The 56,516-nt window shown below is 68.5% G+C and carries 50 protein-coding genes, 1 other RNA gene and 1 riboswitch (1 of these 52 running past the window's edge); of the genes, 20 read left to right on the top strand and 31 right to left on the bottom strand.

The window, feature by feature from the left end; all coding sequences use genetic code 11:
- The 5 genes from ACPEH8_RS18265 to ACPEH8_RS18245 all read left to right on the top strand — a co-directional run.
- Positions 1–243: the final stretch of a NupC/NupG family nucleoside CNT transporter gene (locus tag ACPEH8_RS18265; protein WP_017357218.1), read on the top strand. It extends 1,056 nt beyond the left edge of the window; only the last 243 of its 1,299 coding nucleotides appear in the window; its start codon lies off the left edge, out of view; the stop codon is at positions 241–243.
- A gap of 26 nt (positions 244–269) precedes the next feature.
- Positions 270–1,235 (top strand): ribokinase, encoded by a 966-nt coding sequence (locus ACPEH8_RS18260; protein ID WP_423667748.1) that lies wholly within the window; start codon positions 270–272, stop codon positions 1,233–1,235.
- Positions 1,236–1,412: 177 nt separating this feature from the next.
- Positions 1,413–1,841, top strand: coding sequence for a hypothetical protein (locus ACPEH8_RS18255; RefSeq protein WP_037591666.1), 429 nt, complete (start codon positions 1,413–1,415; stop codon positions 1,839–1,841).
- 169 nt (positions 1,842–2,010) lie between these two features.
- Positions 2,011–3,003: a tRNA dihydrouridine synthase DusB gene (gene dusB, locus ACPEH8_RS18250; RefSeq protein WP_037591248.1), complete on the top strand. Its 993-nt coding sequence runs from the start codon at positions 2,011–2,013 to the stop codon at positions 3,001–3,003.
- A gap of 10 nt (positions 3,004–3,013) precedes the next feature.
- Entirely contained in the window at positions 3,014–3,841 is an 828-nt protein-coding gene (locus ACPEH8_RS18245; protein WP_017356136.1) for a methyltransferase domain-containing protein, read from the top strand.
- Positions 3,842–3,853: 12 nt separating this feature from the next.
- On the opposite strand, the gene ACPEH8_RS18240 is transcribed toward ACPEH8_RS18245, so the two are convergent.
- From ACPEH8_RS18240 to ACPEH8_RS18225, 4 genes are read right to left on the bottom strand one after another with little or no spacing between them, the layout of a single operon-like run.
- Positions 3,854–4,297 (bottom strand): hypothetical protein, encoded by a 444-nt coding sequence (locus tag ACPEH8_RS18240; RefSeq protein WP_423667745.1) that lies wholly within the window; start codon positions 4,295–4,297, stop codon positions 3,854–3,856.
- Entirely contained in the window at positions 4,294–5,370 is a 1,077-nt protein-coding gene (locus ACPEH8_RS18235; RefSeq protein ID WP_017356138.1) for a metal-dependent hydrolase, read from the bottom strand. The genes ACPEH8_RS18240 and ACPEH8_RS18235 overlap by 4 nt, the downstream gene beginning before the upstream one ends.
- Positions 5,371–5,410: 40 nt before the next feature.
- Positions 5,411–6,214, bottom strand: coding sequence for a UDP-2,3-diacylglucosamine diphosphatase (locus tag ACPEH8_RS18230; protein WP_136003698.1), 804 nt, complete (start codon positions 6,212–6,214; stop codon positions 5,411–5,413).
- Positions 6,211–7,920 carry a lysophospholipid acyltransferase family protein gene (locus tag ACPEH8_RS18225; protein WP_423667791.1) on the bottom strand — a complete coding sequence of 570 codons (1,710 nt, stop codon included), beginning with the start codon at positions 7,918–7,920 and terminating at the stop codon, positions 6,211–6,213. The genes ACPEH8_RS18230 and ACPEH8_RS18225 overlap by 4 nt, the downstream gene beginning before the upstream one ends.
- Positions 7,921–8,217: 297 nt before the next feature.
- Between ACPEH8_RS18225 and metK the strand changes: the two genes are divergently transcribed.
- Together metK and ACPEH8_RS18215 are read left to right on the top strand one after the other, a co-directional pair.
- Entirely contained in the window at positions 8,218–9,429 is a 1,212-nt protein-coding gene (gene metK / locus ACPEH8_RS18220; RefSeq protein WP_017355270.1) for a methionine adenosyltransferase, read from the top strand.
- 130 nt (positions 9,430–9,559) lie between these two features.
- The gene (locus ACPEH8_RS18215; RefSeq protein ID WP_017355271.1) at positions 9,560–10,063 is read left to right on the top strand and encodes an acyl-CoA thioesterase; all 504 of its coding nucleotides are present in this window, start codon (positions 9,560–9,562) and stop codon (positions 10,061–10,063) included.
- Between the two features lie 19 nt (positions 10,064–10,082).
- On the opposite strand, the gene ppc is transcribed toward ACPEH8_RS18215, so the two are convergent.
- Together ppc and ACPEH8_RS18205 are read right to left on the bottom strand one after the other, a co-directional pair.
- Positions 10,083–12,794 carry a phosphoenolpyruvate carboxylase gene (gene ppc / locus ACPEH8_RS18210; RefSeq protein ID WP_423667742.1) on the bottom strand — a complete coding sequence of 904 codons (2,712 nt, stop codon included), beginning with the start codon at positions 12,792–12,794 and terminating at the stop codon, positions 10,083–10,085.
- A gap of 170 nt (positions 12,795–12,964) precedes the next feature.
- A complete protein-coding gene (locus ACPEH8_RS18205; RefSeq protein WP_313160516.1) occupies positions 12,965–15,490 on the bottom strand; it encodes a S9 family peptidase in 2,526 nt (841 codons plus the stop codon).
- 126 nt (positions 15,491–15,616) lie between these two features.
- A riboswitch (S-adenosyl-L-homocysteine riboswitch) is annotated at positions 15,617–15,704 on the top strand.
- 38 nt (positions 15,705–15,742) lie between these two features.
- On the opposite strand from ACPEH8_RS18205, the gene ahcY reads away from it, so the two are divergent.
- From ahcY to ACPEH8_RS18190, 3 genes are all read left to right on the top strand, one after another.
- The gene (gene ahcY, locus ACPEH8_RS18200) at positions 15,743–17,188 is read left to right on the top strand and encodes an adenosylhomocysteinase (RefSeq protein ID WP_017355275.1); all 1,446 of its coding nucleotides are present in this window, start codon (positions 15,743–15,745) and stop codon (positions 17,186–17,188) included.
- 147 nt (positions 17,189–17,335) lie between these two features.
- Positions 17,336–17,809, top strand: a complete 474-nt coding sequence (gene ybaK / locus ACPEH8_RS18195; protein ID WP_017355276.1) for a Cys-tRNA(Pro) deacylase — start codon at positions 17,336–17,338, stop codon at positions 17,807–17,809.
- Entirely contained in the window at positions 17,806–18,315 is a 510-nt protein-coding gene (locus ACPEH8_RS18190; protein WP_017355277.1) for a hypothetical protein, read from the top strand. Before ybaK ends, ACPEH8_RS18190 begins: the two co-directional genes overlap by 4 nt.
- Positions 18,316–18,322: 7 nt before the next feature.
- Here the strand turns inward: ACPEH8_RS18190 and ACPEH8_RS18185 are convergent, their stop codons facing one another.
- From ACPEH8_RS18185 to ACPEH8_RS18160, 6 genes are all read right to left on the bottom strand, one after another.
- Complete coding sequence (locus tag ACPEH8_RS18185; RefSeq protein ID WP_051008577.1) at positions 18,323–18,949, bottom strand: energy transducer TonB; 627 nt, start codon at positions 18,947–18,949, stop codon at positions 18,323–18,325.
- A gap of 86 nt (positions 18,950–19,035) precedes the next feature.
- Positions 19,036–19,593 carry a DUF3228 family protein gene (locus ACPEH8_RS18180; RefSeq protein ID WP_017355279.1) on the bottom strand — a complete coding sequence of 186 codons (558 nt, stop codon included), beginning with the start codon at positions 19,591–19,593 and terminating at the stop codon, positions 19,036–19,038.
- Positions 19,594–19,641: 48 nt separating this feature from the next.
- Complete coding sequence (locus tag ACPEH8_RS18175) at positions 19,642–20,376, bottom strand: LytR/AlgR family response regulator transcription factor (protein ID WP_017355280.1); 735 nt, start codon at positions 20,374–20,376, stop codon at positions 19,642–19,644.
- Entirely contained in the window at positions 20,373–21,434 is a 1,062-nt protein-coding gene (locus tag ACPEH8_RS18170; protein ID WP_423667739.1) for a sensor histidine kinase, read from the bottom strand. Before ACPEH8_RS18170 ends, ACPEH8_RS18175 begins: the two co-directional genes overlap by 4 nt.
- A 26-nt stretch (positions 21,435–21,460) precedes the next feature.
- Positions 21,461–22,381, bottom strand: a complete 921-nt coding sequence (locus ACPEH8_RS18165) for an alpha/beta fold hydrolase (RefSeq protein ID WP_423667736.1) — start codon at positions 22,379–22,381, stop codon at positions 21,461–21,463.
- A 122-nt stretch (positions 22,382–22,503) separates the two neighbouring features.
- Positions 22,504–23,394: a TIGR01777 family oxidoreductase gene (locus ACPEH8_RS18160; RefSeq protein WP_423667733.1), complete on the bottom strand. Its 891-nt coding sequence runs from the start codon at positions 23,392–23,394 to the stop codon at positions 22,504–22,506.
- Positions 23,395–23,517: 123 nt separating this feature from the next.
- Here ACPEH8_RS18160 and metF point away from each other — a divergent pair, with 123 nt between their 5' ends.
- Positions 23,518–24,345, top strand: coding sequence for a methylenetetrahydrofolate reductase [NAD(P)H] (gene metF, locus ACPEH8_RS18155; RefSeq protein WP_017355284.1), 828 nt, complete (start codon positions 23,518–23,520; stop codon positions 24,343–24,345).
- A gap of 52 nt (positions 24,346–24,397) precedes the next feature.
- The gene (locus tag ACPEH8_RS18150; protein ID WP_423667730.1) at positions 24,398–24,970 is read left to right on the top strand and encodes a hypothetical protein; all 573 of its coding nucleotides are present in this window, start codon (positions 24,398–24,400) and stop codon (positions 24,968–24,970) included.
- Here the strand turns inward: ACPEH8_RS18150 and ACPEH8_RS18145 are convergent.
- The 3 genes from ACPEH8_RS18145 to ACPEH8_RS18135 all read right to left on the bottom strand — a co-directional run bounded on the left by ACPEH8_RS18145 (position 24,960) and on the right by ACPEH8_RS18135 (position 29,964).
- Positions 24,960–25,910 carry a Nudix family hydrolase gene (locus ACPEH8_RS18145; RefSeq protein ID WP_153164899.1) on the bottom strand — a complete coding sequence of 317 codons (951 nt, stop codon included), beginning with the start codon at positions 25,908–25,910 and terminating at the stop codon, positions 24,960–24,962. The two genes, ACPEH8_RS18150 and ACPEH8_RS18145, sit on opposite strands and share 11 nt — an antisense overlap.
- 212 nt (positions 25,911–26,122) lie before the next feature.
- Entirely contained in the window at positions 26,123–28,855 is a 2,733-nt protein-coding gene (secA, locus tag ACPEH8_RS18140) for a preprotein translocase subunit SecA (RefSeq protein ID WP_017355451.1), read from the bottom strand.
- A gap of 158 nt (positions 28,856–29,013) precedes the next feature.
- Complete coding sequence (locus ACPEH8_RS18135; protein WP_017355450.1) at positions 29,014–29,964, bottom strand: M23 family metallopeptidase; 951 nt, start codon at positions 29,962–29,964, stop codon at positions 29,014–29,016.
- A gap of 12 nt (positions 29,965–29,976) precedes the next feature.
- On the opposite strand from ACPEH8_RS18135, the gene ACPEH8_RS18130 reads away from it, so the two are divergent.
- The gene (locus tag ACPEH8_RS18130; RefSeq protein WP_026070670.1) at positions 29,977–30,420 is read left to right on the top strand and encodes a DUF721 domain-containing protein; all 444 of its coding nucleotides are present in this window, start codon (positions 29,977–29,979) and stop codon (positions 30,418–30,420) included.
- Between the two features lie 282 nt (positions 30,421–30,702).
- Here ACPEH8_RS18130 and lpxC read toward each other — a convergent pair whose 3' ends face one another.
- The 15 genes from lpxC to mraZ form a co-directional block, all read right to left on the bottom strand.
- Complete coding sequence (gene lpxC, locus ACPEH8_RS18125; protein ID WP_017355448.1) at positions 30,703–31,614, bottom strand: UDP-3-O-acyl-N-acetylglucosamine deacetylase; 912 nt, start codon at positions 31,612–31,614, stop codon at positions 30,703–30,705.
- Between the two features lie 223 nt (positions 31,615–31,837).
- Positions 31,838–33,067, bottom strand: coding sequence for a cell division protein FtsZ (gene ftsZ / locus ACPEH8_RS18120; RefSeq protein WP_017355447.1), 1,230 nt, complete (start codon positions 33,065–33,067; stop codon positions 31,838–31,840).
- A gap of 168 nt (positions 33,068–33,235) precedes the next feature.
- Positions 33,236–34,471 carry a cell division protein FtsA gene (ftsA, locus tag ACPEH8_RS18115; protein WP_017355446.1) on the bottom strand — a complete coding sequence of 412 codons (1,236 nt, stop codon included), beginning with the start codon at positions 34,469–34,471 and terminating at the stop codon, positions 33,236–33,238.
- Positions 34,468–35,220 carry a cell division protein FtsQ/DivIB gene (locus tag ACPEH8_RS18110; protein ID WP_017355445.1) on the bottom strand — a complete coding sequence of 251 codons (753 nt, stop codon included), beginning with the start codon at positions 35,218–35,220 and terminating at the stop codon, positions 34,468–34,470. Before ACPEH8_RS18110 ends, ftsA begins: the two co-directional genes overlap by 4 nt.
- On the bottom strand, positions 35,217–36,182 hold the full coding sequence (locus ACPEH8_RS18105) for a D-alanine--D-alanine ligase (RefSeq protein WP_136003675.1): 966 nt from the start codon (positions 36,180–36,182) through the stop codon (positions 35,217–35,219). The genes ACPEH8_RS18110 and ACPEH8_RS18105 overlap by 4 nt, the downstream gene beginning before the upstream one ends.
- Entirely contained in the window at positions 36,179–37,615 is a 1,437-nt protein-coding gene (murC, locus tag ACPEH8_RS18100; protein ID WP_017355443.1) for a UDP-N-acetylmuramate--L-alanine ligase, read from the bottom strand. Before murC ends, ACPEH8_RS18105 begins: the two co-directional genes overlap by 4 nt.
- A 43-nt stretch (positions 37,616–37,658) precedes the next feature.
- The gene (gene murG, locus ACPEH8_RS18095; protein ID WP_017355442.1) at positions 37,659–38,750 is read right to left on the bottom strand and encodes an undecaprenyldiphospho-muramoylpentapeptide beta-N-acetylglucosaminyltransferase; all 1,092 of its coding nucleotides are present in this window, start codon (positions 38,748–38,750) and stop codon (positions 37,659–37,661) included.
- Entirely contained in the window at positions 38,747–40,057 is a 1,311-nt protein-coding gene (ftsW, locus tag ACPEH8_RS18090; protein ID WP_423667727.1) for a putative lipid II flippase FtsW, read from the bottom strand. The genes murG and ftsW overlap by 4 nt, the downstream gene beginning before the upstream one ends.
- Complete coding sequence (gene mraY, locus ACPEH8_RS18085) at positions 40,057–41,142, bottom strand: phospho-N-acetylmuramoyl-pentapeptide-transferase (protein ID WP_017355440.1); 1,086 nt, start codon at positions 41,140–41,142, stop codon at positions 40,057–40,059. The genes ftsW and mraY overlap by 1 nt, the downstream gene beginning before the upstream one ends.
- Positions 41,132–42,526: a UDP-N-acetylmuramoyl-tripeptide--D-alanyl-D-alanine ligase gene (locus ACPEH8_RS18080; protein WP_136003673.1), complete on the bottom strand. Its 1,395-nt coding sequence runs from the start codon at positions 42,524–42,526 to the stop codon at positions 41,132–41,134. Before ACPEH8_RS18080 ends, mraY begins: the two co-directional genes overlap by 11 nt.
- Positions 42,523–44,007: a UDP-N-acetylmuramoyl-L-alanyl-D-glutamate--2,6-diaminopimelate ligase gene (locus ACPEH8_RS18075; protein WP_136003672.1), complete on the bottom strand. Its 1,485-nt coding sequence runs from the start codon at positions 44,005–44,007 to the stop codon at positions 42,523–42,525. Before ACPEH8_RS18075 ends, ACPEH8_RS18080 begins: the two co-directional genes overlap by 4 nt.
- Positions 44,004–45,848: a peptidoglycan D,D-transpeptidase FtsI family protein gene (locus ACPEH8_RS18070; protein ID WP_136003670.1), complete on the bottom strand. Its 1,845-nt coding sequence runs from the start codon at positions 45,846–45,848 to the stop codon at positions 44,004–44,006. The genes ACPEH8_RS18075 and ACPEH8_RS18070 overlap by 4 nt, the downstream gene beginning before the upstream one ends.
- Positions 45,845–46,108, bottom strand: coding sequence for a cell division protein FtsL (ftsL, locus tag ACPEH8_RS18065; protein WP_017357228.1), 264 nt, complete (start codon positions 46,106–46,108; stop codon positions 45,845–45,847). Before ftsL ends, ACPEH8_RS18070 begins: the two co-directional genes overlap by 4 nt.
- Positions 46,105–47,073 (bottom strand): 16S rRNA (cytosine(1402)-N(4))-methyltransferase RsmH, encoded by a 969-nt coding sequence (gene rsmH / locus ACPEH8_RS18060; RefSeq protein WP_423667788.1) that lies wholly within the window; start codon positions 47,071–47,073, stop codon positions 46,105–46,107. Before rsmH ends, ftsL begins: the two co-directional genes overlap by 4 nt.
- A gap of 14 nt (positions 47,074–47,087) precedes the next feature.
- On the bottom strand, positions 47,088–47,534 hold the full coding sequence (gene mraZ / locus ACPEH8_RS18055) for a division/cell wall cluster transcriptional repressor MraZ (RefSeq protein ID WP_017357226.1): 447 nt from the start codon (positions 47,532–47,534) through the stop codon (positions 47,088–47,090).
- Between the two features lie 324 nt (positions 47,535–47,858).
- On the opposite strand from mraZ, the gene ACPEH8_RS18050 reads away from it, so the two are divergent.
- Entirely contained in the window at positions 47,859–48,623 is a 765-nt protein-coding gene (locus ACPEH8_RS18050) for an NRDE family protein (protein WP_017357225.1), read from the top strand.
- Positions 48,624–48,674: 51 nt separating this feature from the next.
- An RNA gene (rnpB, locus tag ACPEH8_RS18045) (RNase P RNA component class A) lies at positions 48,675–49,025 on the top strand.
- 192 nt (positions 49,026–49,217) lie between these two features.
- Here the strand turns inward: rnpB and rsmI are convergent.
- Positions 49,218–50,039 (bottom strand): 16S rRNA (cytidine(1402)-2'-O)-methyltransferase, encoded by an 822-nt coding sequence (gene rsmI, locus ACPEH8_RS18040; RefSeq protein WP_017357224.1) that lies wholly within the window; start codon positions 50,037–50,039, stop codon positions 49,218–49,220.
- An 80-nt stretch (positions 50,040–50,119) separates the two neighbouring features.
- On the opposite strand from rsmI, the gene ACPEH8_RS18035 reads away from it, so the two are divergent.
- From ACPEH8_RS18035 to ACPEH8_RS18015, 5 genes are all read left to right on the top strand, one after another.
- Complete coding sequence (locus tag ACPEH8_RS18035; RefSeq protein WP_166472612.1) at positions 50,120–51,841, top strand: penicillin-binding protein activator; 1,722 nt, start codon at positions 50,120–50,122, stop codon at positions 51,839–51,841.
- Between the two features lie 7 nt (positions 51,842–51,848).
- Positions 51,849–52,217 (top strand): YraN family protein, encoded by a 369-nt coding sequence (locus ACPEH8_RS18030; protein ID WP_136003666.1) that lies wholly within the window; start codon positions 51,849–51,851, stop codon positions 52,215–52,217.
- The gene (locus ACPEH8_RS18025) at positions 52,217–52,759 is read left to right on the top strand and encodes a metal-dependent hydrolase (RefSeq protein WP_136003664.1); all 543 of its coding nucleotides are present in this window, start codon (positions 52,217–52,219) and stop codon (positions 52,757–52,759) included. The genes ACPEH8_RS18030 and ACPEH8_RS18025 overlap by 1 nt, the downstream gene beginning before the upstream one ends.
- Positions 52,756–54,141: an FAD-binding oxidoreductase gene (locus ACPEH8_RS18020; protein ID WP_136003662.1), complete on the top strand. Its 1,386-nt coding sequence runs from the start codon at positions 52,756–52,758 to the stop codon at positions 54,139–54,141. The genes ACPEH8_RS18025 and ACPEH8_RS18020 overlap by 4 nt, the downstream gene beginning before the upstream one ends.
- A gap of 499 nt (positions 54,142–54,640) precedes the next feature.
- Positions 54,641–56,516 (top strand): autotransporter outer membrane beta-barrel domain-containing protein (locus ACPEH8_RS18015; protein ID WP_423667724.1); only part of this gene is annotated, 1,876 nt, incomplete at its 3' end.

The following is a 56,516-nucleotide window of genomic DNA, read 5'->3' as shown; positions in this document are numbered from 1 at the left end:
GAGATCGTGAACGGCCAGGTGCCGGGGATGACCCTGTCGGCCGAAGGACGCCTGATCGCCACCTATGCGCTGTGCGGCTTCGCCAACTTCAGCTCGATCGCAATCCAGATCGGTGGTATTGGTGGTCTGGCCCCCGAGCGTCGCCACGATCTGGCGAAGTTCGGCCTGCGCGCGGTGCTTGGCGGTACCATCGCCACCTTCATGACGGCGACCATCGCCGGCGTGCTGACGCATTTCAGCTGATATCCGTTCATTGAGAAACAGACTTTATGAGTAGCAGTGTCGTCGTTGTCGGCTCCTTCAATGTGGACCATGTGTGGCGTTGCGAATCGCTCCCGGCCCCGGGCGCGACCATCGCCGGGCGCTACAGCACCGGTCCGGGCGGCAAGGGCTTCAACCAGGCCGTCGCCGCACGTCGTGCGGGCGCGCCGACCACCTTCGTGTGCGCGCTGGGTGACGATGCCGGCGGTGCGATGGCCCGTGGCCTGGCCGCTGATGACGGCTTCACCCTGCAGGCCGAAGCCAGCACCGAGCCGACCGGCACCGGTGGCATCTACGTGGACAGCCGCGGCCGCAACACGATCGTGATCGGCCCGGGTGCCAATGCCGCCCTGAGCACCACCTACGTCGAGCAGCAGCGTGCGCTGCTGAGCGGCGCCAAGGTGGTACTGGCGCAGCTGGAGTCGCCGGTGGAGACCATCGAAGCGGCGCTGGCGATTGCCCGCGAGGCCGGTGCCACCACCGTGCTCAACGTGGCCCCGGCCGACGCCCCGTCCAGCATCGGCCTGCTCAAGCTGGCCGACGTGCTGACCCCGAACGAGACCGAGTTCGCCGCCCTGCTCGGCCGCCATGTGGGCGAGCGCGTGGATGCCAACGACGTGGCCGCGCTGGACGGCGCCAGCCTGCATGCGCTGTGCCGCAAGCTCGTCGGCAACGGCACCGTGGTGGTGACGCTGGGATCGGTGGGCGTGTTCGTGTCGCACGCCGAGGAGAACCTGCGCGGCGACACCCAGCCGTACTACCGGGTGGGCGCCGAGCAGGTGCAGGTGCTGGACACCACCGGTGCCGGCGATGCGTTCAACGGTGCGCTGGTGGCCTCCATCGCCCAGGACCCGGACGCCGCGTTCGCCCGCCATGTGCGCTTCGCCAACCAGTTCGCCGGCCGTTCCACCGAGAAGGAAGGCGCCGCCGCAGCGATGCCGCACTTCACCCCACAGGATGCTGCCACGGCCTGAGCGGCCTGGCGGAACCTGCGGTACTGACCAAGCCGGCGCCCAGCGCCGGCTTTTTCATGGGTCCACCGCGCGCGCCGACAGCATTGGCCGGATCCTGACAGCCTAAGGCCGGCCTGCGCATTGACCGTCCGGCAGGCCGGATCGACCATCGTGGCCTGCCTCATGGATCGCGTCTGCATGGATGACACCCCCTGGCTGCTGCTGGCGGCCGCAGGCACCGCGCTCGCGGTGCTGCTGCACATCGGCTGCATCATCTTCGGCGCGCGCTGGTACGCGTTCTTTGGCGCGGGCGAACGGATGGTGCGGCTGTCCCGCGCCGGCCATCCCTTCCCCACGGCAATCACCACCGCCATCACCGCGGTGCTGGCGCTATGGACGGCCTACGCCCTCTCGGCCGCGGGCTGGCTGCCGGTGCTCCCCGGCCGTCAGGAAGTCCTGGTGCTGATCATCGCGGTCCTCGGCGTGCGCGGGCTGGCCGGGCTGCTGATCGGACGGGTGCGCCCCGGCTGCAACGGCGCCCGTTTCTGGTACACCAGCTCGGCGGCCTGCCTGACGCTGGCCGGTCTCCATCTGGCCGGCAGCGTGCAGGTCTGGACGCGGCTGTAACCCCCTGCCAACCGCCCACCATCCCGCCGCGCTGGGGGCGGCGGAAGCAATCGTCAAGCATATGCTCATGACCGGAGCGCATCAGGGCCTTCCGGATCGGCCTTAACACTGGCCCGGATCGCGGTCCGGTGCGTGGTTGCCGGCCGGCGGCCGGCACTACAATGCGTGCATGCAGATTGGCCCCTACAACATCCGGCCCAACGTGGTGCTGGCGCCGATGGCCGGTGTCACCGACAAGCCGTTCCGCCTGCTGTGCAAACGGCTGGGTGCGGGCTTGGCCGCCTCGGAAATGACCATCTCCGACCCGCGTTTCTGGACCACCCGCAAGTCGCTCCACCGTATGGACCACGCCGGCGAGCCGGACCCGATCAGCGTGCAGATCGCCGGCACCGAGCCGCAGCAGCTGGCCGACGCGGCGCGTTACAACGTGGACCACGGCGCACAGATCATCGACATCAACATGGGCTGTCCGGCCAAGAAGGTGTGCAATGCCTGGGCCGGCTCGGCGCTGATGCGCGATGAGGCGCTGGTGGCGCGCATCCTCACCGCCGTGGTCGAGGCGGTGGACGTACCGGTCACGTTGAAGATCCGCACCGGCTGGGACTGCGACCACCGCAATGGTCCGCTGATCGCACACATCGCCGAGGACAGCGGCATCGCTGCGCTGGCGGTGCACGGGCGCACCCGCGACCAGCACTACACCGGCAGCGCCGAGTACGAGACCATCGCGGCGATCAAGGCCGCGCTGCGCATTCCGGTGCTGGCCAACGGCGACATCGATTCGCCGCAGAAGGCCGCGCAGGTGCTGGCCCAGACCGGCGTGGACGCGGTGATGATCGGCCGCGCCGCCCAGGGCCGTCCGTGGATCTTCCGCGAGGTCGCCCATTTCCTGGCCACCGGCACCCTGTTGCCGCCACCGACCCTGGACGAAGTCCGCGACATTCTGCTGGGCCACCTGCAGGCGCTGCACGACTTCTATGGCGAGCCGCAGGGCGTGCGCATCGCGCGCAAGCACCTGGGCTGGTACGCCAAGGACCGGCCGGAGAACGCCGCCTTCCGCGCGGTGGTCAACCGCGCCGAGGATGCCGCCAGCCAGATCGCCCTGACCACCGACTACTTCGATGCCCTCGCCGCCGGCGAGCCGGTGTCGTCTGCCGCCTGAGCCTGCCGCCATGACCCCGCCGATCACCGCACCGACCTACCTCCACGGCTTCTCCGACACCGAACAGCAGCGGCTGGTCACCCAGTCGCGCCTGTTTGAATCGAGCATTTTCAGCGGCATCGATTACGGTGGCGCCAGGCGCCTGCTGGAAGTGGGCAGCGGCGTCGGCGCGCAGACCGAGATCCTGCTGCGGCGTTTCCCGGAGCTGCACGTCACCGGTGTGGATCTGAGCGAGGCGCAACTGTCCACCGCCGCCACCAACCTGGCCCGCACGCCGTGGTGCAGCGAACGCTACGCGCTGCTGCAGGCCGACGCCGGCAACCTGCCGTTCGGCCCGCGCGAGTTCGACGCCGCCTTCCTGTGCTGGGTGCTCGAACACGTCCCCTCGCCGGCGCGGGTGCTCAATGAAGTGCGCCGCGTGCTGGTACCGGGCTCGCCGGTGTACGTGACCGAAGTGATGAACGCCTCGTTCCTGCTCGATCCGTACTCGCCGCACATCTGGCGTTACTGGATGGCCTTCAACGACTTCCAGTACGACCACGGCGGCGACCCGTTTGTCGGCGCCAAGCTGGGCAACCTGCTGCTGGCCGGCGGCTTCCGCGACGTCCACACCGAGATCAAGACCATCCACCTGGACAACCGCGAGCCGGCCCGTCGCAAGACCATGATCGCGTTCTGGGAGCAGCTGCTGCTGTCGGCAGCCGGCCCGCTGCTGGAGGCCGGCCTGGTCGACCAGGACACCGTGGACGGCATGCGCCGCGAGTTCAGCCTGGTGCAGAACGACCCCAACGCAGTGTTCTTCTTTTCCTTCGTGCAGGCCCGCGCCACGGTGTACTGACGGCCGCGGCCGCTACGCGGACAGCAGCCAGCCGACCAGGCTGAGCACCACCACCCCCGCCAGCAGCGCCCAGATCGCCATGCCACCGCGATCGCCGGCCGCCACGGTGGTGCCCACGCTCTGGATGCGCGCGCCTTCACGCGGGCGCGGTGTCGGCGTGCTGCCCACCTCCAGCGTACCCGTCCCCCGGCGCGGATTGCGCTCGGACAGCGTGTGTTCCATGCGCTGCGCGCGTTCGGGGTCGACGCTGCGCAGCGCCTCCAGCAGCACCTGCTGCTGGCGCCCGCGATCGGGCTGCGCCCTGGCCTTCTGCAGCAGTTCGCGCAGCGGTGCCGCCGGCGGCGTGGTTGACGCTGCCGGGGTCAACTGCACCAGCAGCGCGCGGTACTCCGGTGGCACATCGGCCAGCCGGGTGTAGCGCGTGCCGTTGATCTCCATGCTGAAACGTTCGCTCACGGTGCCTCCTGCCAGCCTGCCTTCGGGGCGATGACGCCGGTCGCGGTCGGTGTGCGCCAGATGCGTTGCCACATCGACGCGAACCGCCGCTCCACCCTCGCCCTGCCCTCCTTCCCTTCATACGCCGGCCGCAGCTGTCGCGGCGTGATTGCCGCCCAGCCGTCGCCCTCGGTCCGCGCCACCGCGAAGGTGAACGTGTAGTCCGGCTCCAGGCCCATGCGCAGGTCGCTGAGCTGCAGTTCGCCGTCCACCACCCGGGCGCGCATGAAGCCGCGGTTGAACCATTGCAGCCGCGCCACGGCCGGCAGAGCCGCCGCCTGGCGCAGCGCCTGCACGTTGGACGGATGGCCGTGGAAAACCATCGGGCCACGGTCGGCGACCAGCGAACGCTCGCCGATCACATAGCCGTTGGGGGTCATCGCCACCACCTGCCAGAGCAGGGTGTTGAATGGCATCGCCACCGAGAACCGGGGGGCGTCGGCCAGGCCCATCGCGGCCAGCGCGCGGTCGGCCTCGCGGTCCACCGTGTGCTTGGCCAGCAGCGACCAGCCCAGATAGCCGCTGCTGAGAACCAGCCCGGCCACCAGCGCGCGCTGCGCCAGCGGCCGCGCGCGGGCGAACCATGCCACCGTACAGCCGATCAGCAGCCACACCGTATAGCCGGGATCGATGATGAAAACGCTGGACCACATGGTCGGCGGCGGGGTGAACGGCCACCACAGCTGGGTGCCATAGACGGTGAACGCATCCAGCAGCGGATGCGTGATCAGCGCCAGCAGGATGGCCCAGAACCAGCGTCCCGGTGCCTCGGCCACCCGCCCCTTGCCGAACCGTTTGAAGCCCCACCATATCAGCGCCGCCACCCACGGCAGCACCAGCAGCGAGTGGCTGTAGCTGCGGTGCTCGGTCATCAGTGCCACCGGGTCGGCGGCGGTCGCCGCCAGCAGCAGTGCATCCAGGTCCGGCAGGGTGCCCAGGGCGGCACCGGCAAGCAGGGCGGCGCGGCGGTGGCCGGCCGGGGCGATGGCGGCGGCGACGGCGCCGCCCAGTACGATCTGGCTTAAGGAGTCCATCGGCCGATGCTAGCAGCCGGACACGCGCGATGCCGCGCGCTCAGGCGGCCTTCGGCAACCGCGCTGTGGCGGCCAGCTCCACCAGCATGTTTCCCTGGTGGTCCAGCAACCGCAGGCTGCCGTCGGGGTCCTCGACCAGCGCGGTCAGACTTTCCACCCAGTCGCCATCGTTGGCGTACACCAGCCCGTCGCGCTCGACCAGCGCGGCGCGGTGGATGTGTCCGCAGACGATGCCATCCAGCCCGCGCCGGCGCACGTCATCCAACCCGGCCTGCACGAAGCGTTCGATGTAGCGCTCGGCGGCGCCGCTGCGCTTCTTGAGAAAGTCCGACAGCGACCAGTAGCGTCGTCCCAACCGCCGCCGGACGGCATTGAGCAGATGGTTGCCGGTGAGGATGCGGTAGTAGAGCCAGTCGCCAAACCGTTCCTGCAGACCGCCGAAGTGGGTGATGCCATCGTAATCGTCGCCGTGGACCACCAGCAGCCGGCGCCCGTCGGCGGTGACGTGGATCACCCGCCGGCGGACCTGCATGGCCGGCAGCATCAGCCCGCACGCACGGCGCAGCGACGCGTCGTGGTTGCCCGGAATGTAGATGATCTCCGTGCCGGCACCGCGCAGCGCGTGCAGCGCCTGGATCACGTCGCTGTGGGCGGGCCGCCAGCTCGCCCGCCGGTGCGCCATCCACCACAGGTCGATGATGTCGCCCACCAGGTACAGCCGCTCGCAGCGCAGCTCGGCCAGGAACCGCGCCAGCTCGGTGGCGTGGCAATGGCGCGAGCCCAGGTGCACGTCGGAGAGAAATACCGCGCGCCGGTGGGGTGGCAGGCGCGTCAGTGCCTTCATGCCGGCAGCCCCGCCTGGCGCAGGTAGCGTTTGCGCTTGTGCGGGCGGATCGCGTGCAGATCCACTTCGATCAGGCCGTCGATCGAATCGCTGAAGTCCGGATCGACGCCGAAGGCCAGGAAGCGCGCGCCGCCGGGTTCGGCCAGCTCGGTGTACTGGCGGTAGAGGGTTGGCACGCCGGTGCCGAGCGCAGCCAGATTGGCCTTGAGCACGTCGAACGCGGCCGTCGCATCCAGGTCACCAAAGCACGGCGGCGCGGCGAAGTACTGGAACGGCCGGTGGGAGGCCACCAGCCCCGCCTCGCCACCGAAGTAGCGCTGGTAGTACGCCACCAGCTGCTCGCGGGCGTCCTGCGGCAGCGCGGCGCTGATCGAGACCGCGCCGAACAGGTAGCGGATGCCGGGCCGGCGCTGCAGATACGCGCCGATGCCCTGCCACAGGTAGTCCAGGCTGCGGCTGCCCCAGTAGTCGGGCACCACGAAGCTGCGGCCCAGTTCGAGTCCTTCGGCGATGCGGGGGATGGCGTCGTCGGAGTAGCGGAACAGCGACGCGCTGTAGAGCCCGGCCAGGCCGCGCTGCGCGAGGGCCTGGGCGCCGCGCATGATCCGGTAGGCCCCGGCGATGCGCTGCGCGGCACCGTCCCAGATCACGATGTGCTGGTAGTCCAGGTCGAAGGCATCCAGGTCGCTGCTGCGGCCGGTGCCTTCGCCGACCCGGCGGAACGTCAGCTCGCGCAGTCGTCCCAGCTCCAGCAGCAGCGCGCACCCGGTGCTGCAGCGGGCCAGCAGGATCTGCTTGCCATCGGCGGTCTGCCCGAGCACCTCGGCCGCGGCGATCGCGGCGGCCACCCGCGAGGGCGCGACCGGTGCGGCGAGCGGCTCGGGGCCGGCACCACCGGCCGGCGTGGCCTCAGCCTGCCGCCCCAGCGCGTACAACGCACGTCGCACCGCCAGCAGTTCGCTGCGGGTGTCGCCCTGCCCCAGCTGCATGGGCGTGCCGATGCGCAGGCGCAGCGGCCGGCCGCGATGGGCGAACATCTCCCGCGCCAGCAGCAGCGTTGCAGCCGGTTTGAACACGGTGGACACGCCATAGAACAGGGCCGAATTGCGCGCGTCCACCCGGATCGGCAGCACCGGGGCCGCCGCGTCCCGTGCCAAGCGCACGAAGCCGCGCTGCCAGCGGCCATCGCGGATCCCGCGCAACGACAGCCGCGATACTTCCCCGGCCGGAAACACGATCACGCACTGGCCCGCCGCCAGCGACTGCCCCACCGCCTGCACGCTCGGTCGCTTCGCCGTGCCGCCAAGGATGCGGACCGGCAGCAGCAGGTCCTGCAGGGGCTCGATGGCAGCCAGCAGATCGTTGGCCACGATCCGTACGTCGTGCCGGATGCGCCCGACCGCGTCCAGCAGGGCCAGCGCGTCCAGCGCACCGGAGGGGTGGTTGGCCACGATCAGCAGCGGGCCGGTGGCGGGAATCCGTGCGAGCTCGACGTCCTCAACCCGATAGCGGCCGCCCAGGAAGTCCAGGCCGGCACTGACGAAGCCAAAACCGCGCAGGCCGGCGCTGCGCTGCAGGAACGCCTCGATCCGGTTCAACTGCGACCAGCGCCCCACGCTGCGCAGCAGCGGCCTGGCCAGACGGGCCCGAGGGCCGTGGAACCACTGTGGATACCGCTCCTGGAGGCGCTGCTCGAACTGCTGCATGGCGTGCTCACTCATGCCCGGCGGCCGGATTGGCCGAGAGCGTGGCCCGCAACGAAGGCAGCGTGATGGCGGTTTGGCGGCAGATCGATGACGGCCGGCACGTGCAGGGCCGTGGATTTGTCACGCTGGTGGAACACTGGGCGGTGACGCTGGGCCCCAATGGCGTCACAGCGGGCCCTGCGACGGGCACACCGGCTTAACCTCGGGCAACTCCGGCTGGCGCACAATGCATCAGCGCGACTTGCCGTGTATCATTCGCGCCCATCTTTCCATCCGAATCAAAGGATATTACGCCTGATGTCCAGCTACCTGTTCACCTCCGAATCGGTCTCCGAAGGCCATCCGGACAAGATTGCCGACCAGATCTCCGATGCGGTGCTGGACGCGATCCTGACCCAGGACAAGCGCGCCCGCGTGGCGTGCGAGACGATGGTCAAGACCGGCGTGGCGATCGTGGCCGGTGAAATCACCACCAGCGCCTGGATCGATCTGGAAGCCCTGACCCGCAAGGTGATCCTGGACATCGGCTACGACAGCTCCGACGTGGGCTTCGACGGCGCCACCTGTGGCGTGCTGAACCTGATCGGCAAGCAGTCCCCGCACATCGCGCAGGGCGTGGATCGCAAGAAGCCCGAAGAAATGGGCGCCGGCGACCAGGGCCTGATGTTCGGCTATGCCACCAACGAAACCGACAGCTACATGCCGGCCGCGATCCACCTGTCGCACCGTCTGGTTGAGCAGCAGGCCAAGGTCCGCAAGAAGAAGAACTCGCCGCTGTCCTGGCTGCGTCCGGACGCCAAGAGCCAGGTCACCCTGCGCTATGAAAACGGCGTGGTTTCGGCCATCGACGCGGTTGTCCTGTCGACCCAGCACGCCCCGGGCGTCAAGCAGAAGGACCTGATCGAGGCCGTCCGCGAAGAGATCATCAAGCCGGTGCTGCCGGCCAAGTGGCTGCACAAGGGCACCAAGTTCCACATCAACCCGACCGGCAAGTTCGAGATCGGCGGCCCGGTGGGCGACTGCGGCCTGACCGGCCGCAAGATCATCGTCGACACCTACGGCGGCTGGGCCCGTCACGGTGGTGGCGCCTTCTCGGGCAAGGATCCGTCCAAGGTTGACCGTTCGGCCGCCTACGCTGCCCGCTACGTCGCCAAGAACGTCGTGGCTGCCGGCCTGGCCGACCGTTGCGAAGTGCAGGTCTCCTACGCCATCGGCGTGGCCGAGCCGACCTCGATCTCGGTCACCACCTTCGGCACCGGCAAGATCAGCGACGACAAGATCGAGAAGCTGATCCGCAAGCACTTCGATCTGCGCCCGTACGGCATCATCAAGATGCTGGACCTGATCCACCCGATGTACCAGCAGACCGCCGCCTACGGCCACTTCGGCCGCAAGCCGAAGGAATTCAGCTACACCGACGGTGCCGGTGAGCTGGTCAACGCGACCGCCTTCTCCTGGGAGAAGACCGATCGCGCCGCCGCCCTGCGCGCGGATGCGAAGCTGAAGTAAGAAATGGGCCGCCAACGCGGCCCACTTCCTGCGGGTGGAGCCGACCGTTGGTCGGCTGCCCCTCAAACGACGGGCCGCGAAAGCGGCCCATCGTCGTTTCAGGCGTCCGATCGCCGGCTACAATCGGCCAATGACCACCGAATTCAAATCCAACCAGCTGTCGATGACCGTGCTGATGTCCCCGGAGATGGCCAACTTCTCCGGCAAGGTCCACGGTGGCGCGGTGCTGCGCCTGCTCGACCAGGTCGCCTACGCCTGCGCCAGCCGCTATGCCGGCCGCTACGTGGTGACCCTGTCGGTGGACCAGGTGATGTTCCGCCAGCCGATCGCGGTGGGCGAGCTGGTCACCTTCCTGGCCTCGGTGAACTACACGGGCACCTCCTCGATGGAGATCGGGGTGAAAGTGGTGGCCGAAGACATCCTCAAGCGCAGCGTGCGCCACGCCAACAGCTGCTTCTTCACGATGGTGGCGGTGGACGACGAGGGCAGACCGACCCCGGTGCCGCCGCTGCAGCTGGAAACCAGCGACGAGCGCCGTCGCCATGCGGCCGCGCTGATCCGCCGCCAGCTGCGCGAGGAAATGGAACAGCGCCATCTGGAACTGCTGGCGTCCAACCCGCCCAGCCATTCGTAGCCTCCGGCGCTGCTTTCGCCTACCCGGTGTTCTGCACGCCCTGCGACACGCCGTTGACGCACGCCACCAGCGCGCGCAGCACATCGTCGTCTTCACCGCCGCTGTCGCGCCAGCGACGCAGCAGGTCCACCTGCAGCACGCTGATGGGATCAACGTAGGGGTTGCGCAGGCGGATCGACAGCGCCAGGCGCTGGTCGTGCTGCAGCAGTTCGTCCTGTCCGGTCAGCGCCAGGATCAGCGACCCGGTCAGCGCCAGCTCGCGCTGGATCTGCGGGAAGAACACCCCGTGCAGCGGGCCGGACAACCGCGAGAACTGCTCGGCGATGGTGATGTCGCCCTTGGACAGCACCATCGCGATGTCGTCCAGGAAGGTACTGAAGAACGGCCAGTCACGCGCCATCTCCTGCAGCGTGGCCTCGTGCCCGGCATCGATCGCCGCCTGCAGGCCACTGCCCACGCCATACCACCCCGGAATCACCGCCCGCGCCTGGCTCCAGGCGAAGACCCACGGAATCGCACGCAGGTTGGACAGCGCCGCGTCCTCGCCCAGCCGCCGCGACGGGCGCGAGCCCAGCGTCATCCGTTCGATCACATCGATCGGCGTGGCCTGGCGGAAGTACTGCATGAAATTCTTCTGGCCAACGAAGGCGCGGTAGGCCTCGGCACTCCTGGCCGCCACCAGGTCCATCACCGGCCGCCACTGCGCCTCGCGCGGTTCCGGCGCACGCGGACGCAGGCTGGACCGCAGCACCGCCCCGGTGGACTGCTCCAGCGAACGCAGCGCCAGCGCGCGGATGCCGTACTTGCGATGGATCACTTCGCCCTGCTCGGTCACGCGCAGGCGGCCGTCGATGCTGCCGCGCGGCGAGGCGTCCACCGCGTGGGTGGTCTTGCCGCCGCCGCGGCTGATCGACCCGCCGCGACCGTGGAAGAAGGTCAGCCGGATGCCGCTGTCGGCCGCCACCTCCAGCAGCTCCACCTGCGCACGCTGCAGCCCCCAGCGCGAGGCAGCGATGCCGCCGTCCTTGCCGCTGTCGGAGTAGCCCAGCATCACCATCTGCACATCGCCGCGGGCGGTCAGGTGCGCGCGGTACACCGGGTCGGCCAGCAGGTCCCGCAGGGTATCGGTGCCGCGCTTGAGATCATCGACCGTTTCAAACAACGGCGCGATGTCGAGCGGTACCGCCCCGGCGTCATCCACCAGACCGCCGCGCCGCGCCAGCGCCAGTACCGCCAACACATCGCTGCGGTCGTGCGCCATCGAGATGATGTAGCTGCCCAGCGCATCGGTACCGTGCCGATGGCGTGCGTCGGCCAACGCGGCGAACACCGCGTCCAGGCGTGCGCCGCCGTCGTCGGTACTGGCCGGCAGCGCCTGCTCACCGCTGGCGAACGGTGCCAGCCGCGCCGCACGGGCTACCGCGTCGGCGGCGTCCCAGGCCTCCTGCCCATCCAGCACGCTGGCCAGCGCGCGGCCATGCACGCTCGATTCCTGGCGCACATCCAGCCGCGCCAGATGGAAGCCGAAGGTGCGCACGCGCCACAGCAGGCGGCGCACCGCGAAGCCGCCGGCATGGTCGCCCTTGTTCGCGTGCAGGCTGTCCAGGATCAGCGTGAGGTCGTCTTCCAGCGCCTGCGGTGAGGCATACGCACCTGTGGCGTCATCGAGGGTGGCCTGCACGCGGGCGCGCATGCGGTCATTGAGCAGGCGATAGGGCATGTCGGCATGACGCGGACGCGAGGTGACCTGCGGCAGCAGTTCCCGGTAGTGCGCCACCCGTGCCTGCAGCGCATCGCTGACCGCCACCCGTTCGGTGGACTGGCTGAGCAGGCTGGCCAACTGCAGCAGGTCCTTCTGATAGCGCCCCAGCACCGCCTGGCGCTGCGCATCGAGCGTGGCGCGGATGGTGCCGGCATCCACGTTCGGGTTGCCGTCCATGTCGCCGCCCACCCAGGTGCCGAAACGCAGCAGGCGGGGCAGCGGCAGGTCCTCGCCGTAGGTATCGAGCAACGCCTGCTGCAGCGATTCGTACAGCACCGGGATGACCCGGTACAGCACCTGCACCAGATAGAACCCGACATGCTCGCGCTCGTCCTCCACGGTCGGGCGTACTGGCGAGGAATCGGTGGTCTGCCACGAGGCGGTCAGCGCCATGCGGAAGCGTGCGGCATCGGCGGCGGCTTCGCCCGGCGTGCGTTGGCCATCCAGGTTGTCGACCAGGCTGGCGACCATCAGCTGCTCTTTTTCCAGCAGCGCGCGGCGAACCGCTTCGGTGGGATGCGCGGTGAACACCGGTTCGATGTCGATGCGTGGCAGCCACTGCGCCAGTTCGGCCAGGGTCACGCCCTGCGCCTTGAGTTTCTGCAGCGCGTCCTGCAGGCCATCCGGCTGCGGGGCGGCGGTGCCGGCGCGCTGGTAATCGCGACGGCGGCGGATGCGGTGCACGCGCTCGGCGATGTTGACCACCTGGAAGTAGGTGCTGAACGCCCGGACCATCGCTTCGGCGCGCTCTGGCGGCAGGCCGGTCAGTGCATCGTTGAGGTCGGACAGGGGGGCGTCGCTCTCGCGCCGGGCGATGGCGCGCGTGCGCACCTGTTCCACGTCCTCGTAGAACTGCGTGGAGACCTGCTCGGCGAGCAGGTCGCCGACCAGTGCGCCAAGCCGGCGTACGTCATCGCGCAGGGGAATATCGGGAGTGGCAAATACGATGCTGCTGCGGTACTCGTTCATCTGCGACGCACTGGCCTCGGGAACGGAATCCGATCCAGCCTACCGCAGAACAATGGTTTCATCTGGTAGTGCCGGCCAGCGGCCGGCACCTCCCGTGAACCTGTGTTTCATTCACCGGCCGGTGCGTTGCCCTCGGGCTCCATACCGGCCGGCGGCCGTTGCCCGTGGCGTCAGCGCTTCTTCTTGATCGGCTTGCCCGGCCCGATGGTCTTTTCCAGCCAACGCTCGCTCTCGGCCAGCATGGTCATGATCGATTCGCGCGCGCGGTAAGCGTGCGATTCGTTCGGCAGCATCACCAACCGTGCGTCGCCGCCCAGGCCCTTCACTGCGGCGAACATGCGCTCGCTCTGGATCGGGAACGTGCCGGAGTTGTTGTCGTCCACGCCGTGGATGAAGAGGATCGGATCCTTGATCCTGTCGGCGTAGTTGAACGGCGACATCTTCTGGTAGACGTCCTGCGCCTGCCAGTAGTTGCGCTCCTCGGCCTGGAAACCGAACGGGGTCAGCGTGCGGTTGTAGGCGCCACTGCGGGCGATGCCGGCCTTGAACAGGCGCGTGTGCGCGAGCAGGTTGGCGGTCATGAACGCGCCGTAGGAATGGCCGCCGATGGCGATGTGATCGCGATCGGTCACGCCACGGCGCACCACTTCATCCACCGCTGCTTCGGCGTTGGCGATCAGCTGCGGCAGGTAGGTGTCGTTGGGTTCCTTGTCACCTTCGCCGATGATCGGCATCGACGGGCTGACCAGCACCGCATAGCCCTTGGCCAGGAACGCCTGCGGGCCCCAGTAGCTGATCGCGTTGAAGCGATACGGCGAATCGGTGACCTGGCTGGCAGCCGCGGCGGTTTTGAACTCGCCCGGGTAGGCCCACATCAGCAAGGGCAGCGGGCCGTCCTTCTTCGCGTTGTAGCCCGGCGGCAGCATCAGCGTCGCGGTAAGGTCCACGCCATCGTTGCGCTTGTAGCGGATCTGCTCCTTGCTCACCCCACGCAGCTGCGGCAGCGGGTGCTGGAAGCGGGTCAACGCGCGCGGCGCGGCGCTGGCATCGGACAGCGACTGCACGTAGAAGTTGGACGGCTCGTCAGGCGATTCGCGGGTCAGCAGCAGCGAGGTGCCTTCCTGGTCGAGCAGCGCCTGCGGCAACGCATAGGACGGCGCCTGCGAGTGGAACAGACGGGTGGTCTGCCGGCTCTCCAGGTCCAGACGATCAACGAACGGACGGTCGCCTTCCGGCGATGCGCCCTGCCCGATCAGGAAGATGCTGCGGCCATCGGCACTGACCTGCAGGCGCGCGCGCCCGTTGACGTCGCGCACCATCGCCGGGCGACCCGGGTCGTTGTAGCGGTCCTGCGAAGACCGGGCCGACAGCAGTTCCGGCGCCTTGTCCGGCTGGTCCGGCGCGATCCGCCACTGCTTCACCTCGCGGCTCTTCCACCACGATTCATTGAGCAGCGCCAGATCACCACGGCCCCACTGGATGCCGGCATAGCGGCTGCCCAGCTGCGCCACGGTGACCGGCGGCCTGTCGAACGGCGCGGCCTGCATCAGCACCGCGTCGCGCACCTTGGCCTCGCGAGCCGGATCGCCGCCGTCCTGGGCCTCGGCCCAGACCAGGGTGGCCGGTGCGTCGGCGCGCCAGCTGATGCTGCGCACACCGGTCGGCACGGCGTCGTTGCCGGTCGGCAGGCCTTCCACCAGCGGCGGGGTGCTGACGGTGTGCTGCAGCGAGCCGTCCTGCGCGGACAGCACTTCGATGCGGCGGGCGAAATCGTCGGCCGGCACCAGATAGGAGTACGGGCGCAGCACGCGCTCGGCGAGCAGGTGACGCCCATCCGGCGACACGCTCACATCCAGGTACACCCCGGCGGTGGACAGCGGTGCGGCCTCGCCGTTGAGGGCCACGCGTGCCGGCTGCGCGCTGGCGTAGTAATCGAACAGGCGCGCATCGGCCTCGTTCTTCAGCAGGTCCTGGTAGGTACGGATCGAGCGCACGCCCGCATCCGCATCGGTCTGCTGGATCGCCGGGCCGGTCGGGATGCCGCCGGCGGCCGGTGCGGGGCCCTGGCCCTTGAGCTGCTGCATCACCAGCAGGCCGCGGCTGTCGGGCAGCCAGCTGTAACCATCGCCCATCACCGTGTTGAGATCGGCAAGCAGGCGTCGCGCCGACCCGGCCGCGACATCCACGATCCACAGTTCATTGGCACCGGTGGGGGCGTGCACCTGGTTGAACGCCAGGTACTTCTGGTCCGGCGACCACGCCAGCGTGGCGATCGACAACGGCTGCGGCAGGCCGCTGATCTGGCGCTCCCTGCCATCGGCCACGTTCAGCAGCCACAGCTTGTCGCCGAAGCTGAAGCGGCTGGACGAATGCGTGGCCGGGTTGATGCGCAGGCCGGCCAGCTTCAGTTCGGGCTGGGCGACAACGCTGATCGAGGGCAGCGGCGGGGTCTGCAGCATGGCCGCGATGTCGCGGCGCGGCGACAGGCTCAGGGTCGGCGCACGCGGTGCGTCCACCACGGCCTGCAGGGCGGCCGACGGCAGCTCGTAGCCCTGCTCGCCCTTGGCGGCCGCCACCTGCTGGGTGTGGGTCTGGGCAGCGGGCGCGGCCAGACCCAACGGGGCCACCGCAAGCAGTGCCATGCCCACGATCAGGCTGCCCCAGCGCGCGCGGCGCTGGCGATCATTGCGTGTCATCTTCGATCCCTATGTTGGTGCAAACCTTGGACCTTAACAGCCGCGCGCCGATCGCCCCCCTGCCGATGGTTGGGGGCCGGGACCGATTCATGCCGACCGCCCCTGCCGCGATATAATGGGCGACCCTCCACCGAGGGGCGCTGCGACCGTGCCGGACCCTGTCCGGCCGGCCAGGCTCGGTGGCCAGGATTGGTTCCAACGGCGCCCGGCGAATGCGAGTCCCCTCGGACCCGCAACTACCGGAGCTTACGAATGAACGCTGTTGCCAAGACCTTCTCGACCGAAGGCGACTACAAGGTCGCCGATATCTCGCTGGCCGATTGGGGCCGCAAGGAACTGGATATCGCCGAGCACGAAATGCCGGGCCTGATGTCGATCCGCCGCAAGCACGCCGCCACCCTGCCGCTGAAGGGCGTGCGCGTGACCGGCTCGCTGCACATGACCATCCAGACCGCCGTGCTGATCGAAACGCTGAAGGACATCGGCGCCGACGTGCGCTGGGCCTCGTGCAACATCTTCTCCACCCAGGACCATGCCGCCGCGGCGATCGCCAAGTCCGGCACGCCGGTGTTCGCCTGGAAGGGCGAGTCGCTGGAAGAGTACTGGGACTGCACCCTGGACGCGCTGACCTTCACCCTGCCCGACGGCACCCTGACCGGCCCGGAGCTGGTGGTGGACGACGGCGGCGACGTCACCCTGCTGATCCACAAGGGGTATGAACTCGAAAACGGCAGCACCTGGGTCGACGAGAAGGCCGCCTCGCACGAAGAACAGGTCATCAAGAACCTGCTCAAGCGCGTGGCCAAGGAGCGCCCGGGTTACTGGGGCCGTGTGGTCAAGGACTGGAAGGGCGTCTCCGAAGAGACCACCACCGGCGTGCACCGCCTGTACCAGCTGGCCCAGGCCGGCACCCTGCTGATCCCGGCGATCAACGTCAACGACTCGGTCACCAAGAGCAAGTTCGACAATCTGTACGGCTGCCGCGAGTCGCTGGCCGACGGGCTCAAGCGCGCGATGGACGTGATGCTGGCCGGCAAGGTCGCCGTGGTGTGCGGCTACGGCGACGTGGGCAAGGGCTGTGCCGCCTCGCTGCGCGCCTACGGCGCCCGCGTGGTGGTCACCGAGATCGATCCGATCTGCGCCCTGCAGGCCGCGATGGAAGGCTTCGAGGTCAACACCATCGAATCCACCCTGGGCCGTGCCGATCTGTACGTCACCACGACCGGCAACAAGGACATCATCCGCATCGAGCACCTGAGCGCGATGAAGGACCAGGCCATCGTCTGCAACATCGGCCACTTCGACAACGAGATCCAGGTCGACGCGCTGGTCAGCTACCCGGGCGTGCAGCAGATCAACATCAAGCCGCAGGTGGACAAGTACGTGTTCCCCAACGGCAACGCGATCTTCCTGCTGGCTGAGGGCCGCCTGGTGAACCTGGGCTGCGCCACCGGCCACCCGAGCTTTGTGATGTCCAACTCGTTCGCCAACCAGACCCTCGCCCAGATCGACCTGTGGGCGAACAAGGACCGCTACGAGAAGAAGGTGTACCTGCTGCCCAAGCACCTGGACGAAGAAGTGGCCCGCCTGCACCTGGAGAAGATCGGCGTGAAGCTGACCACCCTCACCCAGGAACAGGCCGACTACATCGGCGTGCCGGTGGAAGGTCCGTTCAAGCCGGATCATTACCGCTACTGATCGGCCTGCCGGTCCAGTTGCATTGAAACGAAACGGGCGCCGCAAGGTGCCCGTTTTTTTTGTCTCGCCTTCCCCGATAGCCTCGGTCAAGCCAACACCCCCGCAGCACCGCTACGATGCACGGGCACCCGGCTCCAAGGAACTGCCATGACCCCGGCCATCAACCTGCTCAAGAAGCTTGGCATCGCCCACCGCGTGCTGTCCTACACGCATGACCCCACGGCCGACTCCTACGGTGGCGAAGCGGTACAGCAGCTCGGGCTGGACCCCGCCCAGGTGTTCAAGACCCTGCTCGCCAGTACCGACACACACGAACTGCTGGTGGCGATCGTGCCTGTCAGCGGCACGCTCGATCTGAAGGCGCTGGCCGAGGCAGCCGGTTGCCGCAAGTGCGGGATGGCCAAGGTCGACGAGGCGCAGCGCGCCACTGGCTATCTGGTGGGCGGGATCAGCCCGCTGGGGCAGAAGAAGCGGCTGCGCAGCTTCGTGGACGCCAGCGCGGCGGCGCTGCCCACCGTGCACGTCAGCGCCGGACGCCGTGGTCTGGAAGTGGCCCTGGCCCCGGCCGACCTGCTGCAGCTCACCCACGGCGCGTATGCACCGATCGGCAGATCGGCATGATCGGACGCCTGTTCGAGCGCCTGATGGGGGCGTCCCTGCCGACGCTGCAGGAAGGTCGCCCAGGCACTGCCCTGCTGCAGGCGCTGGGCAGTGGCGATTACGGCCGGTTGCGCACGGCGGCCGCCACCGTCGCCCTCACCCGCGATGCGGGTGTGCTGGACGACCTGGTTGCACAGTTGCCCTACGTGGAGGCCGCCCGGGCGCGCTACACCACAGACCCCAGGTGGATCCGCGAACACTACGAACTGGACTTCGTGCTGCGCAAGCTGCGCCACTGGCGTGACGGCAGTGGATGCCTGTGCCAGCTGTATCCGCACTGGATGCATTATCAGCCCGGCCGCGAAGTCGCCAGCGGCCACGTGCTGCCCCTCGCCACCGGCGTGGCCGACGGCGGCTGGGGCGATACGCTGGACGCCACCTGCACTGTATGCGGGCGGGGATGGCGCTGCACCGACCGCGAGTACCACGCGCCGTGGTGGGAATGGACCCCACGTCCACCTGCGTAGGCGGGCGCTACTCCAGGTTGTAGGTCACGGTACCGGGCATCACGCTCATGCCCGGCGCCGCGAGACCGGGCCGGGTCGGTTCGAACCGCCAGGGCGCCGTCTGCGCCACCGCCGCCTCATCGAGAACCTCATGGCCGCTGGACGTCGCCAGCACGGCCGCCCTCACCCGTCCGGTGCCATCGACAAGTGTTCTGAGCACGGTCCGGCCCTGCAGTCCATCGCGCTGCGCCTGCGCCGGATAGCGGAAGGACATGTTGTGCAGCCGGCCCCAGAACCGCTCTCCCGTCGGCAACAGCGGCTTGCCGGCAGGCAGTGCGCAGCGCGCCGGCAGCGTCGCCTCTGCTGCCAGCCCGACCTGCGGGTCCGGCTTCAGCGTCACTGCGCCCTTGCAGGCGATCTGTGCGATCGCCTCGAGCATGCGTTGCTGGCGTTCCAGGGCGGATGCCGTGTCCGCCTCGATGCGGATGACACACTGCCCGGCCTGCGGCTGCGCGACCAGGCGGTTCACCTGGGCGTCCTGGATGGGCGCCAGGTCCGTCAATCCGCCGCACGGGCCACTGCGGTTGACGCCGGCTGCCTGCACCGGCACGCACATCGCCACGGCCATTGCTCCCAGCGCGATCGCGCCCGTCATCCGTGCCTGCATTGTCTGCGCTCCCTGTCTGTGCCTGTCGCCATGATAGCCAGCCCGGCGACAGGCACTGCTTCACACCCGGCAGCTCATGGACGCCAGTTGGCATTGCAGTCCCAGAATGCCACCGCGCGTGCATAGGCCTCCCGGTCCAGCGGCACGCCCGAGCCGCCCTCTTCCACCCCCAGCGCATTGCGCATCATGGTGATCGGCGCCATCGGCACCTCCTCCGGCTCGGCGGTGTAGATGCAGCCGACGATGCCCCAGTCCGCGTCGATGGGCGATCCTTCCCTGGCCAGTTGCGCGGCGCTGTACAGGATCACCACCAGGTAGTTGGCGCGGGGCGATTCCACGCCCTCGAACCAGCGCACCAGCACCGGCAGCTCGTCGCGGTTGCGTGCCTCGTAGGCGCTATGCAGCTGGTGGCGGTTGGCGTCGGTGATCGGCACCGTGAGACAGCGCGTACTGGTCCAGTTCTCGTACACATGCAGCTTGCAGAACGGCGCATAGCCGTCCAGCACCTTCAGTGGCGCATGCGCGTTGAGGTGCGCCTGGAACTGCTCGGCGCTGCAGTCCTGGATGGTGTTGGCCCGCGGCACGCGCGGGAACAGGCGGGGTCGGGCGAATTCGGTGAGGACGATGGACATGATGTGTTCGGCGGAGAAACTGCGCTTAGGTTAGCGCGACGTCCTCCCCTACAGTGCCATCCGCTCACGCAGTTCGCGCGCCTGCCGGCGCGATACCTCGACCTGGCTGCCGTCGTCGAGCACCAGATCGTAGCCATCGCCGATGCTGGGCTCCACCGCGCGGATGCGCCTCAGGTTGACCAGCGTAGTGCGATTGGCGCGGAAGAACAGCGCCGGGTCCATGCGTGCTTCCAGCGTGGTGAGGCTGCGCGCCAGCACGGCGTTCTGGTCGCGGAACCAGAGGCGCGCGTAGTTGCCGTCCACCACGATCCGGCGGATCTCGCCCAGGGCCACGAACCAGCAGCGCTCGCCGTCGCGCAGGAAGACCTGGTCGTCCACACCCAGCCGATCGCGGGGTGCGGCGGCCGCTGCATCGACACGCGCCAGCCGTGCCTGCGCCCGCGCCACGGCGGACTGCAGCCGCGTCGCGTCGACCGGTTTGACCAGGTAATCCAGCGCATCACGCTCGAACGCCCGCACCGCGTAGTGGTCGTACGCGGTGACGAACACCACCAGAGGAAGGGCCTCGATGCCCTCCAGGACATCGAACCCGCTGCCGGTCGGCATCTGCACGTCCAGCAGCACCAGGTCCGGATGCAGCCGGGCGATCGCCTCGCGCGCGGCGGGTACGTCGTCCGCGTCACCCACCCACTGCACGCCCTCGATCCCGGCCAGCAGCGTGCGCAGTTCCAGCCGCGCCAGCCGCGCATCGTCCACCACCAGCACCCGCAACGGCGCGGTCACTGCCGTACCTCCAGCTGCGCCAGCATGGCATCGCCCTCGCGCAGCAGCTGCAACCGCCCCTGTGCCGATGTTGCCTGACCATCGCCAATGCCCAGCTGCGCACGCAGGTAGGCCAGGCCAACACCATGTCCTTCACCGGGCGGAGCGGTACCCACCGGGTTGCGTACCTGCAGGTGCAGCTGTCCAGCGACCAGGCGCGCGGCAATCTGCAGATCTCCACCGCCACAGGTCACCGCGATGCCGTGCTTGATCGCGTTTTCCACCAGCAGCTGCAGCGCCATCGGCGGCAGGCGCGCGGCCAGCGCCGCGGTCTCGATATCGACCCGCACGCGCAGACGCGCTTCGTAATGGATTGCCTCCACCGCCAGATAGTCCTGGACCACCCGCCATTCCTCCGCCAACGCGACCCACCCAGCGTCGGTGTGGGTCAGTGCGTGGCGCAAGGTGCCCGACAGGTGGGTCACCATGTCGCGCGCGCGCACCGGATCTTCATGGATCAATGCACGCAGGTTGTTGAGTGCATTGAAGACGAAATGGGGATTGAGCCGGGCGCGCAGTGCCTGGTGCTCCAGCGTGACCCGCTGGGCCTCTGCCCGCAGCTGCGCCATTTCGCTGTCGCGGGCGCGCAGCAGGGCACGACGACCGGCCCACAGCGCGCACCACGCCGCAAGCATCACCGCGCTGTTGAGCCAGTAGCCGAACAGCGCGAACGGCCGGTAATCGGCCCGCTGACCGGGCAGGCGTACCCAGTCCAGCTGCAGTGCAGGCAACAGCAGCAGGGCAGTGCCCACCTGGACCAGCGTGCTGCCGATCACCACTGCCAGCAGCAGGCGCCAGCCCAAGGCCAGCGCGTCGTGCTGCAGCCAGCCGGCGCGCAGCGCATGGAACCGGATCGCCGCGCTGGCGAGGAACAGCCCCACGCCCACACTGGCCGAGATCAGCAGCATGCCCGACCACTGGCCGACATAGCCGATGCCGAGCATCGTGCAGACGGCCAGATAGGTCAGCCATACCGCCGCATTGCGCCACCAGAACGCGTTGTCGCCTGTTGCCTGCATGCCGGTCGAGCTCTCCGCGTGGGCGATCAGTGGCGTGCAGGCAGGTCGAGGAAGCGACGCACCTGTGCCTGCAGCCAGCGCGGATCATCCCACATCAGGAAGTGGTAGCCGTCGGCGCTCATCTCGATGCGCGCCGACGGCAGACGTGCGTACTGCCCGGCGAAGGTTGCACGGGTGGACGCGAGCGTGGCGCCGTACGGCTGGTAGGCCGCCCACGCACCGAGCACCAGCACCGGCGCGGTGATCGCGGCGATCGGCTCGCGCAGATCGGTCATGCTCATTGAGTACATCGCATTGGCGGTGGTGGCCCGGTCGCTGTCGCGCCCCCACTGCTGCAGCGTGGCCAGGTGCTCGGGTGAGCGGGTCATGCTGGCCAGGAAGCGGTCGGTGCTGGCGCGGTACGCGGCGTCCTCGACCGCCATCAGGGTGCTGCGTTCCTGGGCGGCGGCGGCTCTGCGCAGCGCCGGGGTCGCGGCCGGATCGCGGACGGCGTCAAGATAGGGCAAGGCATCGACGATCACCAATGGCCCGACCCGGTCCGGCGCCTCGATCGCCATCTGCAGGGCCACCACACCGCCCAGGCTGTGGCCGATCACCGCCGGATGCTCCAGCCGCTGTGCGGCGGCATAAGCCAGCAGCCGGTCGCGCATCGCCACGAGAAAGTCATCGCTGGCCACCGGCGGCGCTCCGGCAAAACCGGGCAGCTGCACCAGATGGCACTGCACCTGCGGCTGCAGTGCGGCGCAGGTATCGCGCCACACCTCGGCCCCACTGTTGAGGCCGGGGATCATCAGCACCGGGCGGCCGCTGCCGATCACCTCGACCTGCAGATCCTGGAAGCGCGCGGGCGCTGGGTGGACCGGGGGGGCCAGGACGGCCCACGCCGTCAGCGCGAGCGCGATCCACGGAGCGAGGGAGCGGAGGGGGCGGTGGCGTTCGGTCGACATGGCAGGCTCCTGCTGGGTGAGTACACAGCGTGGCGCGGGTCGACGCGGGCGGGGGCGGTGAGATGAGCAGCGGCCGCAGACGGCGGGTGAGCGGTCGCGGGGGACCGATGACGCGGCACGGCTCAATCGTCCGGCGCACCCAGGATTGCCTGCAGTGCGCCTGCGAGCGACGGATGCTGGAAGGTGAAGCCCTCGGCCAGCGCATGCGCGGGCTGTACGTTCTGGCCGGTCAGCAGCAGGCCGGCCCGTTCGCCGAAGGCCAGCCGCAGCGCGAACGCCGGGGTGGTCAGCCGCGCGGGACGCTGCAGGACCTCGCCCAGCGTGGTGGCGAAGGTGCGGTTGGTGACCGTGCCCGGCGCGGTGCCGTTGTAGGCCCCCCGTGCCCGCCCGTTGGCGAGCAGCCACAGGATCATGCCGACCAGGTCCTCACGATGGATCCAGCTCATCCACTGCCGGCCATCGCCCATCGGTCCACCGAGCCCCATCCGGAACGGCGGCAGCATTTTCTGCAGCGCCCCGCCCTCGCGTTCGAGCACGATGCCGGTCCGCAGCACGCAGGTGCGCACTCCCAGGGCCTCGGCCTTCAACGCTTCGGCTTCCCACTGGCGACACAGCATCGCCGCGAAGTCGTGGCCCGGCGACGCGGTTTCGTCCAGCGGCGTACTGTCGCGCGGGCCGTACCAGCCGATCGCCGACCCCGACACCAGTACCTGCGGCCGCTCCGGCAGCGCCGCCATCCAGGCCAGCAATGCCTGTGTGGTTCCGATCCGGGAGTCATGCAGCGCCTGCTTGCGCGCCTCGCTCCAGCGTTCGTCCATCAGCGGCTCACCGGCAAGGTTGACCACCGCCTGGACCGGGCCGACCTCGGCCAGCGTGCCGACGCTGTGGATGCCCGGCTGCGGGGTGCGGCCGGGCCGGCGGGTCAGCACGATGGGCGTGTGACCGTCGGCCAGCAGCCGCGCGCACAGGCGGCGGCCGATGAAGCCGGTGCCACCGGTAATGAGAATCTGCATGGCGGGTACTCCTGGACAGTGCCGCCACTGTAAGCCGGACCCTGTGCAAGGCGCATGGCGTTCACTTCACTTTCATCGCGATGAAGAGATATGATTGCATCACCCCCGTCGCCGCGCCCGCCCATGACTGCCATCAGCTTCGAGTTCTACCCGCCCAAGACCGACGAGCAGCGCGCCCAGCTCGACCGTACCGCGAGCAGGCTGAAGGCATTCGCGCCCGAGTACGTCTCGTGTACGTTCGGCGCCGGCGGCTCGACCCTCAGCTATACCTCCGAGACGGTGCGCCACCTCAACCAGCACCACGGCTTCGAGGCGGCCCCGCACCTGTCCTGCGTCGGCGGCAGCCGCGAGGAGATCCGCGAACTGCTCAAGCTGTACCGTGCCATCGGCTGCCGCCGCATCGTCGCACTGCGCGGTGATCTGCCGTCGGGCATGGGCCACCCCGGTGACCTGCGCTATGCCGCCGAGCTGATCAGCTTCATCCGCGCCGAGCATGGCGACGCGTTCCGCATCGAGGTCGGCGCCTACCCCGAAACGCACCCGCAGGCCAACGACGCGCTGCTGGACCTGAAGCACTTCAAGGCCAAGATCGATGCCGGCGCCGATGCGGCGATCACCCAGTACTTCTTCAATGCCGATGCCTACTTCCACTTCGTGGACGCGGTACGCAGGCTGGGGGTGAGCGTGCCGATCGTGCCGGGCATCATGCCGATCTCCAATTTCAGCCAGCTGCGCCGGTTCTCCGAACAGTGCGGCGCGGAAATCCCACGCTGGATCGGCAAGCGCATGCAGGCTTACGGCGATGACGCCGAGTCGGTGCGCGCCTTCGGTGCCGAGGTGGTCGCCAGCCTGTGCGAGCGGCTGGTGGCCGGCGGCGCGCCGGGCCTGCACTTCTACACCCTCAATCTGGCCAAGCCCACCACCCAGGTGCTGAAACTGCTGCGCGGCTGAGCGACGGCGCTCAATCGCTTGCAGATAACGGCGCGGCCGCTACGCTGCAGCGATGCGAACGACCGTGCTCCTGCTGCTTGCGTGCCTGCCCTGCCTCCCCACGCCGGCCGGGGCACAGGCGTCGCGCGTGAACCGCTGCACCACCGCGCAGGGCGACACCGTGTTCACCGACCGCAGCTGCGATGCGCTGGGTGCCACCACACGAATGCCGGCGCGCGTGCCGCAGGTCGGCAACACCGGCATGTTCCGCGCCGGCTGCGCGCGGCGGCTGAGCGAACTGACCGGGCAGATCCGCGATGCGGTGAGCACCCGCGACGTCAACCGGCTGTCCTCGATCTACCTGTGGAACAACGTGTCCGACGCCACCGCCAACCACATCATCGGACGGCTGGAGACGGTGGTGCAGCGCCCGTTGATCGATATCGCGCCGGTGTACCCCGATGCGGTGGACGTAGCGCCGGCCAGCCTCACGGTTCCCGGCAGCACCGACCCGCTGCCCGCGCCGGTCGCGCGCCCGCGCCCGATCGGCCTGCGCCTGGAGCAGACCCTGGCCAACTCGGTCACGCCGGCCCGCACGGTGTTCGGGCTACGGCGTCAGTACGGCTGTTTCTGGATCACACTGTAGGCCACAGGCTGCGGATGGCGGCGATGCCCTGGGCGCCGTGGCGACGCGACTCGGCGATATCGGCCGGGGCCAGGCCGCCGAGCGCGTACAGCGGCAGCGAGACCTGCGCCCGCAAGGCCTCGAAGGCCTCCCATCCCAATGGTGTCGCGCCAGGGTGGCTGGGGGTGGCCTGCACCGGCCCCAGCACCGCGAAGTCGCAGCCGAGCCGCTGTGCGGCCTGCAGCTGCGTCAGGTCGTGGCAGGAGGCTCCCACCAGCTGCCCGGCCGGCAGCGGACGGGCGTCCAGCTGCAGGAGCTGCTCGCTGCCCAGGTGCACGCCCACCCCCAGCCGCCCGGCCAACGCGATGTCGCGGTTGAGCAGCCACTGCGCCCGGTTGCCGTGGGCCCGGATCGCCGCCTCGGCCAGCGCGGCCCGGGCGGGGCTGTCGGGGGTGCGCAGATGCACGCGGCGCACGCCGGCATCCAACGCTGCACCCAGCCGCTGCAGCCAGTGCGGATGGTCGTGCTCGCCAGCGGGTTCCGGGGTGACCAGATAGCGGTCGGGATGGCGCAGGGCGGCCACCACAGGCAGGTCGGCCGGGGGCATCGAGTACCGCGACAGCTTGTCCGGGGTCACCCAGGTGATGGCCTGGCCTTCACGGCCGCGCGGGGAGCCCTTCCAACTGCGGATGTGCCGCACTTCCAGCCGCAGATGCTTGTCCGGATAGACCTGCGGGACATCCATCAGCCAGGCGCCGACCTCGGCCTCGATGCCCAGCTCTTCGCGAAGCTCGCGGACCAGCGCCTGCTCGGAGGTCTCGCCCGGCTCGCGCTTGCCGCCAGGGAACTCCCACAGGCCGGCCATATCGCTGTTCTCGGTACGGCGGTTGAGCAGGATGCGGCCACGGACGTCGGTGATGACGCCGGCCACGACATGGATCGATCGTTTGGGGGAAGGCATACAGGCAGGATGCCCAATCCCGGCCGGCTGGCGCAATGGCTACCGACCGCATGGATGGCCAGGGCTGGTGGCGCACGGTCAGAGGCGCGCGAGGCGGTCATCCCGGCAGGCGTGGGGCGCCAACGCGTCCACAGGGCGCCACTGACCTGGACACGTTGGGGAAAAACGTCACCCCAAAAAAAAGCCCCGCTCGAGGCGGGGCTTCGTGTGCATCAGGTCAGCTGACCGTGGCAATGCTTGAACTTCTTGCCACTGCCGCACGGGCACGGGTCGTTGCGGCCGACCTTGGGCTCTTCGCGGGTGACCTGGCCCACGCCGTTGCGCGCCGCCTCCACCTCCGCCGCCTCTTCGTCGGCGCTGTAGCCGCCGGCGTCCTGGTGCTGGAACTGCGACTGCAGCAGACGCGCTTCGGCCTGCTGGCGTTCGGCCGCTTCCAGCGCCGCCACTTCTTCTTCGCTGCGGATGCGCACGCGCGCCAGCAGGGTCACCACTTCGCGCTTGACGTTCTCCAGCATGTCCGAGAACAGCTCGAAGGCTTCCTTCTTGTACTCCTGCTTGGGCTGCTTCTGCGCGTAACCGCGCAGGTAGATGCCCTGGCGCAGGTAGTCCATGCGGGCCAGGTGTTCCTTCCAGCTCTGGTCGAGCACGGTCAGCATCACGTGCTTTTCCAGCGCGCGCATGGTCTCGTCGCCGACACCGGCTTCCTTCTCGGCGAAGTGCTGGTCCACACGGGCCTGCACCTTCTCGGCGATGCCCTCGGCGTCCAGCTCCTCGTGCGACTTGACCAGGTCGGTCAGCGACATCTGCAGCCCCAGGTCGGCGGCCAGCGTAGCCTCCAGACCCGGCAGGTCCCACTGTTCGTCGATCGAATTCGGCGGCACGAAGCGGGCGACGATGTCGTAGATCACGTCGCCGCGGATGCCGTCCACATTGTCCTTCACCGACTCGGCATCGAGCAGCTCGTCGCGCTGGGCGTAGATCACCTTGCGCTGGTCGTTGTTGACGTCGTCGAAGTCGAGCAGGTTCTTGCGGATGTCGAAGTTGTGCGCTTCGACCTTGCGCTGCGCCTTCTCGATCTGGCGGCTGACCAGACGATCTTCGATGACGTCGTCTTCCTTCATGCCCATCATGCGCATCGCCTTCTGGACCCAGTCCGAGGCGAAGATGCGCATCAGGTTGTCTTCCAGCGACAGGTAGAAGCGCGAGGAACCCGGGTCGCCCTGGCGGCCCGAACGGCCACGCAGCTGGTTGTCGATACGACGCGATTCATGGCGCTCGGTGCCCACGATGTGCAGGCCACCGGCAGCCTTGACCTGGTCGTGGCGCTCCTGCCAGGCGGCCTTGACCTGGGCGCGCTGCTCGGGCGTGGCTTCTTCGCCCAGCTCATGCAGCTGCGCTTCCAGCGACCCGCCCAGCACGATGTCGGTACCGCGACCGGCCATGTTGGTGGCGATGGTCACCGCACCGGGCATGCCGGCATTGGCGATGATGGTGGCTTCGCGGTCGTGCTGCTTGGCGTTGAGCACTTCGTGGTGCACGCCGGCCTTGCGCAGGTGCTCGGAGAGCATCTCCGAGGTTTCGATCGAGGTGGTGCCCACCAGCACCGGCTGGCCCCGCTTGTTGCAGTCCTGGATGTCGGCCAGCACCGCATTGAACTTGCCGTTGCGGTTGAGGAACACCTGGTCGGGCGCATCCTTGCGGATGGTCGGACGGTTGGTCGGAATGACCACCACTTCCAGGTTGTAGATGCTCTGGAATTCGTAGGCTTCGGTATCGGCCGTACCGGTCATGCCGGACAGCTTCTTGTACATGCGGAACAGGTTCTGGAAGGTGATGCTCGCCAGGGTCTGGTTCTCACGCTGGACCGGCACGCCTTCCTTCGCTTCCACCGCCTGGTGCAGGCCATCGGACCAGCGGCGGCCGGCCAGGGTGCGGCCGGTGAATTCGTCCACGATGACCACTTCACCGTCGCGCACGATGTAATCGACGTCGCGCTGGTAGATCGCATGCGCGCGCAGGGCGGCATTGAGGTGGTGCACCACGGTCAGGTTCTGCGCGGCGTACAGGCCTTCGGTCTCGGCGTTGAGGATGCCCGCCTCGACCAGCAGCTGCTCGGCGTGCTCCATGCCCGCTTCGGACAGGTGCACCTGCTTGCCCTTCTCGTCGACCCAGAAGTCACCCTCGCCGTCCTCCGCTTCCTGCTTGATCAGGTGCGGCACGACGCGGTTGACGCGGATGTACAGCTCCGGGGAGTCGTCGGCCGGGCCGGAGATGATCAGCGGGGTACGGGCTTCGTCGATCAGGATCGAGTCGACCTCGTCGACGATCGCATAGTGCAGGCCGCGCTGGTAGCGGTCCGCGCGCGACAGCGCCATGTTGTCGCGCAGGTAGTCGAAGCCGAATTCGTTGTTGGTGCCGTAGGTGATGTCGCTGCCGTAGGCCTCGCGCTTGTCGCTGTGCGGCATGCCCGGATAGACCACGCCCACGCTCAGGCCCAGCCAGTTGTACAGCTTGCCCATCTGGGCCGAGTCGCGGCGGGCCAGGTAGTCATTGACGGTCACCACGTGAACGCCCTTGCCTTCCAGCGCATTGAGGTAGACCGGCAGGGTCGCCACCAGGGTTTTGCCTTCACCGGTGCGCATTTCGGCAATCTTGCCCAGGTGCAGCACCATGCCGCCGATCAGCTGCACGTCGTAGTGGCGCATGCCGAGCACGCGGCGGCTGGCCTCGCGGCAGACTGCGAACGCTTCCGGGAGGACCTTGTCCAAGGCTTCACCGTCGGCGATGCGCTGCTTGAATTCCGGCGTCTTGGCCTTGAGCTGCTCGTCGGAGAGCTTTTCGATGTCCGGCTCCAACGCATTGATCTTGGCGACGATGCGGTTGAGCTGGCGCAGCTGTCGTTCATTACGACTGCCGAAGACGCGGGTAAGCAGGCTGTTGATCATTGAAGGAACCGGTTGGAATGAGACGCCCCAACGGCGAGGCTCCCCACGGGGAGCCATCGGCCGCAAACGAAACAGGGCGCACTGCGCCCTGTCTATGGCAACACCCATTGTAGCTTGGGACGGGGGGCGTACGTTTCAAGCACCCCCGCCCAAGTGGATCAGCCGCGCGAAACGCGCCCGACCGGGGTATTGCCGCCATCGCCCAGGAACTTGCGGGGATTGACCACCTGCCCGTTTTCCCAGACCTCGAAGTGCACGTGGGCACCGGTGGAACGGCCCGTGGAACCGGCCTTGGCCACTTCCTGACCGGCCCGGACCAGATCGCCGGGCTTCACCACCAGGCGCGAATTATGCGCGTAGCGGGTCACATAGCCATTGCCGTGGTCCACGTCGACCACGTTGCCGTAACCGCCCTTGACCCCGGCGAAGCTGACCACGCCGTCGGCCACGGACATCACCGGATCGCCAACGCGGGCGTGGAAATCCATGCCCTTGTGGGTGGCCGCACCGCGACCGAACGGATCGCTGCGGGTACCGAAATTGGAGGTGATGTAGGTGTTGCGGATCGGCATGCGACCCGGAACGGCGTTCTGTTCGAGCTGGTGGTCGAACATCAGCGACTCCATCACCGACAGCTGGCGGCCTGAAGCAGCGAAGCGCTGCTCCAGCACCTGTAAGTCGGCATTGACCGCGCTGACCGGGATGTCCTGGGTCGGGCCGGCTTCACCTTCACCGAGGCCGGGGGTCTCGTTGAAGTCGAATTCGCCGTCTTCCAGTTTGCCCATCTGGGTCAGTCGTTCGCCCAGGGCGTTGAGACGGGTGGCCTGCGCCTGCAGTTCGCCCATCCGCGCTGCCAGCGCGTTGACCTGGGTCTGGGCGTCTTTCCGGGCCTGTGCCAGCTCGCGCTCCTGCTGGGCGACCTTGGCGTGGAGGCGGGAATCATTGAACATGCTGCCACCAATACCGGCACCAAAGCCGATCAGGCAGCCCACCCCCAGTACACTGCCCAGCAGGGCCCGGGGTCGATCCTCGAAGTAGAAACGCAAACGCGCCAGCGGCGTCTTGGCCTGTCCTTCACGCGTTTTGATTACGATCTTTTTGAATGCCATCAGTGAGTTTTCATGTCTGAGCCGAAATCCAGTGCCCGTCCTGCTTCAACACCGAAACCGGCGCTGGATGCAGTCATGGCGGACAAATCCGGAAACCCGTTGCGCCGAGCCTTGTGGCTCGATGCGCTGGACCGGCAGTTGCGCCCCCATTTGCCGCCCACCCTGGCCACCCGTTGCCGGCTGGCGAATGTGAACGGCGAACACCTCGTTTTTCTCGTCGAGTCCCCGGTCTGGCATGCCAAGGTGCGGCTTGCCGAAGCCCAGCTCATCGACGCGGCCCGGTCCATCGGGCTGAAAGTCACCAAGGTGACCGTCAAGACTGCGTCTGCCCCTCCACCGCGCTCCCCAGCGCTCGACAACCGGAATGGCCCCCACGCAGTTTCAGCCGCCACGCACAAAGGGCTACGCGACGCCTTGGCTTGTCTGCACGACGTGGATTCGTCCTCCACCTCCTGACTGCATCGGGGCATCCAGCCCCTTCCCCGCCGCGTCACGAGCATGTGAACTTGGCAGGGAGCCGGCCAGCATCGTAGCGGTGGATGGTCGCCCAGTCGTTAGCGTTTTGTTAGAAACGCGTTAAACATCGACGATAAATTGATCGGGTTCACAAATCCGTGACGTAGGCACCCCCACGGTTCATTCACGTCAACGCCAGCGCGGGCGTCCGGTCCGGATACGCGAACGGCGCCATCGGCGCCGTTGTTTTTTCTTTCATTTCAATGGCTTGCAAAAACCATCTTACGCGTAGGCGGGCATTCCATACGCCACCGGGGCCGGAGCGGCCGGCGATTCGTAGCTCACCCACTCCCACGCCGAGGCATCGGCCAGCAGCGCGCGCACCAGCTTGTTGTTCAGGGCATGCCCCGACTTGAACCCTTCATAGGCGCCCAGGACCTGGCCACCGGCCAGGTAGAGATCGCCGATCGCATCGAGAATCTTGTGGCGCACGAACTCGTCGGCGTAGCGCAGGCCGTCATCGTTGAGCACGCGGAACTCGTCCAGCACGATGGCGTTGTCCATCGAGCCACCCAGGCCGAGATTGCGTTCGCGCATGTACTCCAGGTCGCGCATGAAACCGAACGTGCGCGCGCGGGAGATTTCCTTGGTGTAGGCCAGGGTCGAGAACTCGATCTCCGCGCGCGACTGCTTGGCGGGAATCATCGGGTGGTCAAACTGGATGGTGAAGCCAAGCTTGTAGCCTTCATACGGTTCGAACCGGGCGACCTTGTCGCCGTCGGTCACTTCAACCGTCTTGAGGATGCGGATGAACCGCTTCGGCGCGTCCTGTTCGGCGATGCCCGCCGACTGCAGCAGGAACACGAAGGGGCCGGAAGAACCGTCCATGATCGGCAGTTCGGCCGAGGACAGCTCCACGATGATGTTGTCCACACCCAGGCCGGCCAGGGCCGACATCAGGTGTTCGACGGTCTGGATCTTGGCGTCGTGGTGGGTCAGGCCGGTGCACAGGGTCACTTCGGTGACCAGATCGGCACGGGCGGGGACTTCCACCACCGGGTCCAGGTCCACGCGACGGAACACGATGCCGTGATTGACCGGGGCCGGGCGCAGGGTCATGTAGACCTTGTCGCCACTGTGAAGGCCAACGCCGGTGGCGCGGATCGTGTTCTTGAGGGTGCGTTGCGGAATCATGGGGCCAGGCCGGATAGCGCGCAGTCAGCGCGACAAGTGACAAACAAGAATAACACGCAGTACCGCCACCCCTTTCTGAACCGGGGTGCATCGATACCACCGCCGAGGGGCCATGACACAGGGTCGTGGCGACGGGGCGGCAGACTGCCGGGCCGATCCTGGCCCGGCAGCATGGGACATGGAGGCGCTCACCGGGGAGGACAAGACCCCGGGTGGGCGTTCCTCAGTCCGCCTGGCGGCGCAGGAACGCCGGGATGTCCAGGTAATCGTTCGGCAGCTCGGCCGCGGCCGGGCCCGAGGAGGAGGACGACGACGACGGCGCCACGGTATCCGCGCTCGGACGACGCAGGCCCAGACCCATGCCACCCACCGCCTTGGACACGGCATCGCCACCGGTGTCGAACTCGCCGAACTCCGGCTGGCCGGTGGTGGCGTTGCGGACCAGCTTGATCGGCGCGCGTTCGCCCGGACGCTGGGTCTTGGCGCTGACAACACGGTTCAGGCCGGTGGCCACCACGGTCACGCGGACTTCGTCCTGCATGTCCGGATCGAGCACGGTACCCACCACCACGGTGGCGTCTTCGGACGCGAAGCCATCGATGGTGCGGCCGATCTCGTCGAACTCGGCCATCGTGAAGTCGGCACCGGCGGTGATGTTGACCAGGATGCCGTTGGCGCCGGCCAGGTTCACATCGTCCAGCAGCGGGTTCTGGATGGCGGCTTCAGCAGCGGCCTGGGCGCGGTCATCGCCACGCGCGGTGCCCGTGCCCATCATCGCCAGACCCATTTCCGACATCACGGTGCGCACGTCGGCGAAGTCGACGTTGATCAGGCCCGGACGCACGATCAGGTCGGCGATGCCCTGCACGGCGCCCTGCAGCACGTCGTTGGCGGCACGGAAGGCCTGGATCATGGTGGCATTGCGGCCCAGCACGGTGATCAGCTTTTCGTTCGGAATGGTGATCAGCGAGTCGCAGTGCTGGCTCAGCTCCTCGATGCCCTTCAGCGCGACCTGCATGCGGCGACGGCCTTCGAAGGGGAACGGCTTGGTGACCACGGCGACGGTCAGGATGCCCATCTCCTTGGCCAGCTGTGCCACCACCGGTGCGGCACCGGTGCCGGTACCGCCGCCCATGCCGGCGGTGATGAACACCATGTCCGCACCCTGCAGGGCGTCCATGATGCGCTCGCGGTCTTCCAGCGCGGCCTGGCGGCCGACTTCCGGGTTCGCGCCGGCGCCCAGGCCCTTGGTGACGTTGGTACCCAGCTGCAGCTGCAGCTTGGCGCCGCAGTTCTTGATGGCCTGCGAATCGGTGTTGGCGGTGATGAACTCCACGCCGTCCACGCTGGTGCTCACCATGTGCGCCACGGCGTTGCCGCCGCCGCCGCCCACGCCGATCACCTTGATCACCGCATTGGGTGCCATCTTTTCAATCAGTTCGAAATGCGCCATGTCCGTGTCCTCGTTGTATCCGCTTCTGGGTGGCATGGGCGTCCAGGCGTCCTGCCTTCGCGCTGCATGTTGCCGTTGCGGCTGTGTGGGTTGTGTGTTGCTGTTTGAAGCGCCGGCCAAGGCCGGTGTTGAACCAGCCGACCAACAGTCGGCTGTACCGCGGGGGCGTCAGAACTCGCCCCGGAACCAGGTTTTGAGTTTCTTGAACATGCTGCCCGCGCGCCCGGTGGGCAGCGACGGACGGCGCGGGTGTTCGATCTGGCTGCCCATCAGCAGCAGGCCCACGCCGGTGGCGTGCACCGGGTTGCCCACCACTTCGCCGAGCCCGGTGACATGCTGCGGGATGCCCACGCGGACCGGCATCTGCAGCATTTCCTCGGCCAGTTCGACCACGCCTTCCATCTTCGAGGCACCGCCGGTGAGCACCATGCCGGCGCGCACCAGTTCCTCGAATCCGGAGCGACGCAGTTCGGCCTGCACCATCTCGAAGATTTCCTCGTAGCGACCCTGCACCGCCTGCGCGAGCGCATGGCGCGGCATCCGGCGCGGCGGACGATCGCCGACGCTGGGCACCTGGATGCTTTCCTCGGCGGTGGCCAGCTGGGCCAGGGCGCACGCATAGCGCACCTTGATCTGCTCCGCTTCCGGGGTCGGCGTGCGCAGCATATGCGCGATGTCGTTGGTGACGTGGTCGCCGGCGATCGGCAGCGAGGCGGTGTGGCAGATGGCGCCCTGCACGAACACGGCCAGATCGGTGGTGCCGGCGCCCATGTCGACCAGCACCACGCCCAGCTCGCGCTCGTCGGCGGTCAGCACCGCCACGCTGGAGGCCAGCGAGGACAGCACCAGGTCGTCGACCTGCAGGCCACAGCGCTGCACGCACTTGGAGATGTTGGCCGCGGCCGACTGCGCGCACACCACCAGGTGCGCATGTACTTCCAGGCGCACGCCGGTCATGCCGACCGGGTTGCGGATGCCTTCCTGCGAATCGTCCAGGACGTACTCGCGCGGGATGGCATGCAGGATCTTCTGGTCGGCCGGGATCGCCACGGCCTTGGCCGCATCGAGCACGCGGTCCAGGTCGCCCCAGGTCACTTCGCCATCGCGGATCGGCACGATGCCGGGCGAGTTCTTGCACTGCACGTGGTTGCCCGAGATCGAGGCATACACCGAACGGATCTCGCAGCCCGCCATCAGCTCGGCCTCTTCGACCGCACGCTGGATCGACTGAACGGTGGACTCGATATCCACCACCACGCCGCGCTTGAGGCCGCGCGATTCGTGCGAACCGATGCCGATGACCTCGATCGGATTGCCCGGCGAGTACTCGCCGACCAGCGCCACCACCTTGGAGGTGCCGATGTCCAAGCCGACGATCAGCGATTTGTCACCCTTGCGATTCATGTCCTGTCCTGCGTCCTGTGCGCCACATTGGCCGGTGCGGCCGGCGCGGCCGGGGCCGGGGTGCCCCAGCTCAGCGTGAAACCATTGGTATATCGGAGGTCGGCGCGTTCGATCGGCGCCTGCTGGCTGGCCAGCTGCGGCAGCACGCGCACGAAGCGCTGCAGGCGCGAGCGCGCATCGTCGCGGCCGACCACCACTTCGGTGCCGTTGCTCAGCAGCAGCGACCAGCTGCCGCGCGCGTCCATCGTGACCCGCTTGACGTCCACCCCGGCCGGCGCGAACAGCGCGCGCGCATCGTTGTAGAGCGCCACCACTTCGGCGGTCTGGGTGTCCGGGCCGTCCAGGTCGGGCAGCTCGACGTCCTGCAGCTTGCGCGGCGTGGCGAACAGCTTGCCCTGCTCGGACAGCAGCCGGTCCTTGCCCCAGTGCGCAAAGGGCTTGTGTTCGACCAGGCGGATTTCCAGCACGTCCGGCCACTGCTTGCGAACCTGCGCGCTTTCCACCCACGGCAGGCCTTCGATCGCGTCCTGGGCGTCCTGCAGCTTGACCGCGAAGAAGCCGGCCCTGGCATAGGGCAGGACCACCTGCTGCAGCTGTTCGGCCGGCACGCGCTTGAATTCACCGTGCACCCGCAGTTTCGCCAGCGGCCAGCGCTCGGCGCCGACCCAGCCGTTGAGCACCGCCACCACGGGCAGCGCCACCAGCGACAGGGCCAGCAACCAGACGAAGATGCGCAGCACGGCGTTCATGCGGAGCGCACCTCCACGGTCTGCTCCAGCACGCGCCAGACCAGTTCCTCGAAGTCGATGCCGGCCTGACGGGCTGCCTTCGGCACCAGCGAGTGGCTGGTCATGCCCGGGGCGGTATTGACCTCGAGCAGGTAGAAGCGGCCGCTGCTGCGATCGCGCATCACGTCGACACGGCCCCAGCCGCTGCAGCCGGCGGCGCGGAACGCCGCCAGTGCGATGCGCCGGATCTCGATCTCGTCCTCACCCTCCAGACCCGGGCACAGGTACTGGGTGTCTTCGGCGATGTACTTGGCGTTGTAGTCGTACCACTGGCCCTTGGGCACGATGCGGATCGACGGCAGCGCGACATCACCGAGGATGGCCACGGTCAGCTCATCGCCGACCACCATCTGCTCCATCAGCAGCTGGCCGTCGTAGCGCACGGCCAGCGCCACGGCCTCGTCCAGGCCCGATTCCTCGGTGACCCGGCTGATGCCCACGCTGGAGCCTTCATTGGCCGGCTTGACCACCACCGGCAGACCGAGCTCGCGCGCGGCCGCATGCACATCGGCACCGGTGCCGATCGACACGAAGCGCGGGGTCGGCAGGCCGTGTGCCAGCCACACCTGCTTGGTGCGGATCTTGTCCATGCTCAGCGCCGAGCCGAGCACGTCCGAGCCGGTGTACGGCACGGCGAAGGCCTCCATCAGCCCCTGCACGATGCCGTCTTCGCCCCCGCCGTTGTGGCCGTGGAGAATGTTGAACACACGGTCGAAGCGGCGCTCGGCCAGGGCCTGGGCCAGCGCCGGAATGCCGTCCACGGCGGTCGCATCGACACCACGGGCGCGCAGCGCCTCGATCACGTTGCGGCCGGAATCGAGCGATACCTCGCGCTCGCTGGAGCTGCCGCCGAGCAGCACCGCGACGCGGCCGAAGGCGGCCGGGTCGGTGATGCGCAGCGAGGGAAACACGAATGCGCTCATTCGGCCGGTGCCTCCTGGAAACCGTCCACCGCGATGTGCTGGGCCACGTAGCCGATGTCGCCGGCGCCCATCATCAGCAGCAGGTCGCCGTCCTGCAGCACGTCAGGCAGCACGTGCGCCAGCTCTGCCGCCTGGCCGACCACGACCGGCTCACTGCGGCCGCGCGCACGGATCGCACGGGCCAGCGAGCGCGAATCGGCGCCGGGGATCGGCGCCTCGCCGGCCGGGTAGACCTCGCTCAGCACGAGCGCGTCCACTTCGGACAGCACCGCGGCGAAGGCGTCGAACTGATCGCGGGTACGGCTGTAACGGTGCGGCTGGAACGCCACCACCAGGCGCTGGGTCGGCCAGCCGCCACGGGCGGCGGCAAATACCGCAGCCAGCTCGCGCGGGTGGTGGCCGTAGTCGTCGATCACGCGCACCTTGGCGCCGGTGCGGGTGGTGACGATGCCCAGGTCGTTGAAGCGACGGCCGATGCCGGCGAAGCCTTCCAGTGCACGCGCGATGGCCTCCGGGGCGACACCGAGCTGCCAGCCGACCGCGGCGGCGGCCAGCGCGTTGAGCACGTTATGCCTGCCCGGCAGCGCCAGCGTCACCGGGTGGCTGCTGCCCTCCGGCAGGCGCAGGGTGAAGCGCATGCGCGGGCCGTCCTGGACCACGTCCTCGGCGCGCACGTCGGCGGTGCCGCTCATGCCATAGCTCATGACATGGCGCGGGGTCTGTGCGGCCAGGGCGGCCACTTCCGGATCGTCGATGCACAGCACCGCCAGCCCGTAGAACGGCAGGCGCTGCAGGAACTCGGCAAAGGCGGCCTGGACCCGCGAGAAGTCGTTGCCGTAGTTCTCCAGATGGTCCGCGTCGATGTTGGTGATCACCGACACCAGCGGGTTCAGGCGCAGGAAGCTGCCATCGCTTTCGTCGGCCTCGGCCACCAGCCACTGCCCGCTGCCAAGCTTGGCATTGGCGCCGGCAGCCAGCAGCTGGCCGCCGATCACGAAGGTCGGGTCCAGCCCGCCCTCGCTCAGCACCGCCGCGGTCAGGCTGGTGGTGGTGGTCTTGCCGTGGGTACCGGCGACGGCGATGCCACGACGGAACCGCATCAGTTCGGCCAGCATGGCCGCGCGCGGCATGATCGGAATGCGCTGGCTGCGCGCTTCCATCAGTTCCGGGTTGTCCTCGCGGATCGCGCTGGAGACCACCACGCAGTCGGTGCCGAGCACGTTGGCGGCGGAATGGCCGCGCATCACGCGCGCGCCCAGGCCGGCCAAGCGGCGGGTCGCGGCGTTGTCGGCGTTGTCCGAGCCGGACACTTCATAGCCCAGGGTCAGCATCACTTCGGCGATGCCGCTCATGCCGGTGCCGCCAATGCCAACGAAGTGCACGCGCGGGAAGGCGCGTACCAGGTCGTTGGTGTCGTGCAGGCGGCGGATCATGCGCGGCCTCGCGTCGGGCCTGCGCCGTGGCGCGGTGCGGTGTTCATTTGGATTCCTCGAGGATGATGTCGGCGATGCGCTCAGCGGCATCGACCTTGGCCAGGGCACGCGCGGCATTTGCCATCTGCATGCGTCGGGCGGAATTTTCGGACAATTCGTGCAGCACGCCCTGCAGGTGCGTTGCCAGCGTTTCATCCTGCTTCAGCAATACGGCCGCGCCGCGCTCGACCAGGTACTCCGCATTGCGGGTCTGGTGATCGTCGACGGCGGCCGCAAACGGCACCAGCACGCTGCCGACGCCCACCGCGCACAGCTCGGCCAGGGTGGACGCGCCGGAACGGCACACCACCAGGTCGGCCCAGGCGTACGCTTCGGCCATGTCGGCGATGAACGCGTCCACCTGCGCGGTTACGCCAGCCTCGCGGTAGGCAGTGACGGCTTCGGCATGCAGCTTCTCGCCGCTCTGGTGGCGCACGTCGATGGCAACGCGCGCGCCCAGTGCCGCCAGCGCCTTGGGCACGGCGTTGTTCAACGCGCGCGCACCCTGGCTGCCGCCAAGCACCAGCAGGCGCAGCGGCCCCTGGCGGTTGGCCAGGCGCGATTCGGGAATGGCGATCGCGGCGATCTCGGCGCGCACCGGATTGCCCACCGCTTCCTCGCGCGCGGCGAAGCTGCCCGGGAAACCGGTCAGGATGCGCCGCGCGACGCGCGACAGCACGCGATTGGTCAGGCCCGGCGCGCGGTTCTGTTCGTGCACCAGCAGCGGCAGGCCGTGCAGGCGCGCGGCCAGTCCACCCGGACCGGAGGCGAAGCCACCGAAGGCGATCACCGCACGCGGCTGGCGGTCACGGATCAGGAAGCCGGCGGCACGCACCGCGCGCAGCAGGCGCCACGGCGCACCGATCAGGGCCAGCGTGCCCTTGCCGCGCAGGCCGCTGATGGCCAACGTGTCGATGTGGATGCCGTGCTGCGGCACCAGGCGGGTTTCCATCGCGCCATCGGCGCCGAGCCAGGTGACCGGCACACCGCGTTCGCGCAGCACGCGCGCCACGGCCAGGCCGGGGAAAATGTGGCCGCCGGTACCACCGGCCATGATCATCACCGGGCGTTCGGAAGGGGCAACGGGCAGGCTCATCCCATCCTCCCCAGGGTCGGTTCGATGCGTTGCTGCATGCGGCTGGTGCCGCGCGGCGAGCTGTCGCGCGGGGCATCCTGCAGGGCGGCGGCGACGGCCGTGGCGCTGGTCGGCGCGTCGGCCGCAGCGGCACCGTCGTCGCCCTCGGGCGCGCCCATGCGCACGGCCTGGCGCCGCTCGGCGCGGTCCAGCTCATAGGACACGCGCAACAGCAGGCCCATCGCCACGCAGGTCATCAGCACACTGGAACCACCGGACGAGATCAGCGGCAGGGTCAGGCCCTTGGTCGGCAGGATGCCGAGGTTGACCCCGATCGACACGAAGCTCTGCATGCTGATCCACAGGCCGATGCCGAAGGCGATGTAGCCGGAGAAGTGACGCTTCATCTCCACGCAGCGCATGCCCAGCCAGAAGGTGCGGCCCACCAGCAGCGCGTACAGCGCGATGATCAGGCACGTGCCGAGGAAGCCCAGCTCCTCGGCGGTCACCGAGAAGATGAAGTCGGTATGCGCTTCGGGCAGGTAGTACAGCTTCTGCACCGAGTTGCCCAGGCCCACGCCGGTCCACTCGCCGCGGCCCACGGCCATCAGCGCGTTGGACAGCTGGTAGCCGTCGCCCTGCTGGTCGGCCCACGGGGCCAGGAAGGAGGTGATGCGGCGCATGCGGTACGGCTCGATGATCGCCAGTGCGCTCATGCCGACCATGCCGATGACCACCGGCATGGACATGCGCGGCATGTTCACCCCGCCCAGCACCAGCATGCCGGCGGTGATCGCCAGCAACAGGGTGGAAGAACCGAAGTCCGGCTGAAGCAGCAGCAGTACCACCAGCGCGCCGGCCACGCCGAGCGGCTTGAGCATCGCCGGCCAGGTCGCGTTGACCTCGTCGCGGAAGCGCACCAGGTAGCTGGACAGCCACACGATGTAGAGCACTTTGACCGCTTCGACCGTCTGGAACTTGGAGATGCCCAGGTTGATCCAGCGCCGGGCACCGTTGACGCTGCTGCCCAGGCCGGGGATGAACACCACCACCAGCAGGGCGAAGCAGCCCAGCAGCAGGATCTGGTTGTACTGCTCGATGCTCTTGAGCTCGGTACGCATGGCCACGATGGCCAGCCCGATGCCGACCGCCAGGAAGATCAGGTGGCGGTTGAGGTAGTAGAACGGGCTGCTCATCAACGCGATCGAGCTGGACGCGACCATCACCACGCCCAGCCCGGTGAGCGCGATGATCGCGCCCAGCAGCCACTTGTCGAAGTGGCCTCCGATGGCTTCAAGGCGGGTTGCCTGGCGCGACAGATCGTTCATCAGCGGACCTTCAACGTGGCCAGGCCGATCAGGACCAGCACCACCGAAATGATCCAGAAGCGCACGATCACGCGCGGTTCCGGCCAGCCCTTCAGTTCGAAGTGGTGGTGGATCGGAGCCATGCGGAACACGCGCTTGCCGGTCAGCTTGAACGAGGCGACCTGGATCATCACCGACAGCGTCTCGACAACGAAGACACCGCCCATGATCACCAGCACCAGTTCCTGGCGGGTGATCACCGCGATCGTGCCCAGCACCGCGCCCAGCGCCAACGCGCCGATGTCGCCCATGAACACCATCGCCGGGTAGGTGTTGAACCACAAAAAGCCCAGGCCCGCGCCGGCGATGGCCGCGCAGATGATCACCAGTTCACCGGCGCCGGGAATCTGCGGGATCTGCAGGTAGCTGGAGAACACCACGTTGCCCGAGGCGTAGGCGAAGACACCCAGCGCGCAGGCGACCAGCACGGTCGGCATGATCGCCAGCCCGTCCAGGCCGTCGGTCAGGTTGACCGCGTTGGAGAAGCCGACGATCCAGAAGTAGGCGATGGCCACAAAGCTGATGCCGGCCAGCGGCAGCGCCACCGACTTGAACATCGGGATATAGAAGGTCATCGCGGCCGGTACATCGGCCGTATAGAACAGGAACAGGCCGGCGGCCAGGCCGAAGATCGACTGCAGCAGGTACTTCCAGCGCGACTTCAGACCGTTCGGGTCACGGCGCACGATCTTGATCCAGTCGTCGTACCAGCCGATCGCGCCGAAGCACAGCATCACCGCCAGCACCACCCAGACATAGCGGTTGCGCAGATCGGCCCACAGCAGCACTGACAGGGTGATGGTCAGCAGGATCAGCGAACCGCCCATCGTGGGCGTGCCGGCCTTGGAGAAGTGGGTCTGCGGACCGTCGGTACGGATCGGCTGGCCACCCTTGAACTGGGCCAGCCTGCGGATCATCGCCGGCCCCAGCCACAGCGACAGGAACAACGCGGTCAGCGCCGCGAGGATGCCGCGCAGAGTCAGATAGCCGAACAGCCCGAACAGGCTCTCCAACTGCTGCAACCATCGGGCCAGTTCAAGCAACATTGGGGGTTTCCTCTCCTCGCGCCAGCAGCGCTTTGACAATTTTGTCCATCGCACTGCCGCGCGAGCCCTTGACCAGGCAGCGCACGCCAGCATGCAGTTCGGTGGCCAGTGCAGCGGCCAGGGTGTCGTGGTCGCTGAAATGGCGGCCACCGTCGCCGAAAGCGGCCGACGCGGCGGCGCTCAGCGTGCCCAGCGTGTACAGCCGCTTGAGCCCGGCGTCGCGCGCGCGACGGCCGGCCTGCGCGTGCAGCGCTTCGCCGTCCGGGCCGAGCTCGCGCATGTCGCCGAGCACCAGCCAGCCTTCGTCGCCGGCGGCGGCCAGCGCATCGATGGCGGCGGCCAGCGAACCGGGGTTGGCGTTGTAGCTGTCATCGATCAGCACCGCGCCACCCGGCAGCACGTGCGCGACCTGACGGCCCGGCACCGGCTCGGCGCGCGCCAGACCGGCGGCGACCTGGGCCAGGGTGATGCCGGCCGCCAGCGCCAGCGATGCGGCGGCCAGCGCGTTGCCGATGTTGTGGCGGCCCGGCAACGCCAGCACGATTTCGGCCTGGCCCTGCGGAGTGGACAGCACGAACCGGCTGCCCGAGACGCTGAGGCGCACCGACAGCGCGGTGATGTCGGCACTGTGGTCCAGGCCGTAGCGCAGCACGCGGCTGCGCGGCGGCTGGCCGACCACGTGCTGTTCGAACCAGGCACCGAAGGCGTCGTCGGCATTGATCACCGCCACGCCATCGGCCGGCAGCGCGGCGTAGATGGCGCCCTTGGTGGTCGCCACGCCCTGCAGGCTGCCCATGCGTTCCAGATGCGCCGGCGCGATGTTGTTCACCAGCGCATAGCGCGGGCGCACGATGTCGGTCAGGTAGGCGATGTCACCCGGCTTGCCCGCGCCCATCTCGTAGATCGCGTAGTCCGCGTCTTCGGGGGCGTCGATCAGCGCCAGCGGCAGGCCGATTTCATTGTTGAGGTTGCCGGGGTTGGCATACACCACGCGCCCTTCTTCGCGCGCAACCTGCTGCAGGATCGCCAGCAGCAGGGTCTTGACGCTGGTCTTGCCGTTGCTGCCGGTGATGGCGAACACCTCGGCCTGGCGGTCACGCTGCATGCCGGCGGCGATCCGACCCAGCGCGTGCTGGCTGTCGGCGACCACGATCTGCGGCAGCGCCACATCGAGCAGGCGCTCGACCAGCATGGCCGACGCGCCGCGCGCGACGGCGTCGGCGGCGAAGTCGTGGCCGTCGAAGCGCTCGCCACGCAGCGCCACGTACAGGCTGCCGGGGGCCAGGGTGCGGGTATCGTTGCTGATGGCGTCGATCGCGGTGTCTTCACCGTGGATCTCGCCACCGGCCCAGTGGGCGATCAGTGACAGCGGCGTGCGCTTCATCGTGCCGCCTCCCCATGCGATGCCGCCAGGACGCGTGCGGCCACCTCGGTGTCATTGAACGGATGCTGCACGCCGGCGATCTCCTGGTAGGGTTCATGACCCTTGCCGGCGATCAGCACGATGTCGCCGGCGCCCGCCAGGCCGATCGCCCGGGTGATCGCGGCGGCGCGGTCGCGCTGCACGATGGCGGCGTCAGGCGCGCGCAGCCCGGCCAGGATGTCGGCAACGATGGCATCGCCGTCTTCGCCGCGCGGGTTGTCGTCGGTGACGATCACCACATCGGCGTGCTGTTCGGCAATGGCGGCCATCTGCGGGCGCTTGCCGGTATCGCGTTCGCCACCGCAGCCGAACACGCACACCAGCCGCCCGGCCAGGTGGCCCTGCAGACTGGCCAGCGCCTGTTCGAGCGCGTCGGGGGTATGGGCGTAGTCGATCACCACGGTGGGCTGGCCGTTCGCACCGCCAAGACGGTTCATGCGGCCGGCGATCGGCTGCAGCTGCGAGAGCAGCGCGGCGATCGTGGCCGGGGCATGGTCCAGCGCCAGCAGCGCGCCGGCCACGGCCAGCAGGTTGTCCACGTTGAAGCGGCCGAGCAGCGGTGACTGCACCGGGTGGCGTTCACCGCCAACGACCAGGTCGAAGGCGATGCCGCGACCGTCGAGCGTCAGCGAATCGGCACGCACCGCGGCCTGCTGCGCGCCGCGCGAGCTGACCCCGACCGGCTGCACGCCGGCGTCGAGGGTGCGCAGCAGTTCACTGCCGAATGGGTCGTCGAGGTTGACCACCGCGGCCTTCAGGCCCGCGCGGTGGAACAGCTTGGCCTTGGCCGCACCGTACTGCGCCATGTCGCCGTGGTAGTCGAGATGATCGCGGGTGAGGTTGGTGAACACCGCCACGTCGTAGTGGACCGCGTCCACCCGCCCCTGGTCGAGCGCGTGCGAGCTGACTTCCATCGCCACTGCCTGCGCGCCGCCATCGCGCAGCTGCGCCAGCACGGCGTGCATCTGCAGCACCAGCGGGGTGGTGAAGCCGGTCGGCACCACATCACCATAAAGTCCGACCCCCAGCGTGCCGATACTTCCACTGCGGGTGCCAAGCAGGTGCCAGGCCTGGGCCAGCAGCTGCACGGTGGAGGTTTTGCCGTTGGTGCCGGTCACTCCCACCATCGTCATCGCGCGCGAGGGGTGACCGTGGAACTGGTCGGCCATCGCGCCCATGCGCATGCGCAGGCCCGGCACCGCGATCGCGTCGGCCGGGGCCGGCAGCTCGGCCGGGGCCGGCGGATCGAACAGGATCGCGCCCGCGCCGGCAGCACGTGCCTGCTCGACGAAGCCCAGCCCGTGCGCGCCGAAGCCGGCGATGGCCACGAAGGCATTGCCCGGGCGCACCGCGCGGCTGTCCAGCACCAGCCCGGTGATGGTCGGGTCGTGGGGCAGCGCCACGTCGGGAATCAACTGCGAAAGCAACATCGTCTGGCTCATTGCGTGCCTCCCTGCGCGGGGGGCGTCGTGGCGTGCGCGCTGGGCAGCGCGGCATCGAATTCAGCGGCGGCATCGGCCGGCAGGACCACCTCGGCCGGCGGCGCCGGCAGGATCGAGGCGGAGTGCCCCATCTTTCCGGACTGCTGCGCGGCCAGCCAGGACTCGATATCGTCCGGCGGCACGTCCATCAGGCGCAGCGCGCCTTCCATGACGTTGTGGAACACCGGTGCCGACACCAGGCCGCCGTAGTATTTGCCCGCCTGCGGGTCATTGATCACGATCACCGTGGCGAAGCGCGGGTTGCTGGCCGGCACGACCCCGGCGAACAGCGCGTTGTAATGCCCGCGCTCGTATCCGCCCGGACCGGTCTTGCGCGCGGTACCGGTCTTGCCGGCCACGTGGTAGCCCAGCACCGCCGCCTGCTTGGCGCCGCCCTGGGTGACCACGGTTTCCATCATCGCCACCACTTCCTTGGCGATGTTCTCGTCGATGATCTGCTTGCCTTCGTTGCGCTGTCCCTTCACGAAGGTGGGCGCGATCAGCTTGCCGCCGTTGCCGAGCGCCGAGTACGCAGTGGCGATCTGCAGCGGCGTGACATTCAGGCCATAGCCGTAGGACATGGTGGTCTTGGTGGCACCGTCCCACCGGGCGGGGCGCTTCAGCACACCGGCCGATTCGCCGGGGAAGCCGCTGTGCGGAGCCACGCCGTAACCGAAGCTGTGGACGTGATCGTAGAACACCTGGTCCGGCATCCTGGCGGCGATCTTGGCGGCGCCGATGTTCGAGCTGCGGGTGATCACGCCGGTGACGTTGAGCACGCCGTTGTTGCGCGGCACGTCCTTGATGGTGAACCGGCCCACGGCCATGTAGCCGGGATTGGTGTCCACGATGGTGTCCTTGGTGACCACGCCGGACTGCAGCGCCGAGGCGATGGTCAACGGCTTCATGGTCGAACCGGGCTCGACCAGATCGGTGACCGCGCGGTTGCGGCGCGTGTCCGGCGCGGCACCGCCGACCGAATTGGGGTTGTAGGTCGGCAGGTTGACCATCGCCAGCACTTCGCCGGTGGCCACATCCATGATCACCATCGAACCACCGGCCGCCTTGTTGGCGATCAGTGCATTGCGCAGCTCCTTGAAGGCCAGGAACTGGATGCGGCGGTCGATGCTGAGGGTGAGGTCCTTGCCGGGTTCGGCCGGGCGCAGCAGGTCGCTTTCGACGGTATCGCCCTTGCGGTTGCGGATCACCCGCTTGGCGCCGGGCTTGCCGCGCAGCCACTCGTCGAAGGCCAGTTCCAGCCCTTCCTGGCCGCGGTCGTCGATGTTGGTGAAGCCCAGCACGTGCGCCATCGCCTCCCCCTGCGGGTAGAAGCGGCGGAACTCGCGCTGCGAGGCGACGCCGGGGATCTTCAGCGCCACCACTTTCTCGGCGTCGTCGGGGTTGATCCGGCGGCGCAGGTACATGAATTCCTTGTCGGCCTTCTGCGCCAGGCGGGCGTTGAGCTCGTCCAGCGGCATGCCGAGCGCGGTGGCCAGCTCCGGGATGCGCTCGGGTTCGCGCAGCAGTTCCTGCGGATTGACCCAGATCGAGGCGACCGGGGTGGACACCGCCACCGGCTCGCCGTTGCGGTCGGTGATCATGCCGCGCGAGGTGTTGATCGGCAGCTCGCGCAGGTAGCGGGCTTCGCCCTGGCGCTGGTAGAACTCGCTGTTGATGATCTGCACGTAGGCGGCGCGGCCAACCAGCGACACCGAGCACAGGCCCAGTGCCAGACCCACCCACTTCAGGCGCTGGCGCAGGTTGAAGCTGTTGCGGGCACGGTTGCGGCCGGACTTGCTCATGGGCGCACCACCACGACGTCGGCGGCCTCGGGGAACTTCATGCCCAGGCGTTCGCGGGCAACGCGATCGACCCGGGTCGCTTCGGCCAGCGTGGCCTGCTCCAGCTGCAGGCGGCCGAATTCGATATTGAGCTCATCGCGCGCGCGCTCGACCTTGGACAGCTCCACAAAGGTCTGGCGGTGGCGGTGGCGCATGAACACCACGCCGATCGCCGAGGCGATCGTGCAGGCCAGCAGCACAATGAGCAGCAGGCGGCTCATCCGGCCACCGCACGCTTTTCGGCGACACGCAGCACGGCACTGCGCGAGCGCGGGTTGACCGCCAGCTCGTCGTCGTCGGCCTTGATGGCGCCACCGATCAGGTTTAGCGTCGGCACGAACGCCGTCAGTTCCGGCAGCCGGCGGTTGGTCGGCGGGGCCTTGGCATGACGGTTCATGAACTGCTTGACGATGCGGTCTTCCAGCGAGTGGAAGCTGATCACCGCCAACCGGCCACCGGGCTTGAGCCGCGCCATTGCCGCGTCCAGGCCGGCTTCGAGGTCAGCCAGTTCGCGGTTGATGTGGATGCGGATGGCCTGGAAGCTGCGCGTGGCCGGGTGGATCTTGTCCTTGCCACGCGGCATCACCGAGGCGATCAGCTCGGCCAGTTCGGCAGTGCGGGCGAACGGCTGCCTGTCGCGGCGCGCAATGATCGCGCGGGCGATGCGGCGGCCCTGGCGCTCCTCGCCGTAGGTCCACAGCACATCCATGAGCTCACGCTCTTCAACGCGATTGAGCCACTGCGCCGCGCTCTCGCCGCTGTCCGGGTCCATGCGCATGTCCAGCGGGCCGTCCTTGCCGAAGCTGAAACCGCGCTCGGCCACATCCAGCTGCGGCGACGACACGCCGAGGTCGAACAGCACCCCGTCCAGGCCATCGGCGGTGGCATCCCAATGCAGCAGGTCGGCGAAGCTGCCACGGAAGATCGAGACGCGCGGGTCCGGCGCGAAATCGCGCTCGGCCACCGCAATCGCTTCGGGATCCTTGTCCATGACCAGCAGCCGGCCTCCAGGACCGAGTTGCTCGAGCACGCCGCGGGCATGACCGCCACGACCGAACGTGCCATCGAGATACCGTCCGTTTTCGATCACCGCCAGGCCTTCCAGGACCTGCGTGTACAGCACCGGCAGATGGCCCGCCGGCGACTGCGACACCGGAAGGTGACCGGCCTGCGCGCCCCCGCGCACCCGGGCACCCCGGCTCACAACTTCAGGTCGAGCAACCCATCGCCGAGATCCTCGTCAGACAATGTCTGCTGGATCAACGCGCGATGTGCCTGCTCGCTCCACAATTCAAATTTGTCGCCCATGCCGAGCAGAACCGCCTTCTTTTCAATGCCAACGGCACCACGGTGGCTGGCGGGAATACTGATGCGACCGTTGCCGTCCAGCTCCAGATGCGCGGCCGAACCGACCAGCTTCTGTTGCAGCAGACGCACGACACGCTGTGTGTTGGGCTTGGACATGACGTCGTCCCGCACCCGCTCCCACTCCGATTCGGCATAGAGCCAAAGGCAGCCGGACTCGAACGGGTTGTAGGTGAGCACGAGACGGTTGTTGCTGGCGCGCGCGACGAGGTCGCGATAAGCGGTGGGAACCGCCATGCGCCCTTTGTCATCAACTGTGATGGCCGTCTCGCCCTGGAACACGACGCCTGCACCTTTTCCTTTGCCCGGTGAAACATTGAACCACGAAAAACCACAAAAAACCCGGTTTTCCCTCTGTTGCCCACCTTAGCAGTGCCGATTGGGTTGTCAACAACTTTGCGAAGCCGAAATCACTTGGAACATCAAGGGCTTGCAGCAATGTTTAGAGACTTGTTCAAGGCTTATCCACAAGTTGCTGTTTCGTCTCAATTTTTGAGATTGATCGGAAGTTCAGGCCTGTGCAGAGGGCGTGAAACCCTTGCCCGCATTCAGTCGCGCGGGGGTCGGCTTCGACCTGTTCGTGCGCAAACCCGGCACAATCGGCGCATGTGTCTGCTCGCTCTGGCCTGGAAGGCCCACCCCCGTTGGCAGCTGGTCATGGCCGGCAACCGCGACGAGTTCCACGCCCGGCCCACCGCCGCGCTGGCGGCCTGGCCCGCACCCGACACCGGCGTGATGGCCGGGCGCGACCTCCGCTCCGGCGGCACCTGGGCCGGCATCGGCCAGAACGGCCGGATGGCGGTGGTGACCAACGTGCGCGACCCGCTGGCCCGCCAGACCGGCCCCTCGCGCGGTGCGCTGGTGGCCGACTTCCTGCGTGGCAGCGCCCCGGCCGCCGCCTTCGCCGATGCCTTGGCCCCCGATGCCTCCGCCTTCGCCCCGTTCAACCTGCTGCTGGCCGACCGCGACAGTTGCCAGTTCCTGGGCAACCATCCCCTGCTGCGACGGACGCTGTCGCCGGGCCTGCACGGCATGTCCAATGGCCCGCTCGATGCGCCGTGGCCGAAAACCGTGAACCTGGTCGAGGCCCTCGGCGACTGGATCGCCCGTGGCGAGGTCGCGCTGGACCCGCTCTGGCAGGCGCTGGCCAATGAGGGCCGTGCCGACGACGACGCCCTGCCCGACACCGGCATCGGCCTGGAGCGCGAGCGCTGGCTGTCCTCGGCATTCATCCGCAGCCCCGACTACGGCACCCGTGCCAGTACCGTCATCGCCCTGGACGAACGCGGCCACGGCTTCATCCAGGAGCGCCGCTTCGCCGCCGATGGCCGCTGCATCGGCGAGACCCGGTTGGACACGCCTGCACCGTAGTCCCGCATCCACGTCCCTGCCGCGCAGCGGATGTGGGACAATGCGCGCGGCGGAGTCGGCCAGACAGTCGCGTCATCCCTTGCGGATGCCGAGGAAAGTCCGGGCTCCACAGGGCAAGGTGCCAGGTAACGCCTGGGCGGCGCGAGCCGACGGAAAGTGCAACAGAAAGATACCGCCTACGTTCCCTTCGGGGAGCCGGTAAGGGTGAAATGGTGCGGTAAGAGCGCACCGCGAGTCTGGCAACAGACCGGCACGGCAAACCCCACCTGGAGCAAGACCAAATAGGGACCTAATGACGTGGCCCGCGTCGGGTCCGGGTAGGTTGCTTGAGCGCTGCGGTGACGCAGCGCCTAGAAGAATGACTGTCCACGACAAAACCCGGCTTATCGGCCGGCTCCGCCCTTTCTTCGCCTTCTGCGAAGAAGCCCCCAGGGTGCCACCAGCCCCCACATCCCCCCGCCTGTCGGCGTGCCTCCTGTACTGAAGGGGGCTGTTGCTCGGGACAGCACACCGGTGGAGCCGACCGTTGGCCGGCTGCCCTACGTTCCGACATCGGCGCTGCATCCCAGGCACTGACGACCACCCGACCGCAGCTCAACTCCCGTACAGCGCCTTTCTCGGCGCGCCGGTCAGTTCCGCCGCCAGCTTGGCGGCGGTCGAAGGCGGCAGGTGCTCGCTGAGCTTGGCGTACATGCGGCGGCCTGCAGCAAGCTGGGCCTGCGCGTCGTCGGCGGCGCCCTGCACCATCACCACGAACTCGCCCTTGCGCTGGTTGTCGTCGGCTTCCACCTGCTGCAGCAGCGAGCCCAGGGTGCCGTCGAGCACCGTTTCAAACAGTTTGGTCAGTTCGCGCGCGATCACCGCCGGTCGCTCGGCCCCGAACGCGGCCACCATGTCGGCCAGCGATTCGGTGATGCGGTGCGAGGATTCGTAGAACACCAGCGTGCGGGTTTCGCCCGCCAGTCCATTCAACCGCTCGCGGCGGCCCGCTCCCTTGGCCGGCAGGAAGCCTTCGAAGGTGAAGCGGTCGCTGGGCAGACCGGCCACGCTCAAGGCCGCGATCGCCGCGCACGCGCCCGGCACCGGGCTGACCCGGATGCCCGCTTCGCGCGCCGCGCGGACCAGGCGGTAGCCTGGATCGCTCACCAGCGGCGTGCCGGCATCGCTGACCAGCGCCAACGACTCCCCGGCCTGCAGCCGCGCCACGATCCGCTGCGACAACGCTTCTTCATTGTGGTCGTGCAGCGCCACCAGCGGCTGCTGGATGCCGAAGTGGGCCAGCAGCTGGCCGCTGCGGCGGGTGTCCTCGGCGCAGATCGCGGCCACCGAGCGCAGCACCTCCTGCGCGCGCGGCGTCAGGTCGGCGAGGTTTCCGATCGGGGTGGCAACGACATACAGCGTGGGGACAGCACTCATCGCAACGGCACTCATGGGTCAAGGGTAGAATCGTACCGTTCCCCGGCCACGGCCGCTGCCCCCATCGAATGGACCTGATCATGAACAAGCCCGTCGCACGGATCTCTGCCCTTTCGTTGTCGCTGCTGCTGCTCGCCGGCTGCGCCACGACCAGCCTCACCAGTGCCCCCGAATCCCCGGCGCAGAGCCAGGCGCTGGCACTGATCGAGCAGGGCAAGCCGCGTGATGCCGCCGTGCAGCTCGAAGCATTGGCCAACACCCTGCGTGGCAGTGCCCGCAGTGCCGCGCTGGCCGACGCTGCCTTCGCCTGGCATGAAGCCGGCGATGCCACCCGCGCCCGCAGCCTGCTGAGCCAGGTGCAGCCGCGCCAGCTCACCGGCGCCAGCCTGCAGCGTTACCAGCTCACCAGTGCCGAGCTGGCACTGGCCGACCGACAGCCGGCACAGGCGCTGGCCGCACTGAAGGAATCCTCGGACGCAGTGGCTCCGTCGCTGCGCACGCGCTGGCAGCTGGCCCGCGCCAATGCGCTGCAGGCCACCGGCGACACCCTCGGCGCCGCGCTGGAGCGCGCCCGCGCACATGCCGCGCTGACCGGCAAGGCGCGCAGTGACAACCAGCAGGCCATCGCCAGCCTGCTCGGCACCCTGGACGACGCCACCCTGCGGGCCAGGGCCGCCGCGCTGCCGGCCAACGAGCCGCTGTACAACTTCGCCGGTCGCGCGCTGATTGCCCGTGGCCTGCCGCTGCCGCGTCCGTTCGACCGCGATGGCGCCAGCCAGTTCGACACCAGCAAGCGCCCGCCGGCGATGTCCGATGGCTACCGCCCGCCGGTGAAGATGGCCGTGCTGCTGCCGCTCAGTGGTCGCCTGGCCACCGCCGCACAGCCGGTCCGCGATGGCCTGCTCAGCGGTTACTACGGTGAGTCGCGCCGCCGCCCGGAGATCCAGTTCATCGATACCGCCGGCACCGCCGCCGGTGCCGTGGCCGCTTACGACAAGGCCGTGGGCGCGGGCGCCGACTTCATCGTCGGGCCGCTGGGCCGCGACGAGGTCGATGCGGTGTTCGGCCGTGCGCAGCTGCCGGTGCCGGTGCTGGCACTGAACCGTGGCAAGGGCAGCCCGCCGGCCGGCAGCGCCGGCTTCTCGATGGCCCCCGAAGACGACGGCATCATCGCCGCCGAGTACCTGCGCGGCCGTGAGCGCGGCAAGGTGCTGGTGGTGCACAGCAACGACGAGACCGGCCGCCGCGCGGCCGCCGCGTTCCGCGAGCGCTTCACCCAGCGTGGCGGCCAGGTGGCGGCCACGGTCGGCGTGAACGACACCGTGGGCGATGTCGGCGCGCAGCTGCGCGCCGCAGGCAGCGTGGATGGCGTGTTCCTGGCGGTGAAGGCGCCGCAGGCCCGCACGCTGGCGCCGCAGTTGGCGCTGGCCGGCGCCGGCGGCGCCAGCCGCGTGGGCACCTCGCAGTTGACCCTCGGCAGCGGCAAGCCCGAGGAAGACATGGCGCTGGACGGCATCATCTATCCGAACGAAGCCTGGAATGTGCGCGGCGTGGCCGGCCTGCCGGCCGCTTCCACCGCCGGGCAGATCCTGCCCTCGGCACGCGGCGCGTCCGGCCGCCTGTTCGCGTTCGGCTTCGATGCGTGGAAGATCAGCGCCTACCTGGACAAGATCGCCACCGAGGGCGCACTGGCCGGCGCCACCGGCACACTGTTCCTTGACAGCAACGGCAACGTGCTGCGTGTGCCGGTGTGGTCGACCTTCAGCGGCGGTCGGCCGACGCCGATCGCGTCGGCCAACTAGGTCCGGCATGGCCACCGGACGCGCGCAGCGCGGCGCGGCGGTGGAAGCGGCGGCTCGGGCGCATCTGCGTCGCGCCGGCCTGCAGCCGCTGGCCGCCAACGCACGCTACCGCGGTGGTGAACTGGACCTGGTGATGCGCGACGGCGACACCACGGTGTTCGTGGAGGTGCGTTACCGCGCGTCGGCCGCGTTCGGCGGCGGTGCCGTCTCGGTCGATCTGCGCAAGCGCCGCAAGCTGGTGCTGGCCGCGCAGCTGTTCCTGCTGGCGCATCCGGCGCTGGCCGACCGGCCCTGCCGCTTCGATGTGGTCGAGGCCGCTGGCGACCCACCGCAGCTGCGCTGGCTGCGGGATGCCTTCCGGCTGGAGGATTGCTGATGCCCACCGTTCTTACCCATGCCGCCATTCCGCTGGCGCTGTGGTGCGCGGCCGACCGCGGCCGCATCGCCACGCCGCTGCTGGCCGCCGGCGTGGTGGCGGCGATGCTGCCGGACGCGGACGTGCTGGCGTTCGCGCTGCACATTCCCTACGCCGACAGTTTCGGTCACCGCGGTGCGAGCCACTCGCTTCTGTTCGCCGCGCTGCTGGCCACGTTGGCAGCACTGCTGCACCGGCGTCTGCGCGCCACGGCCGTGCAGGCCGCCGCGTTTGTCGGCATCAGCACGTTGTCGCACCCGCTGCTGGATGCGTTCACCTCCGGCGGCCTGGGCGTGGCGCTGTGGTGGCCGTGGAGCGGCGAGCGGCTGTTCGCGCCGTGGCGGCCGATCCGCGTCTCGCCGTTCGCCGGCCAGTTCTTCAACGCACGTGGCATCACCACCCTGCTCTCCGAGCTGCGCTGGGTGTGGCTGCCACTCTGCACCGCCGTGATCGGCTGGAAGCTGGTCCACCCTGCCCCCGCCTCGTCCCGGAACACCCCATGACCACCGCCCTGCCCGCCGCCTTCGCCGCCACCCTGCATGCCCTGCTGGGCGACGACGGCTGGCGCACCGACGACAGCGCGCTGCAGGCGCACGCGCAGGACAACTCGTGGCGGCATGCGCTGCCGGCCGGCGTGGCCTTCCCGCGCGACCGCGACCAGGTTGTCGCCCTGGTACGTGCATGCCGCGCGCATGGCATCGCGCTGGTCGCGCGCGGCGCCGGCACCGGTACCACCGGCGCGGCGGTACCGGTGAATGGCAGCATCGTGCTCTCGTTCGCGCGCATGAACCGCATCCTCGACATCCAGCCGGGCAACCGCTGCGCGGTGGTGGAGCCGGGTGTGCTCAACGGCGACCTGCAGCACGCGCTGGTACCGCATGGCCTGTTCTGGGCACCGGACCCGTCCAGCGCGGAGATCTGCAGTATTGGCGGCAACCTCGCCTGCAACGCCGGCGGCCCGCGCGCAGTGAAGTACGGCACCAGCCGCGACAACGTGCTCGGCCTGGTGGCGGTGACCGGTGCCGGCGAGGTGATCCGGTGCGGAGGGGCGTACACCAAGGATGCGACCGGCTACGACCTGACCCATCTGCTGGTGGGCAGCGAAGGTACGCTGGCGCTGATCGTGGAAGCCACGCTCAAGCTGACCCCGCTGCCCGTGGCCCAGGCCGGGTTGCGCGTACTGTATCGCGACGCCAATGCGGCGGCCGCCGCGGTGTCGCGCCTGATGGCGCAGCCGGTGGTGCCCACCCGCCTGGAATTCATGGATGCGCGCAGCCTGGAGCTGCTGCGCCGCAATGGTGCCGTGGTGCCCGAGGCCGGCGCGATGCTGCTGGTCGAGGCCGACGGCGATCACGACACCCTGCCCTATCTGCTGCAGGCGCTGGCCACCGCCGCCGAAGGCGACGGCCTGATCGCGCTGGACGTGGCGATGGAAGGCAGCGCCCGCGAGACGCTCTGGGCAGCGCGCAAGGCGCTGTCGCCGGCGCTGCGCAGCATCGCCCCGGGCAAGATCAACGAAGACGTGGTGGTGCCGGTGTCGCGCATTCCCGATCTGGTCGCCGGCGTGCAGGCGCTGGCGCAGGAACACGCGCTGACCATCGTCACCTTCGGCCATGCCGGCAACGGCAACCTGCACGTCAACATCCTGTACCACCCCGACGACGCGGACGAGAGCGCACGCGCGCACGCCGCCCTGCCGAAGATCTTCGCGCTGACCCTCGCCCTGGGCGGCACGCTGTCCGGCGAGCACGGCATCGGCCTGGCCAAGCGCGACTTCATGGCCCAGGCCTTCACGCCCGCCACGCTGGCGGCGATGCGGGCGATCAAGCGGGCGCTGGATCCGGACGGACTCCTCAATCCCGGCAAAGTGCTGCCGCCGGTGTAGCAGGGCACAGCGGTCGTCTGACGTGCCGACGGCCGCCGTGCATCGCCGCAGCGCCACGGCGATCTGCTGCGTGTGTCAGCCGACCTGGCAACACGACCCTGCACGTCCTCGACGGATCTCCCCAAGACGATGACCTGGACGCCGGCGCCTGGGGCCCGGCGCCAGTGGCTGTCGTGACGCCAGCGCGCAGCGGGGCATGACCTGCGCGTGCCGTCGGAACGAGGGTCCACCGGTGGCGATGATCGCCAGCGATAGACGCAGACAATCTGCAAGAAATTGTATGGGTTGACGCAGGTCCGATCGCGACACTGCGCATCCCCTGCTGGACAGTCCGTGTCATTTGCGACCGCCAGGGTACCGCCGCTGCACCGTTCCCCCTGCAGTCTGCCCGGCCACCTCACGAACTCCCCGGCCTATCCCGATCGAGAGACCCACGACAATGAACGCCATCACGACCCGACATCCTGGTCATCCGCCTGTCAGGCTGCTGACCTGTGCTGTGATCCTTGCGCTGACCTCGCTCCCGTTCGGCGATCTGGACGCGCGCGTGCTGGATGGCGAGGAGGCCGACGTGGGCTTCGGCGACGCTGCCGACACATGGACGCTCCGCAATGATGCACGTCTGGTGGTCAGGAACGGCGCCACGTTCAACATCATTGCCGACAGCACCTCACAGGTGGACCTCATTGGCACCACCGTGTCGCGCCGCAGCATGTCCAGCCCGAACAAGACCCTCGAACTGACCGACGCCGCCTCCCTGCGCGCCATCGGGTCGACCTTCATCGATGGCGGCCTTCATCTGCAGAATGACGCTACCGTGCATCTGATCGGCAGCAGCATTCTGATGGATGACCTCAGTGGCAGCTTCGCCGGCGCCAGCGTGGGCGTGGATCTGATCAGCGAGACCACGGCGATCGGCAGGGCGCATGCACTGCTCGATGCCACCCTGGTCCGTGTCGCCGACAATCCGGGTGTTTCGGACCGCTTCTCCGGCATTGGCGTGCGCATGGCCGGCGGTACGGTGGATATCGTCAATGGCTCCTCCATCGAAGCGGCCAACGTTGGCGTCCAGCTCCTGGGCGCCCTTCCGGACACCGATACCCTCAGACTGCGGGTGGATGGATCGACGGTGCGTTCGGCGCGCGGCGCCGCGATACAGGTTGCGGCTTACGGGAATGTCGATGCGTCTTATGACGTACGGGTTGCCAATGCTGCGCAACTGGTGGGCGGCGACAACCATCTGATGCTGGTCCGCGCGTTTGACGCGACGCCGTCCCGTGGCTGGACCTCGGTGGCCTTCACGGTGGACGACTCACGCCTCAGCGGGGATGTCACCTTCGACACGCGTACCGTCACCGGCACGCTCGACGTTCAGCTGCTCAACAATGCGCGTATCGATGGCCGATTCACCGACGTCACGTCGGCAACGGTGGGCAGCGGCAGCACCTGGATGCTGACCGGCGACAGCAACGTCGATCGGTTGCAGCTCGATCCCACCGGTACCGTCGCACTGGGCAACGGCACTGCCTTCAATACCCTGGCCGTCAATACGTTTGCCGGCAACGGCGGCACGCTGCTGTTCAACACCGTGCTGGGCGATGACCACTCCGCCACCGACACGCTGGCAATCACCGGCGATGCCGACGGCCAGGCCGGTGTACGCGTGCTCAACGCCGGCGGGACCGGTGCAAAGACCGATCTGGGCATCGAGCTGATCACCGTCGGCGGTGCGTCCAATGCACAGTTCGATCTGATCGGTCGTGCCGTGGGTGGGCAGTACGAGTACTTCCTGGTCAAACACCAGGACGGCAACTGGTACCTGCGCTCGGAGATCCCGACGACCAACCCGTGCGAGGCCAATCCAGCCCTGCCCGGCTGCACGCCGGTTGATCCGGTTGATCCGGTCGATCCGGTTGACCCGGTGGATCCGGTTGATCCGGTCGATCCGGTTGATCCGGTTGATCCGGTCGATCCGGTGGATCCGGTTGATCCGGTTGATCCGGTCGATCCGGTTGACCCGGTCGATCCGGTTGATCCGGTTGATCCGGTTGATCCGGTTGATCCGGTCAATCCGGTTGATCCGGTTGATCCGGTGGATCCGGTTGATCCGGTCGATCCGGTCGATCCGGTCGATCCGGTGGATGCGGTTGACCCGGTCGATCCGATCGATCCGGCCCCGGCCCCGGCGCCGGTCCTGCGTCCGGAGACCGGCGCCTACCTGGCCAACCAGTTCGCGCTCACCCAGCTGCTGCGCCATACCTGGCACGACCGCAACGGCGGCCACGCCGCCGGCGTTGATGGCGTGCACACCTGGGCCAGGGTCGACTCCACCCACAGCCGCCTGGGCGCGGTCAATGACCAGCTCGAGCTCAAGG

This window comes from Stenotrophomonas sp. NPDC077461, assembly GCF_049545475.1.
In the GTDB taxonomy this organism is placed as follows: Bacteria; Pseudomonadota; Gammaproteobacteria; order Xanthomonadales; family Xanthomonadaceae; genus Stenotrophomonas; species Stenotrophomonas nematodicola.
This window is presented reverse-complemented; position numbering and strand designations above follow the sequence as displayed.

What these genes read in the sequence shown, in the direction of transcription:
- secA (WP_017355451.1), bottom strand. Translation starts at nt 28,855, where the DNA reads ATGATCAACAGCCTGCTTACCCGCGTCTTCGGCAGTCGTAATGAACGA.
- mraY (WP_017355440.1), bottom strand. Translation starts at nt 41,142, where the DNA reads ATGTTGCTTGAACTGGCCCGATGGTTGCAGCAGTTGGAGAGCCTGTTC.
- metK (WP_017355270.1), top strand. Translation starts at nt 8,218, where the DNA reads ATGTCCAGCTACCTGTTCACCTCCGAATCGGTCTCCGAAGGCCATCCG.
- ACPEH8_RS18075 (WP_136003672.1), bottom strand. Translation starts at nt 44,007, where the DNA reads ATGAGCCAGACGATGTTGCTTTCGCAGTTGATTCCCGACGTGGCGCTG.
- ahcY (WP_017355275.1), top strand. Translation starts at nt 15,743, where the DNA reads ATGAACGCTGTTGCCAAGACCTTCTCGACCGAAGGCGACTACAAGGTC.
- ACPEH8_RS18020 (WP_136003662.1), top strand. Translation starts at nt 52,756, where the DNA reads ATGACCACCGCCCTGCCCGCCGCCTTCGCCGCCACCCTGCATGCCCTG.
- ACPEH8_RS18180 (WP_017355279.1), bottom strand. Translation starts at nt 19,593, where the DNA reads ATGTCCATCGTCCTCACCGAATTCGCCCGACCCCGCCTGTTCCCGCGC.
- ACPEH8_RS18080 (WP_136003673.1), bottom strand. Translation starts at nt 42,526, where the DNA reads ATGAAGCGCACGCCGCTGTCACTGATCGCCCACTGGGCCGGTGGCGAG.
- ACPEH8_RS18190 (WP_017355277.1), top strand. Translation starts at nt 17,806, where the DNA reads ATGATCGGACGCCTGTTCGAGCGCCTGATGGGGGCGTCCCTGCCGACG.
- ACPEH8_RS18170 (WP_423667739.1), bottom strand. Translation starts at nt 21,434, where the DNA reads ATGCAGGCAACAGGCGACAACGCGTTCTGGTGGCGCAATGCGGCGGTA.
- ACPEH8_RS18165 (WP_423667736.1), bottom strand. Translation starts at nt 22,381, where the DNA reads ATGTCGACCGAACGCCACCGCCCCCTCCGCTCCCTCGCTCCGTGGATC.
- murC (WP_017355443.1), bottom strand. Translation starts at nt 37,615, where the DNA reads ATGATCCGCCGCCTGCACGACACCAACGACCTGGTACGCGCCTTCCCG.
- ACPEH8_RS18110 (WP_017355445.1), bottom strand. Translation starts at nt 35,220, where the DNA reads ATGAACGCCGTGCTGCGCATCTTCGTCTGGTTGCTGGCCCTGTCGCTG.
- ACPEH8_RS18150 (WP_423667730.1), top strand. Translation starts at nt 24,398, where the DNA reads ATGCGAACGACCGTGCTCCTGCTGCTTGCGTGCCTGCCCTGCCTCCCC.
- metF (WP_017355284.1), top strand. Translation starts at nt 23,518, where the DNA reads ATGACTGCCATCAGCTTCGAGTTCTACCCGCCCAAGACCGACGAGCAG.
- ACPEH8_RS18225 (WP_423667791.1), bottom strand. Translation starts at nt 7,920, where the DNA reads ATGCAGCAGTTCGAGCAGCGCCTCCAGGAGCGGTATCCACAGTGGTTC.
- ACPEH8_RS18185 (WP_051008577.1), bottom strand. Translation starts at nt 18,949, where the DNA reads ATGACGGGCGCGATCGCGCTGGGAGCAATGGCCGTGGCGATGTGCGTG.
- ACPEH8_RS18260 (WP_423667748.1), top strand. Translation starts at nt 270, where the DNA reads ATGAGTAGCAGTGTCGTCGTTGTCGGCTCCTTCAATGTGGACCATGTG.
- ACPEH8_RS18050 (WP_017357225.1), top strand. Translation starts at nt 47,859, where the DNA reads ATGTGTCTGCTCGCTCTGGCCTGGAAGGCCCACCCCCGTTGGCAGCTG.
- ACPEH8_RS18235 (WP_017356138.1), bottom strand. Translation starts at nt 5,370, where the DNA reads ATGGACTCCTTAAGCCAGATCGTACTGGGCGGCGCCGTCGCCGCCGCC.
- ftsZ (WP_017355447.1), bottom strand. Translation starts at nt 33,067, where the DNA reads ATGGCGCATTTCGAACTGATTGAAAAGATGGCACCCAATGCGGTGATC.
- lpxC (WP_017355448.1), bottom strand. Translation starts at nt 31,614, where the DNA reads ATGATTCCGCAACGCACCCTCAAGAACACGATCCGCGCCACCGGCGTT.
- ACPEH8_RS18135 (WP_017355450.1), bottom strand. Translation starts at nt 29,964, where the DNA reads ATGGCATTCAAAAAGATCGTAATCAAAACGCGTGAAGGACAGGCCAAG.
- dusB (WP_037591248.1), top strand. Translation starts at nt 2,011, where the DNA reads ATGCAGATTGGCCCCTACAACATCCGGCCCAACGTGGTGCTGGCGCCG.
- ACPEH8_RS18230 (WP_136003698.1), bottom strand. Translation starts at nt 6,214, where the DNA reads ATGAAGGCACTGACGCGCCTGCCACCCCACCGGCGCGCGGTATTTCTC.
- ACPEH8_RS18255 (WP_037591666.1), top strand. Translation starts at nt 1,413, where the DNA reads ATGGATGACACCCCCTGGCTGCTGCTGGCGGCCGCAGGCACCGCGCTC.
- ACPEH8_RS18205 (WP_313160516.1), bottom strand. Translation starts at nt 15,490, where the DNA reads ATGACACGCAATGATCGCCAGCGCCGCGCGCGCTGGGGCAGCCTGATC.
- ACPEH8_RS18215 (WP_017355271.1), top strand. Translation starts at nt 9,560, where the DNA reads ATGACCACCGAATTCAAATCCAACCAGCTGTCGATGACCGTGCTGATG.
- ACPEH8_RS18245 (WP_017356136.1), top strand. Translation starts at nt 3,014, where the DNA reads ATGACCCCGCCGATCACCGCACCGACCTACCTCCACGGCTTCTCCGAC.
- ybaK (WP_017355276.1), top strand. Translation starts at nt 17,336, where the DNA reads ATGACCCCGGCCATCAACCTGCTCAAGAAGCTTGGCATCGCCCACCGC.
- ACPEH8_RS18030 (WP_136003666.1), top strand. Translation starts at nt 51,849, where the DNA reads ATGGCCACCGGACGCGCGCAGCGCGGCGCGGCGGTGGAAGCGGCGGCT.
- ACPEH8_RS18130 (WP_026070670.1), top strand. Translation starts at nt 29,977, where the DNA reads ATGTCTGAGCCGAAATCCAGTGCCCGTCCTGCTTCAACACCGAAACCG.
- ACPEH8_RS18025 (WP_136003664.1), top strand. Translation starts at nt 52,217, where the DNA reads ATGCCCACCGTTCTTACCCATGCCGCCATTCCGCTGGCGCTGTGGTGC.
- ftsL (WP_017357228.1), bottom strand. Translation starts at nt 46,108, where the DNA reads ATGAGCCGCCTGCTGCTCATTGTGCTGCTGGCCTGCACGATCGCCTCG.
- ACPEH8_RS18070 (WP_136003670.1), bottom strand. Translation starts at nt 45,848, where the DNA reads ATGAGCAAGTCCGGCCGCAACCGTGCCCGCAACAGCTTCAACCTGCGC.
- ftsW (WP_423667727.1), bottom strand. Translation starts at nt 40,057, where the DNA reads ATGAACGATCTGTCGCGCCAGGCAACCCGCCTTGAAGCCATCGGAGGC.
- rsmI (WP_017357224.1), bottom strand. Translation starts at nt 50,039, where the DNA reads ATGAGTGCTGTCCCCACGCTGTATGTCGTTGCCACCCCGATCGGAAAC.
- murG (WP_017355442.1), bottom strand. Translation starts at nt 38,750, where the DNA reads ATGAGCCTGCCCGTTGCCCCTTCCGAACGCCCGGTGATGATCATGGCC.
- ftsA (WP_017355446.1), bottom strand. Translation starts at nt 34,471, where the DNA reads ATGAATCGCAAGGGTGACAAATCGCTGATCGTCGGCTTGGACATCGGC.
- ACPEH8_RS18105 (WP_136003675.1), bottom strand. Translation starts at nt 36,182, where the DNA reads ATGAGCGCATTCGTGTTTCCCTCGCTGCGCATCACCGACCCGGCCGCC.
- ppc (WP_423667742.1), bottom strand. Translation starts at nt 12,794, where the DNA reads ATGAACGAGTACCGCAGCAGCATCGTATTTGCCACTCCCGATATTCCC.
- ACPEH8_RS18145 (WP_153164899.1), bottom strand. Translation starts at nt 25,910, where the DNA reads ATGCCTTCCCCCAAACGATCGATCCATGTCGTGGCCGGCGTCATCACC.
- ACPEH8_RS18035 (WP_166472612.1), top strand. Translation starts at nt 50,120, where the DNA reads ATGAACAAGCCCGTCGCACGGATCTCTGCCCTTTCGTTGTCGCTGCTG.
- ACPEH8_RS18160 (WP_423667733.1), bottom strand. Translation starts at nt 23,394, where the DNA reads ATGCAGATTCTCATTACCGGTGGCACCGGCTTCATCGGCCGCCGCCTG.